Origin of the sequence: Streptomyces diastatochromogenes (assembly GCF_002242805.1) — a bacterium.
GTDB lineage: Bacteria > Actinomycetota > Actinomycetes > Streptomycetales > Streptomycetaceae > Streptomyces > Streptomyces diastatochromogenes.
This window is the reverse complement of sequence record NZ_MCGQ01000013.1, coordinates 444,941-501,325: the sequence shown is the minus strand read 5'-3', so window position 1 is coordinate 501,325 and position 56,385 is coordinate 444,941. Positions and strand designations below refer to the sequence as shown.

The 56,385-nt window shown below is 72.2% G+C and carries 51 protein-coding genes and 1 tRNA gene (2 of these 52 only partly in view); 14 read left to right on the top strand and 38 right to left on the bottom strand.

All coding sequences use genetic code 11. The features are described from left to right. The 5 genes from cbiQ to BEK98_RS17105 form a co-directional block, all read left to right on the top strand. Positions 1-120, top strand: partial view of a cobalt ECF transporter T component CbiQ gene (gene cbiQ / locus BEK98_RS17125; RefSeq protein WP_094217374.1) — the 3' end only. 672 nt of this gene lie to the left of the window's left edge; only the last 120 of its 792 coding nucleotides appear in the window; its start codon lies off the left edge, out of view; the stop codon is at positions 118-120. Beyond that, positions 108-866, top strand: a complete 759-nt coding sequence (locus BEK98_RS17120) for an energy-coupling factor ABC transporter ATP-binding protein (protein ID WP_094217373.1) — start codon at positions 108-110, stop codon at positions 864-866. Before cbiQ ends, BEK98_RS17120 begins: the two co-directional genes overlap by 13 nt. Further along, positions 863-1,339, top strand: coding sequence for a MarR family winged helix-turn-helix transcriptional regulator (locus BEK98_RS17115; RefSeq protein ID WP_094217372.1), 477 nt, complete (start codon positions 863-865; stop codon positions 1,337-1,339). The genes BEK98_RS17120 and BEK98_RS17115 overlap by 4 nt, the downstream gene beginning before the upstream one ends. Positions 1,340-1,497: 158 nt before the next feature. After that, a complete protein-coding gene (locus BEK98_RS17110) occupies positions 1,498-1,902 on the top strand; it encodes an organic hydroperoxide resistance protein (RefSeq protein WP_094217443.1) in 405 nt (134 codons plus the stop codon). 94 nt (positions 1,903-1,996) lie between these two features. After that, entirely contained in the window at positions 1,997-3,160 is a 1,164-nt protein-coding gene (locus BEK98_RS17105; protein WP_094217442.1) for a serine hydrolase domain-containing protein, read from the top strand. Positions 3,161-3,197: 37 nt separating this feature from the next. On the opposite strand, the gene BEK98_RS17100 is transcribed toward BEK98_RS17105, so the two are convergent. The 3 genes from BEK98_RS17100 to BEK98_RS17090 all read right to left on the bottom strand — a co-directional run bounded on the left by BEK98_RS17100 (position 3,198) and on the right by BEK98_RS17090 (position 5,026). Beyond that, positions 3,198-3,473: a DUF1876 domain-containing protein gene (locus BEK98_RS17100; RefSeq protein WP_094217441.1), complete on the bottom strand. Its 276-nt coding sequence runs from the start codon at positions 3,471-3,473 to the stop codon at positions 3,198-3,200. Positions 3,474-3,563: 90 nt separating this feature from the next. After that, the gene (locus BEK98_RS17095) at positions 3,564-4,454 is read right to left on the bottom strand and encodes an NAD(P)-dependent oxidoreductase (RefSeq protein ID WP_094217371.1); all 891 of its coding nucleotides are present in this window, start codon (positions 4,452-4,454) and stop codon (positions 3,564-3,566) included. Positions 4,455-4,498: 44 nt separating this feature from the next. Then, positions 4,499-5,026: an SRPBCC family protein gene (locus BEK98_RS17090; RefSeq protein WP_094217370.1), complete on the bottom strand. Its 528-nt coding sequence runs from the start codon at positions 5,024-5,026 to the stop codon at positions 4,499-4,501. Positions 5,027-5,123: 97 nt separating this feature from the next. Between BEK98_RS17090 and BEK98_RS17085 the strand changes: the two genes are divergently transcribed. Then, positions 5,124-6,044: a LysR family transcriptional regulator gene (locus tag BEK98_RS17085; RefSeq protein WP_094217369.1), complete on the top strand. Its 921-nt coding sequence runs from the start codon at positions 5,124-5,126 to the stop codon at positions 6,042-6,044. A gap of 20 nt (positions 6,045-6,064) precedes the next feature. Here BEK98_RS17085 and BEK98_RS50015 read toward each other — a convergent pair whose 3' ends face one another. The 13 genes from BEK98_RS50015 to BEK98_RS17025 form a co-directional block, all read right to left on the bottom strand. Continuing rightward, the gene (locus tag BEK98_RS50015) at positions 6,065-7,414 is read right to left on the bottom strand and encodes a zinc ribbon domain-containing protein (RefSeq protein WP_244201878.1); all 1,350 of its coding nucleotides are present in this window, start codon (positions 7,412-7,414) and stop codon (positions 6,065-6,067) included. A 4-nt stretch (positions 7,415-7,418) separates the two neighbouring features. Then, positions 7,419-7,982 (bottom strand): phage tail protein, encoded by a 564-nt coding sequence (locus BEK98_RS17075; protein WP_094217368.1) that lies wholly within the window; start codon positions 7,980-7,982, stop codon positions 7,419-7,421. Continuing rightward, positions 7,979-9,940 carry a putative baseplate assembly protein gene (locus BEK98_RS17070; RefSeq protein WP_094217367.1) on the bottom strand — a complete coding sequence of 654 codons (1,962 nt, stop codon included), beginning with the start codon at positions 9,938-9,940 and terminating at the stop codon, positions 7,979-7,981. Before BEK98_RS17070 ends, BEK98_RS17075 begins: the two co-directional genes overlap by 4 nt. Next, positions 9,940-10,362: a GPW/gp25 family protein gene (locus BEK98_RS17065; protein WP_094217366.1), complete on the bottom strand. Its 423-nt coding sequence runs from the start codon at positions 10,360-10,362 to the stop codon at positions 9,940-9,942. The genes BEK98_RS17070 and BEK98_RS17065 overlap by 1 nt, the downstream gene beginning before the upstream one ends. Beyond that, positions 10,362-10,679 (bottom strand): PAAR domain-containing protein, encoded by a 318-nt coding sequence (locus tag BEK98_RS17060; RefSeq protein ID WP_094217365.1) that lies wholly within the window; start codon positions 10,677-10,679, stop codon positions 10,362-10,364. Before BEK98_RS17060 ends, BEK98_RS17065 begins: the two co-directional genes overlap by 1 nt. Positions 10,680-10,713: 34 nt before the next feature. Beyond that, positions 10,714-12,543 carry a VgrG-related protein gene (locus tag BEK98_RS17055; protein WP_094217364.1) on the bottom strand — a complete coding sequence of 610 codons (1,830 nt, stop codon included), beginning with the start codon at positions 12,541-12,543 and terminating at the stop codon, positions 10,714-10,716. Then, the gene (locus BEK98_RS17050; protein ID WP_094217363.1) at positions 12,540-13,262 is read right to left on the bottom strand and encodes a CIS tube protein; all 723 of its coding nucleotides are present in this window, start codon (positions 13,260-13,262) and stop codon (positions 12,540-12,542) included. Before BEK98_RS17050 ends, BEK98_RS17055 begins: the two co-directional genes overlap by 4 nt. Positions 13,263-13,326: 64 nt before the next feature. Beyond that, positions 13,327-13,752 (bottom strand): phage tail protein, encoded by a 426-nt coding sequence (locus BEK98_RS17045; RefSeq protein WP_094217362.1) that lies wholly within the window; start codon positions 13,750-13,752, stop codon positions 13,327-13,329. Between the two features lie 33 nt (positions 13,753-13,785). Continuing rightward, on the bottom strand, positions 13,786-17,016 hold the full coding sequence (locus BEK98_RS50010; protein WP_094217361.1) for a hypothetical protein: 3,231 nt from the start codon (positions 17,014-17,016) through the stop codon (positions 13,786-13,788). Between the two features lie 4 nt (positions 17,017-17,020). Further along, entirely contained in the window at positions 17,021-17,179 is a 159-nt protein-coding gene (locus BEK98_RS49035; protein ID WP_167444188.1) for a DUF6760 family protein, read from the bottom strand. Next, entirely contained in the window at positions 17,176-17,664 is a 489-nt protein-coding gene (locus tag BEK98_RS17035) for a zinc-ribbon domain-containing protein (RefSeq protein ID WP_094217360.1), read from the bottom strand. Before BEK98_RS17035 ends, BEK98_RS49035 begins: the two co-directional genes overlap by 4 nt. Continuing rightward, positions 17,661-18,101 (bottom strand): phage tail protein, encoded by a 441-nt coding sequence (locus tag BEK98_RS17030; RefSeq protein WP_094217359.1) that lies wholly within the window; start codon positions 18,099-18,101, stop codon positions 17,661-17,663. The genes BEK98_RS17035 and BEK98_RS17030 overlap by 4 nt, the downstream gene beginning before the upstream one ends. Positions 18,102-18,136: 35 nt before the next feature. Beyond that, positions 18,137-19,696, bottom strand: coding sequence for a phage tail sheath family protein (locus BEK98_RS17025; RefSeq protein ID WP_094217358.1), 1,560 nt, complete (start codon positions 19,694-19,696; stop codon positions 18,137-18,139). Positions 19,697-19,978: 282 nt separating this feature from the next. Between BEK98_RS17025 and BEK98_RS17020 the strand changes: the two genes are divergently transcribed. After that, positions 19,979-21,403: an eCIS core domain-containing protein gene (locus tag BEK98_RS17020; protein ID WP_094217357.1), complete on the top strand. Its 1,425-nt coding sequence runs from the start codon at positions 19,979-19,981 to the stop codon at positions 21,401-21,403. Positions 21,404-21,415: 12 nt separating this feature from the next. On the opposite strand, the gene BEK98_RS17015 is transcribed toward BEK98_RS17020, so the two are convergent. The 4 genes from BEK98_RS17015 to BEK98_RS17000 all read right to left on the bottom strand — a co-directional run bounded on the left by BEK98_RS17015 (position 21,416) and on the right by BEK98_RS17000 (position 28,331). Then, entirely contained in the window at positions 21,416-23,482 is a 2,067-nt protein-coding gene (locus BEK98_RS17015; protein ID WP_244201880.1) for an AAA family ATPase, read from the bottom strand. An 83-nt stretch (positions 23,483-23,565) separates the two neighbouring features. After that, entirely contained in the window at positions 23,566-24,273 is a 708-nt protein-coding gene (locus tag BEK98_RS17010; RefSeq protein WP_094217356.1) for a Pvc16 family protein, read from the bottom strand. Next, a complete protein-coding gene (locus BEK98_RS17005) occupies positions 24,270-27,443 on the bottom strand; it encodes a DUF11 domain-containing protein (RefSeq protein ID WP_094217355.1) in 3,174 nt (1,057 codons plus the stop codon). Before BEK98_RS17005 ends, BEK98_RS17010 begins: the two co-directional genes overlap by 4 nt. A gap of 195 nt (positions 27,444-27,638) precedes the next feature. Then, on the bottom strand, positions 27,639-28,331 hold the full coding sequence (locus tag BEK98_RS17000) for a LuxR C-terminal-related transcriptional regulator (RefSeq protein WP_094217354.1): 693 nt from the start codon (positions 28,329-28,331) through the stop codon (positions 27,639-27,641). 298 nt (positions 28,332-28,629) lie between these two features. On the opposite strand from BEK98_RS17000, the gene BEK98_RS16995 reads away from it, so the two are divergent. After that, positions 28,630-29,919: a COG1470 family protein gene (locus tag BEK98_RS16995; RefSeq protein ID WP_094217438.1), complete on the top strand. Its 1,290-nt coding sequence runs from the start codon at positions 28,630-28,632 to the stop codon at positions 29,917-29,919. A gap of 151 nt (positions 29,920-30,070) precedes the next feature. On the opposite strand, the gene BEK98_RS16990 is transcribed toward BEK98_RS16995, so the two are convergent. The 5 genes from BEK98_RS16990 to BEK98_RS16970 all read right to left on the bottom strand — a co-directional run bounded on the left by BEK98_RS16990 (position 30,071) and on the right by BEK98_RS16970 (position 34,973). Continuing rightward, complete coding sequence (locus tag BEK98_RS16990) at positions 30,071-30,919, bottom strand: DMT family transporter (RefSeq protein ID WP_094217353.1); 849 nt, start codon at positions 30,917-30,919, stop codon at positions 30,071-30,073. Then, positions 30,916-31,431, bottom strand: a complete 516-nt coding sequence (locus BEK98_RS16985; protein ID WP_094217352.1) for a YbaK/EbsC family protein — start codon at positions 31,429-31,431, stop codon at positions 30,916-30,918. Before BEK98_RS16985 ends, BEK98_RS16990 begins: the two co-directional genes overlap by 4 nt. 66 nt (positions 31,432-31,497) lie before the next feature. Next, positions 31,498-31,872 carry a hypothetical protein gene (locus tag BEK98_RS16980; RefSeq protein ID WP_208643124.1) on the bottom strand — a complete coding sequence of 125 codons (375 nt, stop codon included), beginning with the start codon at positions 31,870-31,872 and terminating at the stop codon, positions 31,498-31,500. A 163-nt stretch (positions 31,873-32,035) separates the two neighbouring features. Next, a complete protein-coding gene (locus BEK98_RS16975; RefSeq protein WP_094217351.1) occupies positions 32,036-34,264 on the bottom strand; it encodes an MMPL family transporter in 2,229 nt (742 codons plus the stop codon). 103 nt (positions 34,265-34,367) lie between these two features. Continuing rightward, the gene (locus tag BEK98_RS16970; RefSeq protein WP_094217350.1) at positions 34,368-34,973 is read right to left on the bottom strand and encodes a TetR/AcrR family transcriptional regulator; all 606 of its coding nucleotides are present in this window, start codon (positions 34,971-34,973) and stop codon (positions 34,368-34,370) included. Positions 34,974-35,140: 167 nt separating this feature from the next. On the opposite strand from BEK98_RS16970, the gene BEK98_RS16965 reads away from it, so the two are divergent. Further along, entirely contained in the window at positions 35,141-38,446 is a 3,306-nt protein-coding gene (locus tag BEK98_RS16965; protein ID WP_094217349.1) for a S41 family peptidase, read from the top strand. 114 nt (positions 38,447-38,560) lie between these two features. Here BEK98_RS16965 and BEK98_RS16960 read toward each other — a convergent pair whose 3' ends face one another. The 4 genes from BEK98_RS16960 to BEK98_RS16945 form a co-directional block, all read right to left on the bottom strand. Further along, the gene (locus BEK98_RS16960) at positions 38,561-38,806 is read right to left on the bottom strand and encodes a hypothetical protein (RefSeq protein WP_094217348.1); all 246 of its coding nucleotides are present in this window, start codon (positions 38,804-38,806) and stop codon (positions 38,561-38,563) included. Positions 38,807-38,894: 88 nt separating this feature from the next. Further along, a complete protein-coding gene (locus tag BEK98_RS16955; protein WP_094217347.1) occupies positions 38,895-39,779 on the bottom strand; it encodes an SDR family oxidoreductase in 885 nt (294 codons plus the stop codon). Continuing rightward, entirely contained in the window at positions 39,776-40,714 is a 939-nt protein-coding gene (locus BEK98_RS16950) for an alpha/beta fold hydrolase (protein ID WP_094217346.1), read from the bottom strand. The genes BEK98_RS16955 and BEK98_RS16950 overlap by 4 nt, the downstream gene beginning before the upstream one ends. Next, positions 40,711-42,294, bottom strand: coding sequence for a flavin-containing monooxygenase (locus BEK98_RS16945; protein WP_094217345.1), 1,584 nt, complete (start codon positions 42,292-42,294; stop codon positions 40,711-40,713). The genes BEK98_RS16950 and BEK98_RS16945 overlap by 4 nt, the downstream gene beginning before the upstream one ends. Positions 42,295-42,496: 202 nt before the next feature. On the opposite strand from BEK98_RS16945, the gene BEK98_RS16940 reads away from it, so the two are divergent. Beyond that, positions 42,497-43,117, top strand: a complete 621-nt coding sequence (locus BEK98_RS16940; protein ID WP_094217436.1) for a MerR family transcriptional regulator — start codon at positions 42,497-42,499, stop codon at positions 43,115-43,117. Positions 43,118-43,148: 31 nt separating this feature from the next. Here BEK98_RS16940 and BEK98_RS16935 read toward each other — a convergent pair whose 3' ends face one another. Beyond that, positions 43,149-43,952 carry an exodeoxyribonuclease III gene (locus BEK98_RS16935; protein WP_167444187.1) on the bottom strand — a complete coding sequence of 268 codons (804 nt, stop codon included), beginning with the start codon at positions 43,950-43,952 and terminating at the stop codon, positions 43,149-43,151. 71 nt (positions 43,953-44,023) lie between these two features. Here BEK98_RS16935 and BEK98_RS16930 point away from each other — a divergent pair, with 71 nt between their 5' ends. Then, entirely contained in the window at positions 44,024-44,500 is a 477-nt protein-coding gene (locus tag BEK98_RS16930; protein ID WP_094217343.1) for a GNAT family N-acetyltransferase, read from the top strand. Positions 44,501-44,549: 49 nt separating this feature from the next. Here the strand turns inward: BEK98_RS16930 and BEK98_RS16925 are convergent. The 7 genes from BEK98_RS16925 to galU all read right to left on the bottom strand — a co-directional run bounded on the left by BEK98_RS16925 (position 44,550) and on the right by galU (position 50,079). Further along, a tRNA-Ala gene (locus tag BEK98_RS16925) sits at positions 44,550-44,623 on the bottom strand. Between the two features lie 93 nt (positions 44,624-44,716). Continuing rightward, complete coding sequence (sepX, locus tag BEK98_RS16920; protein WP_094217342.1) at positions 44,717-45,955, bottom strand: divisome protein SepX/GlpR; 1,239 nt, start codon at positions 45,953-45,955, stop codon at positions 44,717-44,719. A gap of 184 nt (positions 45,956-46,139) precedes the next feature. After that, positions 46,140-46,772, bottom strand: coding sequence for a GNAT family N-acetyltransferase (locus BEK98_RS16915; protein ID WP_208643123.1), 633 nt, complete (start codon positions 46,770-46,772; stop codon positions 46,140-46,142). Positions 46,773-46,792: 20 nt separating this feature from the next. Then, positions 46,793-47,293 carry a MogA/MoaB family molybdenum cofactor biosynthesis protein gene (locus BEK98_RS16910; protein WP_094217340.1) on the bottom strand — a complete coding sequence of 167 codons (501 nt, stop codon included), beginning with the start codon at positions 47,291-47,293 and terminating at the stop codon, positions 46,793-46,795. Then, positions 47,290-47,769, bottom strand: a complete 480-nt coding sequence (gene moaC / locus BEK98_RS16905) for a cyclic pyranopterin monophosphate synthase MoaC (RefSeq protein WP_094217339.1) — start codon at positions 47,767-47,769, stop codon at positions 47,290-47,292. The genes BEK98_RS16910 and moaC overlap by 4 nt, the downstream gene beginning before the upstream one ends. 79 nt (positions 47,770-47,848) lie before the next feature. Beyond that, positions 47,849-49,171, bottom strand: coding sequence for a molybdotransferase-like divisome protein Glp (gene glp, locus BEK98_RS16900; protein WP_094217338.1), 1,323 nt, complete (start codon positions 49,169-49,171; stop codon positions 47,849-47,851). 5 nt (positions 49,172-49,176) lie between these two features. Beyond that, positions 49,177-50,079, bottom strand: coding sequence for a UTP--glucose-1-phosphate uridylyltransferase GalU (gene galU, locus BEK98_RS16895; RefSeq protein ID WP_094217337.1), 903 nt, complete (start codon positions 50,077-50,079; stop codon positions 49,177-49,179). Between the two features lie 133 nt (positions 50,080-50,212). On the opposite strand from galU, the gene BEK98_RS16890 reads away from it, so the two are divergent. Next, positions 50,213-50,785 carry a 5-formyltetrahydrofolate cyclo-ligase gene (locus BEK98_RS16890; RefSeq protein ID WP_094217435.1) on the top strand — a complete coding sequence of 191 codons (573 nt, stop codon included), beginning with the start codon at positions 50,213-50,215 and terminating at the stop codon, positions 50,783-50,785. A 69-nt stretch (positions 50,786-50,854) separates the two neighbouring features. Here BEK98_RS16890 and BEK98_RS16885 read toward each other — a convergent pair whose 3' ends face one another. Next, entirely contained in the window at positions 50,855-53,632 is a 2,778-nt protein-coding gene (locus BEK98_RS16885) for a penicillin acylase family protein (RefSeq protein ID WP_094217336.1), read from the bottom strand. A gap of 217 nt (positions 53,633-53,849) precedes the next feature. On the opposite strand from BEK98_RS16885, the gene BEK98_RS16880 reads away from it, so the two are divergent. Then, positions 53,850-55,403 carry a potassium/proton antiporter gene (locus tag BEK98_RS16880; protein WP_094217335.1) on the top strand — a complete coding sequence of 518 codons (1,554 nt, stop codon included), beginning with the start codon at positions 53,850-53,852 and terminating at the stop codon, positions 55,401-55,403. A gap of 266 nt (positions 55,404-55,669) precedes the next feature. After that, on the top strand, positions 55,670-56,385 hold the 5' portion of the coding sequence (locus BEK98_RS16870; RefSeq protein ID WP_094217334.1) for an MFS transporter. 580 nt of this gene lie beyond the right edge of the window; the window shows 716 of its 1,296 coding nt (coding positions 1-716); the start codon lies at positions 55,670-55,672; its stop codon lies beyond the right edge, outside the window.

Here is a 56,385-nt window from a genome sequence, read left to right as displayed (position 1 = left end):
GGTGCCCCCAGCGCGATGCCGGTCATCGACGAGGTGACCGCGTCCCGCGCGCAGTGGTCGTACGCCCTCGCGCTCCCCTCGGCCGCCCTCGTCGTCTGTCTGCTGGGATGGATCCTGTGACACCTTCGCTGGAAGTGGCCGGACTGGCCTTCGCGTACCCCGACGGCCATCAGGCCCTGTTCGGTGTGGATTTCTCGATCGGGCGCGGCGAGCGGGTCGCGCTGCTCGGCCCGAACGGCGCCGGCAAGACCACCCTCGTCCTGCACCTGAACGGCATCCTGGGCGGCGGCACCGGGACGGTGACCGTGGCCGGGCTGCCGGTCGGCAAGCGGCACATGGCCGCGATCCGGCAGAAGGTCGGCATCGTCTTCCAGGACCCCGACGACCAGCTGTTCATGCCGACCGTGCGGGAGGACGTGGCGTTCGGGCCGGCCGCCGCCGGCATCAAGGGGGCCGCGCTGGAGGAGCGGGTGCGCACGGCCCTGGAGCGGGTCGGCATGCAGGACTTCGCCGACCGGCCGCCACACCACCTGTCCTTCGGCCAGCGCCGCCGGGTCGCCGTCGCGACCGTGCTCGCGATGGAGCCGGAGATCCTGGTCCTGGACGAGCCGTCCTCCAACCTCGACCCGGCCTCCCGGCGTGAACTCGCCGACATCCTGCGCTCGCTGGACGTGACGGTCCTCATGGTCACGCACGACCTGCCGTACGCCCTGGAGCTGTGCCCGCGCTCGCTGATCCTCAGCGACGGCGTGATCGCGGCGGACGGCCCGACCGGCGAGCTGCTCTCCGACGACGCCCTGATGCGGGCGCACCGTCTGGAGCTGCCGTTCGGCTTCGACCCGAAGTCCGTGACAATGGGCGCGTGACGCGTCAAGACGACCGAGACGACAACGGGGCCGCGGGGTCGCTGCGCCTGGACGACCAGCTGTGCTTCGCGCTGTACGCCGCCCAGCGCGCCGTGACCGCCGCGTACCGTCCGCTCCTCGACGACCTGGGGCTCACCTACCCGCAGTACCTCGTGCTGCTGGTCCTCTGGGAGCGCGGCGAGACCAGCGTGAAGGAGCTGGCGGGCGCCCTGCGCCTGGACTACGGCACCGTCTCGCCGCTGCTGAAGCGGCTGGAGGGGGCGGGGCTGGTGCGCAGGGAGCGCGCGGCGGACGACGAGCGCTCGGTGCTCGTCGCCTGCACCGGGCGCGGGGAGCAGCTCAGAGAGCGCGCGGAGCGGGTGCCCGGCGCACTGCTCACGACCGCAGGGCTCGGCACTCAGGAGATCGCGCGGTTGCGCGAGGAGCTGTGGAAGCTCACCGAGCGCGCCGACGCGGCGGCCGACCGGCGCTGATCTCGCGTTACCCGCGGTTGCCACCCCCTGCTGGCGCAGACTGACGTACCGGCCAGTACCTTGTGCACGATGTACTTGTGCGCCACTTGCCCTGGGGGAGGCCAACCTTGACCGACGTCACCGCAGACACCGCTGTCGACACCCGTCCGACGAAGATCATGTACGTCGCCGAGGCCACCGCCCACGGTGGCCGGGACGGCTACGTCACCAGCCAGGACGGCCAGATCCAGCTGAACGTCGCGATGCCGCCGGAGCTGGGCGGAGACGGCAACGGCACCAACCCGGAGCAGCTGTTCGCGGCCGGCTACAGCTCCTGCTTCCACAACGCGCTGATCCTCGTCGGCAACCGCTCGGGCTACGACCTGACCGGCTCCACGGTGGCTGCGAAGGTCGGCATCGGCCCCAACAAGCACCGCGGCTACGGCCTCGCGGTCGCCCTCAGCGTCTCCCTGCCGGTCCTGGACCCGGAGGTCGCGGCGAAGCTGGTGGACGCGGCGCACGAGGTGTGCCCGTACTCGAACGCGACGCGCGGGAACATCGACGTGACGATTCTGCTGGGCTGAGCCGTAGCGGATATCACCACCCGCCGAGGAATCCAAGGCCACACGCCCGTGTTTCACTCGTGGTCGCAAGCGAGTGGAGGGACCCGGCGTGGATGTGGATGTGAACGGCACGGTGGCCGAGGGCTTCGAGCCGGTCAGGGAGGCGTTCGCAGCGAACTTCGCGCTGCTCGGGGAGCGCGGCGCGGCCGTCGCCGTGTACCGCGACGGGCACCGGGTCGTCGACCTGTGGGCCGGCACCAAGGACGTGGACGGCGCGGCCCCCTGGGAGCCGAGCACCGCGCAGGTCGTGCGCTCCGCGACCAAGGGTGTCGCCGCGGCCGCGCTCCTGCTGCTGCACCAGCGCGGCGAACTGGACCTGGACGCCCCGGTCGGCACGTACTGGCCCGAGTACAAGGCGGCCGGCAAGGAGCGCACGCTCGTCCGGCACCTGCTCGCGCACCGCGCCGGCGTGCCCGTCCTGGACCGCCCGCTGACCCCCGAAGAGGCCGCCGATCCCGACCTCGGCGCGGCGGCCGTCGCCGCGCAGGCGCCGGTGTGGGAGGCGGGCACGGACCACGGCTACCACGCGCAGACCTACAGCTGGCTCACTGGCGAGCTGGTCCGGCGGATCACCGGGCAGCCGGTCGGCGCATGGGTGGCGGAGGAGATGGCGGCGCCGGTCGGCGCCGACCTGTGGCTCGGCCTGCCCGCGGCGGAGCAAGCGCGCGTGGGCCGTGTCGGCCCCGTCGAGGCACCCCGGACGGCCGGCGCGCTGAAGACCCGCCCGAAGCGGTCCGTGTCCGAGGCCTACGCCGACCCCGACTCCCTCACCCGGCGCGCCTTCGCCGCGATCAGCCCGCTCCCGGACGAGAACGCGCCCTCCTACCGCGCGGCCGCCCTGCCCGCCTCCAACGGCATCGCCACCGCCGACGGCCTGGCCCGCTTCTACGCCTCGCTCATCGGTGAAGTGGACGGCGGCACACGGCTGTTCACCCCCCGGACCATCGAACTGGCCCGCGCCGAGCAGTCCGCCGGACCGGACCGGATCCTCGTGGTGGGCACCCGGTTCGGCCTCGGCTACATGCTGCACGGCAGCGCGTCCCCGCTGCTCTCCCCCGGTTCCTTCGGCCACCCGGGCCGGGGCGGCGCCCTCGCGTTCGCCGACCCGGAGACGGGCATCGCGTTCGGCTATGTCACCAACGGCTTCAGGAAGAGCGTGACGGCGGACCCGCGGGCGCAGGCGCTGGTACGGGCGGTACGCACGGCGCTCGCACAGTAAGCAGGGGGCGTGTGCGGCGCCGTACGCCCCCTCGGCGTCACACGTTGATCGGATGCGAGGTCCGCCCTGACTCCGCGTCGATCTCCCCATGGGCCTTGGTCAGCAACTGCATGGCCAGTTCGTTGAGCGCGCGGGCGCCCGCTATCTCCTCGCCGACCCTGGGCTGGTTCGCGTCGACCCGGTGCCGGCTCGCGTGCCCGTGCGCCCGGACCTCGGTGCCGTCGGGCAAGCGCACCAGGGCGACGGCACGCGTGTGCGTGTCGTCCTCCTGGAATTCCATCTCCACATGCCAACCCACAGTGGTGTGCATCATCTCGACCACCTCCGGAGTACCACTGATTCCAGGGTGCTCCCGCGCGCGCGGAACGTCATGTGGAGGCCGGGTCACCGTCCTTGAGCCGTCTCAGCCGGCCGGCTTCTCGTCGAAGCTGGCGAAGTAGGCGGCGACCATGTCCTCGTCGGCGTGCCCCTGCGCGGCGGCCCTGGCGAGCCGCTCGGCCGTCGCGGCGGCGACGTCGAGCCGGACCCCGTTACGCTCGCCCGCCTCGACGATGAGCCGGGCGTCCTTCGCGGCGGTGGCCACGGCGAACGACGCCGGAGTCAGCTTCCCGTCGAGCACCAGAGCGGACTTGGCCCGCAGGTACCCCATGTCGAGCGGTCCGCCCTGGATCAGGTCGAAGAAGTCCTGCGGGTCGACACCGAGGGCCTGGGAGAGGGCCAGCACCTCACCGGCCGCCGCGGTGGCCGCGAGCACCCAGCTGTTGGCGACCAGCTTCAGCCGGCTGGCGCTGCCCGCCGCCCCGTCCGCACCGGTCCACACCGTCTTGGCACCGACCGCGTCGAACACGGGCGTGACCGTCTCCCGGCCCTCCTCGGGCCCGGCGGCCAGCACGGTCAGCTGACCGGCCTCGGCGGGCTGGCGGGTGCCGAGGACGGGGGCGTCGTAGAACACCAGCCCGTGCTCGCGCGCGAAGGCGGCCAGGTCGGCGACCAGCTCGATCCCGGCGGTGGTGCACTGCGCCCACACCGCGCCGGTACGCAGCGCCGGGGCGGACTCGCGCATGACCTCCAGGACGGCGTTGCCGTCGTACAGCATGGTCAGCACGACATCGGCGCCCTCCACGGCCTCGGTGGGCGTGTCCGTGACCCGGATCCCGTCCGCGGCCAGCGGCTCGGCCTTCTCCCGGGTACGGTTCCAGGCCCGGACCTCGTGTCCGGCGCGGGCGAGGTTGCGGGCCATGGCGGCGCCCATGATGCCGGTGCCGAGGACGCTCACGGTGAGCATGTCTGTCATCGCTTCACCTTCCTGATCCAGAAGTGCGGTCGGTCGCTGTGGGGTCAGCGTGCCCGGCCGGAGGCGGCACGGACCAGTCCGTCGAGCCAGGCCTGGTGGCCGTTGAGCATGGGGTTCGGGATCTGCCGGGCCAGCTGGGCGGCGGACTCGCCGATCTGGGTCTCCTGAGTCAGGATGCGCACCCGGCCGCCGGGAAGATCCTCCACCAGCCAGGCGTGCAGGACGTCGAGCCGCTCCGCGGGCGTGCCGTCCTGCTTCGCCGTCCAGGACACGCGGCCCGGAACCCCCTCGGCGGGCTCCTGGAACTCGACGACGTGCGCGTCCAGGGGCGGGAAGCCGAAGGTCCCGAAGCGGAAGACGAGGCCGTCCTTCAGCTCGGGTCCGTCACCGTGCGGGAAGGAGATGTCGGCGACGTTGTCGTAATACGACTCCCAGGTGGAGGTGTCGGTCAGGTGGTGCCAGACCTGGGCGACGGTGACGCCCTGGACGATGACCTCGTTCGAGACGAAGTTGTCGCCGGTGCCGGGGAGGTAGCGCTCGGGCCAGTTGATGGCGCTCTGCATGCTCTTCATGGCATCGACGCTACGACCCTGTGCCATCGGGAAACCAATAGGAAGGCCGATATCTGCGATCGGCACACCGATAGGAGACGGAGCTACTCTGGTCGACATGGAGACCCAGGCGAACGGCAAGCAGCTCCCCTCCCACGCGGACCTGAACCTGCTGCGCACCTTCCTGGCCGTCCATCGCTCCGGCTCCTTCACCGCGGCGGCACCTCTGCTGGGCCTCTCCCAGCCGACCGTGACCGCCCAGATCCGCACGCTGGAGCAGCAGACCGGCCGGGAGCTGTTCACGCGGCTGCCGCGCGGGGTCGAACCCACGCCGTTCGCGCACGAGCTGGCCGGCGAGGTCGCGGGCCCGCTCGACGCGCTCGCCGCACTGGAGGGCGGCGCGGGCCCGCTGACCGGCCACACCGCGCCCGTCCACCTGGCGGGCCCCTCCGAGTTGCTGTGCGTACGCGTACTGCCGGCACTCGCGCCACTGATCGCGCGAGGCGTGCAGGTGCGGGTCGTACAGGGGCTGACCGAGCCCCTGCTGGAGGAGATGCGGGCGGGCCGGCACGACCTGGTCGTCGCCACCCGCCGCCCCCGGGGCCGCGCACTCCCCTCCGCACCCCTGGCCGACGAGGAGTACGTACTCGTGGCCTCACCGGTCTGGGCCGGCCACCTCCCCGACGGCGACCCCTGCACGGCACTGCGCGAGGTCCCCCTGGTCACCTACGCCGAGGACCTGCCCATCGCCCGCCGCTACTGGCGCACGGTCTTCGGCAAACAGCTCACCGCGCGCGCGGCGCTCACCGTCCCCAACCTGTACGCCGTCCTGTCGGCGGTCACCGCGGGCGCCGGCTACAGCGTGCTGCCCCGCTCCCTGTGCCAGGACCACCTGGACACCGGCCGCCTGGCACTCCTCCACGAACCGGAGGAGCCGCCGCTCAACACCCTGTTCCTGGTACAGCGGCCGGGGGCGGAGGCCAACCCGGACGTGGTGCGGGTACGGGAGGCGCTGCAGCGGGCGGCGCGCGAGTGGTAGTTGTCGGGGTGGCACCGACGTCAGCTCCGCTGGAAGAACTCCACCTCCGCCACCGCCAGGTGACGGCCCGGGGTCAGGCCGACGGGCGAGCGGAGCACCAGGCGTACCGTCTTCGCGTCGCTGATCCCGGTGGAGATCGTCTGGGGACCCGGTTTGTCGCTGAGGGTCAGCTCCTTGTGGTGCTTCTCGCCGTCCTGGGTCGTCACCTCCATGTCCATCTGGAGTGCGCGTGCCTGGCGTGCGTACTCCTCCGGAGACGTGGACGCGCCGTTGGTGATGATCACGTCGACCAGCCGGAACGGCTTGCGGAAGGCGTAGGTCACCGAGGCGCCCGGCCCGGGCGCGCCCCAGTAGCGGTTGTTCAGCCCGTCCGTGGTGTCCTTCGCCGGATGCCCTCGTACCTCCGCGCTCGCCTTGACGTCGGCCGGGGTCACGGGCCTGGCCTTGCCCAGTTTGTCCCTGGTGTCCTCGAACAGGGCGCGTCCGGCCGGCAGCAGCAGGAAGCCGCCCGCGCACAGAGCCAGCACCACGGCCAGGATCACGAAGAACCGGAACGCCCGGCCCGAGCCAGCCCGCGTCCGGCGACTAAACGGCCATACCGTGCGCCACCACGGCAGCGGTGCGGGCTTCTCGGCGGGCGTCAGCTCGGCCGCGCAGCGTCGGCAGAACCGGCGTCCCGGCTGGTTGAGGGTCCCGCAGGCGGGGCAGGGCCGCCCCGCCCCTTCGTCCGGCGCCGCCACGGGGCGTACGACGGGGCGGGGGGCCACCGCCTTCGCGGGGCGTACGGGGCCGATGGGGTCCGCTGCGGCCTCGGCTTCGCCTTCGGCCGGGTTGTTCCCACCCGCACCACCCGTGCCGCTTTCGTCGTCGGGTGCGGGTGGCCCCTGTGGGGCGTCCTCGCCGTCGGCGGCCACCGGTTCGTCCAGCGCGGCAGCGGCGAGTCCTCGGGCTGCGGCTGGTTCGTCCGTCGCGGCAGCGGCGGGTCCGCGGGTTGCGGCGGGTCCGTCTGCCGCAACCCGGGGCGGAGGGGTGGGCTCGGTCCGGCCGGGGTCGGCGCCGGAGCGTGAGCCCTCGGCAGCCGGGGCGCTCGATCCCCGCGCCTCGCCGCGGCCGCGGCCGGTCAGCCGGCCGCGCAGCGACGAGGTGCGGCCGGGCGCGGGCTCGTCCGCCGGACGTGCGGCGGGCGCCGGGGTGGGGGCGGGTGCCGGTGCTGACGGGGGTTCCGAGGACGGGGCCGACGGCTCCGGCGCCGCGGGCGAGGGCGTGCTCGGGGCCGGTGTGGAGTCGGACCAGCCCAGGTACGCGCCGCAGTTGCCGCAGAAGTCGTCCGTGGGGTCGTTGGACGCCCCGCACGCGGGACACGCGCGCATGACGTCACCTCCCTTCGTCAGCGGGCGGGGCGGGCAGGAGCTCCACCCGGAAGGCCGTGTGCACCGGGCACATGGCCCGGACGATCTCGCGGACCCTGTCCACGTCCACCCGCGCCTCGCGGGCCGGCCACACCCGGACCAGGGGCTCGGCGGCCGGTTCCGGCGGTAGCTCGGCACCGGCGGTGCCCGACCACGCCACCCCACCGTCGCCGGTCACCTCGGCGTGCACCCCGAGCGCGAGGCGCAGGGCCTCGACCAGGCCACGCCTGGTGCCGCGCCACCGGTGCAGCTCCACCGCGCGGACGACCGCCTCGCGGCGCAGTTCCACGGGCCACTCGCGGTCGCCCGCTGCGCCCACCCACGACGCCAGCCAGGCCAGGAAGTCGGTCGGGGTCACCCTCGGGTCGAGGTAGGCGGGCAGGTTGTCGAGGGTCGCGAACACCGGGGCCAGGACGGTGTCGAGACCGGCGGTGAAGCGTTGCGCGAAGTCGTCGTCGGCGTACAGGGCGGGCAGCTGCTCGCCGATCGGGTACCTGCTCGGCAGGCCGGGCACGGCCGCGCGGCTCATCCCCGCGCCTCCGGCTCGACGGCCGTGACGACCACCTGGTGCTGGTAGGAGAAGACCAGCGCGCCCGGGGCCACGTCGATACGGTCCGACGGGGCGCCGCGCCGGCCGGTGATCGGGTCGGCGGGGAACAGCCGGATGTCCTCCACCAGCGCGTTGCCGGTGGCGCGCTGCAGGACGCCGAAGACGTCGCCGTACTGCACCGGCCGCCCGAACGGCCACCCGGTGCCGTCCGCACCGCCGTTCAGCGGGTTGAGGTGCCGGAACAGCGCGCCGAGCGCCGCGTCGCGCACCCGGTCGGTGTCGGCCGGCGCCGCCGCGAGCCGGGCGACCACGGTGACGCCCTGGTACACCGGCGGCTCCACCACGAGGCGGGTGCCGATCAGGCGCCGCTCGTCGAGGCTCGTGGTGATCGCTTCGAGCACCTGGTCCGAGGGGATCAACTGCTCGAACCGGAGCCGGTCGTCGCCCTCGTCGGCCACCGCGTCCGGAACCACGAGGACCCGTACCGCGCCCGGACCGTCCGCGGCGGGCAGACAGCGGACCCGGCGTACCGAGGGCGCCGCCTGGCGGCTGATGATCTCGTAGTCCTCGGCGGTCACCGCGCGCTCCTGCATCCGCAGCGCCTCCGGCGCCCGCAGCCTGGCGTTGGCGACGGTCTCCCCGGCGACGCCGCCCCGTGCCGCCTCCCGGTTGGTGACCCGGGCGACGTAGGGAACGGAGCTGCGCAGCACGGAGATCGCGCCGCGGGCGACGTTGCCCGCCGGGCCGCCGCCGGTGCGGTAGCGGGCCACCCGTATGTGGGCACCCTTGGGCGGTACGGCGCCGCACTGGCGCAGCGTGCCGTCCGGTTCGCGCAGCGCCGGGGGGAAGGCGAACTCTCCGGTGGTGGCGTCCACGCGGATGTGCCGGTCGGTGGGACCGGAGCGGCCGAAGTGCTCCACCACCTCCCAGCGCTGCCATCCCTCGGCCGAGGACACCTCCACCACGGGGGGCTCGCCGTCGAGGAGGACCGGCGGGCGGCCGAGCCGGAACGTCTGCCCCGGGACCCCTTCCGAGGTGCCGAGCGGCACATCGGTCACGGTCTCGGCGTGCTCGACGGACATGGTGCCGCCGACGGTGAACACGGCCGCCTCGCGCACCGTCGGGGACTCCGAGTAGAACGGCTGGCCCGGCTCCGCCTCGGTCACCCGGCAGCGCAGCCAGCCGGCCCGGGTAACGCCGATCACCGACGCCGTGTGCCCGGCCGGCACGTACACGATGATCTCGCCGGGCCGGTTCAGGCCGCCGGTGGTGTCGGTGCCGGTCTCGCACGGCTGCCAGCCGCCGCCGTCCCAGGCCTCCCACACGAGCGGAGGCTGCCGCGGGTCCACGCCGACGCCCTCCACGCGGCTGTCCAGGCGCACCGCGACGACACAGCGCGGCACCGCCGTCGGCAGGCCGAACAGCAGCGCGTCACCCGGCTGCGGAGCCGGCTGGAAGCAGGGCACGTCGCCGCCCTCGGCGATCTCCCTGGTCCGGTCGGTCTGCTCGCCGGTCCGCGGAGCGGTCACCAGACGTGTCAACTCGCTGGGCACGATGCGCAGTTCGTCCGTGGTCGCGAAAACCACGGACTCGTCGCTCTCGCCGCTCGCGGTGGTCACCTCGGTGCCCGCGGGCAGCACCACCGTGTCGGGCTGCGGTGCCGACAGCCAGAAGTCGACATCGGCCCCCGCCGCGGCCGGCGGGAACAGGCGGATGCCCAACAGGTCGAGGAACGCGGTGTAGTTCTTGTCCGGGACCCGGTTCAGCCGGTACAGCAGCTGGTCCACCATGTAGGCGAACGTCTCGATCAGCGTGACACCCGGGTCGGAGACGTTGTGGTCGGTCCACTCCGGGGTGCGCTGCTGCACGTACCGCTTCGCCTCGTCGACGAGTTGCTGGAACCGCCGGTCGTCCAGGTTGGGGGAGGGCAGGGCCATCAGTCCGCGCCCCCTTCCTCGGCCCCCTCCTCGGAGGGGATCGTGTAGAAGGGAAAGACCAGGTTGCGCCGGTCGTTGGTGGAGCGCACGGTGTAGTGCACGTCGATGTAGAGGGTGCCGTCCTCGACGGCGTCGAAGGCGACCACCACGTCGTCCACCGCGATCCGCGGCTCCCACCGTTCGAGCGCCTCGCGCACCTGTTGTGCGATACGTCCGGCGGTGGCGCCGTTGCCGGGGGCGAAGACGTAGTCGTGGATGCCGCAGCCGAACTCGGGGCGCATCGGGCGCTCGCCCGGCGCGGTGCCGAGCACCAGGCGGATCGCCTCCTCGATCTCCCGCTCCCGTTCGACCATGCCGATCCCGCCGGTCGGCGAGACCCGCAGCGGGAACGCCCAGCCGCGGCCGATGAACCGCTCACTCATCACACACCGCCGATCAGGACGTTCGGGGCGCCGGTCACGATCATGGCGCCGCACGTCGTCTGGTCCCGCGCCCGCGCGGCCGGCAGCCCGCCGATGAGGACGGCGCCCGAGGCGAGCCCGGCCGGGTTGGGCATGATCACGTTGCCGGGTCCCAGGGCCGCGTGCGGCGGTACCACGCAGGTGTGCACGCTGCCCACGACGGCGGCGGGGCGGCCGCCGATCAGCACGGTTGCCACCGCCCTGGCGGCGGCGGGCGGCGGGGTGGCGATCACCCCGCCGTGGTTGGTGGGGTCGCCGGTACGGGCTGCGGCAGGCATGCGGCGCTCCTTTCGGAATGTCCGGGGACAGAGGTCAGTTGATGCGGATGAGCTTGGCCTTGAGGACGCCGAGGAGGCCGCCGTCGACGGTGACGTCCGAGCTGCCGGTGACGCTCACCGAACGGCCGCCGATCTTCACGCCGACCCTGCCCTGGATGTCCACGTTGCGGCCCGACACGCTCACGTCGCCCCGCCCCGCGTCCAGGGTGATGCCCTTCCGGTCGAGCAGGACGGAGGTGAGGGGCTGTCGGCTGCCCTTCCCGGCGTACACCTTCAGTTCGATCCGGTCCTGCCGGTCGTCGAGGAACACTTCGAGGCGCTCGTCGCCGGTCATCAGCCGCACCCCGGAGCGCCCCGGTGCCCTCGCGTCGAGCAGCTCCACGCGGTGCCCCGAACGCGACACGATGGAGCGGCGGTTGACCTTCCCGCTGGTCCTGTCGATCAGCGGGACGTCGTGGGGCGACGGCTTGTCCACGCCGTTGTAGAGCCCTCCGATGACGTACGGGCTGTCCAGCAGGCCCTGTTCGAAGCCCACCAGGACCTCGTCGTTGACCTCGGGACTCACCACGCCTCCGCCGCCCTTGCCGCCCCACTGCACGGTGCGGACCCAGTCGGTGACGTAGGTGTCGTCCAGCCAGGGGAACTTCAGTTTCACCGCGCCGCGCTCGGAGCCGCCCGGTTCGCGTACGTCCGTCACCACGCCGATCGCCAGTCCCGGCATGCGCGCGCCGCGGGACGGCGCGTTGGCGCCGGTCACCAGGCCGGTGAGCGAGCGGTCCGGGCTGGCGCTGACCCACACCGTCGTCCGGTACCCGCCCTGCGGTTCGAGGACGTGCTGCACCGCCGTCGCCGTGTACCTGCCGGAGAACGCCTGCCCGACGTTGCCGAGCGCCACGGGCTTGCCCGCCCGCAGCCGGGGGTTGCCCTCGACCACCGCCTCCAGCTCGCCGAAGCCCGCGCCGACCTGGTCCGCCACCGCGTCCGCGACGGCGGTCGTCTCGGCCTGGGTGCGGTACGGGGTGTCGGTGACGGTCAGCTTCGACGACTTGCCGAAGCGGGCGGCGAGCGCCGGGCTCAGACCCGGCACCACCGTGTCACTGGTCACCGACGGCTGCCGGGACACCAGCGGCCGCTTGGTGGTGACGTCCCAGCCGCGCACCTCCACCTGCTGCGCGCCGTCCGCGGCCGACAGCGAGGCCCGCAGCGCCAGCAGGTTCCGGCCGTACTCCAGCACCATCGGGTTCCGGGTGGCCGGGGTCGACGGCGCGGGCGCGCCGGACGCCTTCTGCGGCTTGGTGAACTGGAGCAGCCCCTTGTCGTCGACGCGCACCTGCGCGCCGCTCTCGGCCGCCAGGAACTGCAGGAAGTCCCAGTCGGACACGTTCGCCTGCGAGAGCTGCTGGTACGTGACGGGCGCGGCCTGCACGGTTCCGCAGGCCAGCCCGGCGCCGGCGGCCACCTTGCGGACGATCGCCGCCGCCGTCATGTTCCGGTACGCCACCACCTTCCGGCCGCGCTGGAGGCGGTGCGCCTTGGAGTAGGCGCGCACCACCGTGAACGAGCCGGTGCGGTCCCGGTCCACCTCCAGAGCGGTCACCTCGCCGTTGAACAGCCGCTCGCGCGCCTGCCCGTTCACGGTCACCACCGACACCCGCAGCGGGGTGCCGATGGTGATGCCGGTCGCCCTCAGGAACTCGTGGTCGGGGTCGCGGAAGGTGAGCACCGCCGCGTCCGGCAGGCCCACGTTCTCGTCCACCACGCAGCTCACCAGCTGGGCGGCCCAGATCGGTGGAAGTTCGGCGGGGGTCTCCACGACGGGGTCCGCCGCGAACGACCGGCCGCCCCGCGCCTCGGGTGTGGTCACTGCTCCTCCTCAGCGCCCGCGTCGCGCAGCCCCGGCACCACCAGTTCGGTGCCGGGTACGAGCGCCATCGGGTCGTCGATCTCGTTCGCCTCCGCGATGACCCGCCAGGCCGTCGCGTCGCCGTACTCCCGCCAGGCCAGCAGGGCCAGGCTGTCGCCCGCCACGACGGTGTGCGTACTGCGCGCGGTGCGTGCGCCGGACGTCGGGTTCTGGCCCGGCGGGTCCACGCTCGCCTCCTCGATGGACAGCGCGCAGGTGGCCCGCAGCGGCTTTCCGTCCACGTCGAAGAGCGTGTACGACACCGACAGGCTGGAGAGCACCCCGTCGAACGAGGTCGTCCGCGCGGTGCCCCACTCGAACCGCACCCAGGGACTGGCCGGCTTCTTGCGGCCCAGGCTGGCCGGCGTCGGCACGCACGCCTTCATCAGCTTCTCCACCGCCAGCTCCACGGAGTTGTCGTGGGTGGCGGTGGCGTCCAGGAACACCTCCAGGCTCAGCTCGCGCGGGCCGCTGCCGACGAACTCGGGCAGCGCCGACTGCCCCGCCATCCGGGACGGGGAGCGCCGCCACTCGGTGGTCTTGCGCAGCTCCAGCGTGGACGGGTTGAACTGGAGGTTCAGCCGCGCGATCGTCCCGCCGGGCTTGGCGCCGACGGAGGCCGGGGGCTCCTTCAGCGTCAGCTGGGCCCTGGCCCGACTGGAGCGGGACGCTGGGGACATGCCGGGACTTCCTTTCCGGGGCGAACGGCGGGAACGGGGGCGCGGGACGGTCGATGACGGCAGGTCAGGACGGGCGCAGCCCCTCGTGGGCGATCTCCAGGGTCTCCACCGCGGCCTGCGAGTTGTTGGGGTCGAAGGACGGGCCCTGCCAGCGCACCGGGACGATCCCGAACACCTGCCAGCTGATGATCCGGGACAGGTCCGGCCGCAGTGCCACGATCTCGCCGTCCTTGGGCTCCACCCGCTTCAGCGTCTCGTCGAGCCAGCGGGCGATCTTCGCCGTGTCGGCGGTGACCGGCCGGGTGAGCGTGATGTTCGACCAGGTCACGCGGCCGGGGAGCTGCCAGGTGAAGTCGTTGTTGCCGCCCTCCGCGTAGCTCTCCATCTCGACCTCGGCGCCCATGCCGGAGCAGGTGTGGAAGGCACCCAGGTCGTTGCCGCCGATCGCGAGCCGGAAGAACACGCTCGTCGCGAAGATGTTGTCCGTCATTCGTCAGTCATCCGTCCGATCCGTCCCGTGCCCTCAGCGGCGTCCGTCGTAGGGGCGGCCTGTTCGTTCCCGGCCGCGCCGCAGCTCGGTGCGCAGCAGCCGGGCCATCGGGTCCAGCAGACGGCGCGCCAGGTCGTCCAGGTCGATGCCGGGGTCCTGCGGTGCCTCGGCGCGGTGGGCCGTGCGCTTGCCGGAGGCGGCGGACATCGAGGACGTGGTGGGCGTGCCGGACGGCTGCTGCTTGCCGCGCGCCGGCGCCGCCTTGGGCGGTACGCCCTTGGACCCGGTGTTCCCGGCGCCGGAGACCGCGCGCTGGACCGGGGGTGCCGTCGGGCTGTTCCCGCCGCCGCCCGCCGCCGGTCGGGGGCCTGGCTCGACGTTCCTCGGCCGGACCACGGGAACGGTCCCTTCCGGTGCCGGTGCCGGTGCCGGTGCCGACGTAGCCGGCGGTCGGTCCGCGAGCGGCGGCGCCTGCGGGGCAGTCACCGGCAGGGGACGCCCCGGTACGGCGTCGGCCCGGGCGAGCGCCCCGGAGGTCTCGGGCCCCGGCGGTGCAGGCCGTACGACCGGTACGCGCTGGACGTTCCCCGGGGAACCTGTGTTTCGCACCCCCGAGTTGTCCGGTCCGTACGCGGTCGCGGCCCGCTGTACCCGAGGCGTCGCCGGGGAACTGGTGCTTCGTACCCCCGAGCTCTCGGGCCCGTGCGCGGTCGCGGCCCGCTGTACCCGAGACCTCGCCGGGGTGCCTGCGGACGGGCTCGGGCTCCGGGACGGCCGCGCGGACGCTCCGGTGGGCGGCGCGGGCTCGCCCTGGCGGGCGGCCGACGCGCCGGGCCAGCGCGCGGCCACCACGGGACGGCCGCCGGTGCGGGAGGCAGCGGGCTGTGCCACCCCCTCCGGAGCGCGGGTGTTCACGGTGAGCGGGCGCGCGTGGAGCAACTGGAGGGAGCGGAGTGCCGCCGGGGCGGAGTGCGCTCCGGAGCGGGTCGCGGTGAGAACGCGCGGGTCGGCCGCGCCGGGGGGCCGGGCGTCTGCGGCGCCGAGGACGTGGGGTGCCGCCGGTGCGGACGGCGGGCCGGCGGCAGGGGTCCCGCTGCCTTGGGTGCCGTCAGCCATGGCCCGGGCCACGACGACCGGGCCCGGGGCGCCGGGGCCCTGGGGCCGTTGCCCGCCCGGGACCGGCCCGCCGGAGGTCACACCGGAACGTGGCGCATTCCCTGCCGAGCCTGCCGTACCCGCTGCGCCTTCCGGTACCCCGACCGGAGACGGCGTCACCAGCGGTGTGGCCGGCCCGTCCCCATGGCTCGTGGGGCGGGGTGACGTGGTGCCCGCGGTGGTGGGCTGGTCCGCGAGACTGCGCTGGACGTCGACGGCCCCCAGCAGCGGGGCGTCCGCTCCGCCCTCTTCCCGCCGGAGGGGTGCGGCCTCGCCGGGCGTCCGGTCGCGATCCGTCGCGGACGGTGCCGGAGCGGCTCCGGCTCCCCTGTCCTGGTGGGCCAGGCCGCGCGGGACGTCCGGGCTGGGCGCCGGGCGAGCGGCGCGGGCGCCGGGCGCGGCTGAACCGGTCACATCGGCACTCGGCGGCAACGCGGGCAGCGGCGCGCCCAGGCCACCGCGCACACGTGCGCCGCTCCGGCCCGGACCGGGGGTCCGGCGTGGCTCGGCGGGGCCGTCCGGGATGCCGTGGGCCGTCCCTTTCCCCTCGCTGTCGGCCGGGCGCGAGGTGCCGTGGGCCATTCCGCTCGCCCCACTGTCGGCCAGGCGCGAGGTGCCGGCCGCGCCTTCCGCTGTGCCTTCGGGGTGGCGCTGGACGACCGGAAGCGTCCGACCAGACATGGATCCGGCGCCGGGCGGGGGCTGCGGGGCGTGGGCGGCGTGCGGCGCCGGTGCGGCTGTGGCGGGCAGCTCGCTCAGCGGGGCACCGAGGGGCGCGCGGCTCGCCGTGCGGGTGGCGGCGCGCTGTACGGGGCCGGTCGAGGGCATCCCCGTACCGGCCGGTGCGGCCTCGGCGGAGGCGGGACCGGATGCGCCGGGGGCGGCGCTGCCCGCGGTCGCCGGGGTGGCGGCGGGCCGCAGGGCGGGGATGCGGCGCACGGGTCCGGCCGGGCGCCGGGCGACGGTCAGGCGAGGCCCCACCGGCCGGAGCCGGACGGCGGGGTCGGACGCCTCGGCGCCCGAGGCGCGGGATGCTTCCGGCTGTCCGCCTCCCCCGGCGGACTGTGCCCCTGCCGGTCGGGCGGCGGGGCCGGAGGGCGTACGGCCTGCTGAACCTGCCGACGGCCGGGAGGCGCTCCCGGAGTCCCGCCCGGACGCGCCGGCCCGTGTCGCCGAGGCGGACCCGTCGGACACGGAGCGGGCCACGCCCCCGTCGGCGGCTGTGCCCGGGAGCACCACCACACGTCGTACCAGCGGAATCTCCCGAGCGACCGGCGGGCGGCCGGTGTCGGCGGGGGTCACGACCGGGGCCGTGCCCGGCGCCGCGGCACGTTGCACAGGGGAAGGCGACGAGGAGAGCACGGCGGGGGAATCCCCGGACGTGAGGCCACGGGTCCGCGGAGCGCTGCCCGAACGCCCCTCCCCCGCCGCGCTGTTGTCGCTGTTGCCGCCGGGACGCGCCACCACGGGCTCCGCCCCCGAGCCCGCTTCCCCGGCTCCCGTACCGCCGGAGGGCCGTACGACGGGGGCGGAGGGCAGCGGGCCGGACGGGCTCGGACCGGACGGCACTTCTCGGCCGCTGGACGGCCGGACCTGCGGTGTCCGGCCGTGCGGCGTCCGGGCCGTGCCGGCCGGGGTCCCGGCATCCGGATTCCCGTCGCCCTGCGGCGCCTCCACTCCCGCCGGGCGCAGGGCCCGCAGCAGCAGCGGCCCCCCGCCGGTGTGGGTGGGCTGCGCGGCGGCCGGGCGCGTGACGCCCCGTACGAGGCCGGTCGGGGCCGTGGGCCGCAGGGCGTGCCCCAGGCCGGTGTCGAACGACGGGTTCTGCCAGGCGGCGAGGCCCGCGCGGAAGGTGAGGCCGTCGCTGACGCCGAGCGGAGCGCGGGAGAGGGTCAGTTCGGGCGCGGCGGTGCGGCGCCAGCCGCCGTCCCAGTCGTGCGGCACGGAGGGAACCGGCGCGGCGGAACCCGAGCCGCCGGGCGTGCCCGGGTCCGGGCCCGCACCGGACGGAGCTGTCACCGGGGCGCCGGTGCGCCCCGCGCGCCGCGGACGCTCCGCGGTGTCCGGTCGTCCGGCGGCCCGGCGGCGCAGCCTGTCCCGCCATGCCATGTGCTCAACCGCCTTCGTTCATGCGGGTGTTGATGCGGGCGATCTCGGCCACCCACTGCCGGCGCTCGCCGTGGGTCAGGTCGAGGATCTCCTCGCGCTGCCAGTGGAAGTGATAGGCGATGTACGCGATCTCCTCCCGGAGCCGGGGAAGGGCGTACGTCACGATTCCCCCAGGCGCCCACCCGAGAGATCGACCTCGAAGCCGCCCTCGCAGTGCGGGCACGTCACCGCCGCGCGGGTGTGGCCCTCGCTGTTGACGCGGCGGTAGAAGTCCTGGAGGAAGGCGACGTCGGTGGCGTACATCCGTTCCACGATCCCGGCGTGCACGTCGGTGATGCTACCGATCCGGGTGATCACCTGGCTCAGCAGCACGACGCTCAGGTACGCCGGGTTCTCCTTGACCCGCAGATCGATCTGGGGCCGCAGCTCGTCCCGGGCCGTGGCCAGGCGCATCGCGCCATGACGATGCACCGTGCCCGCCTCGTCGACGTACCCGCGCGGCAGCTCGAACTCGAACTCGGTGCGCAGACCGTGGTCCTCCCGGGGCGCGGCGGCGGGGGCGGCCGCCGCCTGCTCCGGCGCCGCGGCGGGTGCCGTGACCTGGAGTATCTCCTCCAGGTTGCCCGCCGTCACCGTACGACGCCTCATTCGACGACGATCTCCTCGAACACGATCGTGACGGTCTCGGTGGCCGGGGACGACTCGCCCGCCTTCAGGGACGGGCCTTCCCACTTGGAGGCCCAGCCCTGCATCAGCTGGATACGGCGGACCGTGTTGCCCTCGGTGTCCTTGATCTCGATGGTGAGGTTCTGCCGCGCGGAGTTCACGGCCCCGTTGTTCAGGGTCTCCTTGATCCACTTGGTGAACTCGCTGCTCTGGTCGAGTCCCCGGGTGATCGTGATCTCGCCCGCCTGCCGGGCGCCCGGCTGCTTGCGGATGATCTGCTTGCCCTCCGAGGTCACCTGCTTGACCTCGACGACATCCTCCTCGACGGTGAACCCGCTGATCTCCTGGATCGACTCGACCAGGTAGCCGCCGAGCTGCACGCCGAAGACATGGGTGGAAAGAGCATCGCCCGTTGCCATGACTGTCTGTCAACCTTTCCTTGCAGACCCGCGGGTCACTCGTCGATGAGGCTGGTGCTGTCGGAGAACTGGGCCAGCCGGAAGACCACGAACTCGGCGGGCTTGACCGGCGAGACGCCGATCTCGCAGACGACCCGGCCCTGGTCGATGGACTCCTGCGGGTTGTTGTCGCGGTCGCACTTCACGTAGAAGGCCTCTTCGGCGGTGCGGCCGAACAGGGCGCCGCGGCGCCACTCCTCGCTGAGGAACGCCGTGACGTTGCGCCGGATGCTCGACCACAGCCGGTCGTCGTTCGGCTCGAAGACGACCCACTGGGTGCCCAGGAGGATCGACTCCTCCAGGTAGTTGAAGAGACGGCGCACGTTCAGGTAGCGCCAGGCCGGGTCGGAGGAGAGGGTGCGGGCACCCCAGATCCGGATGCCCCGGCCGGGGAAGGCCCGGATGCAGTTCACCCCGATCGGGTTCAGCAGGTCCTGCTCGCCCTTGCTGAGCCGGAGCTCCAGGTCGACCGCGCCGCGGATCACCTCGTTGGCGGGCGCCTTGTGCACACCGCGCTCGGCGTCGCTGCGCGCCCACACACCGGCGACGTGACCGCTCGGCGGGACGAGGGTGTTGCGTCCGGCGCCCGGGTCGAAGACCCGCACCCACGGGTAGTAGAGGGTGGCGTACCGGGAGTCGTAGCCCGCCTCGTCGTTGCGCCAGGTGCGCACCTGCTGGGCGGAGAGCCCGGGCGGGGCGTCCAGGACGGCGACCCGGTCGCCCATCTGCTCGCAGTGCGAGATCACGGCGAGCTGCACGGTGCGTACGCCCTCGGCGTCGATGTCGCCGCGCTGGTAGGCGCTCATCAGGTCGGGCACCGCGACCATGGTGATCTCGTCGATGGTCTCCAGGCCGCCGAACCCGGTGCGGGCCGCGGCGTCACCGACGTACTCGGCCGCGTCGAGGCGGGACACCTGACCGGAGCCGGGTACGGCGGGCGCGGCCGGGGCGTCGGCCAGCGCCACGGTCTGGTTGGCGGGCCTGCTCTGGGCCGCGCCGCGCTGCTCGGTGACCTCGATCAGCCTGGAGGCGCGGGCCTGGGTGACCAGGTACCCCTTGACGTTCTTGCGGGCGGAGGCCTCGTACGTCTCCGCCACCTGGTCGCCCTGGCGGACCAGGACCTTGAAGCGGTCCTCCGGCGGGTTCTCGCCGTCCGCGTCGGCGACCTCCACCGACACCCCGGAGACGCCCGGCCTGGCCGCGACCAGGAAACCGCCCAGCTCCGCCGGCTCCACGGCCTTGGTCTCCTGCCGCTTGGCGCCCTGGGCCGCCGGCGCGGAGGCGCCCTCGGCGGATCCGCCGATCCGCACGATGTACGCGGCGCCGCCGCCGTTGGCGAAGTAGCCGTAGACCGCCTGCGGCAGGTAGGCGCCCTCGGTGAAGCCACCGAACAGCTGGGTGTACTGGTCCCAGCTGGTGACCAGCGTCGGCGCGTGGAACGGGCCGTTCGCGGCGAAGCCCACGAACGCGGCGACGGCGGTGCCGACCCCTTCGATCGGCCGGGCACCGGACTGCACCTCCTCCACGTACACGCCCGGGGTGAGGTACGTCGGCATGCTCGCTCCTTCGCGTCCTTACGGGTCAGTCCTGCGTCCAGGCCGAGTCTGCGCGGGAGCTCCGCGGGGGCGACAGGGACGCGGGGACCGGGCCGAGGGCAAGATCGCTGCCTTCACCTGCACGTGCCAACGGCCCGGCCGCCGCCCCGACTTGCCCTCGCCGTGCCCGTACGGACCTGGACGCGTCGTTCGCGGGGGCGGTCGACTGGGGGCCGCAGCAGCGGCCATCTTTCGTGCGAGCGTGAGGCGGTTGGTTCGCCTTTGATTGCGGGAGGAAGACATATGGGACTGGCCCGTGACGAGAACACCGCGGCGGGTAAAGAGCGGGCACCTCAGCGGACGCGGGCGACTCCCACATCCGCCGGAACGGCCGTGCAACGGATGCTTGCTCCGCAGAGCCAGGCCGGGAATCAGGCAGTGGTCGAGAGGCTGCGGCGGGCCGGGCACCCGGGAGCGCAGGACCAGCATCAGCACGGTCCCGGATGCGGGCACCAGTCGCAGGAACCTCCGGTCCAGCGTTCCTTGGGCGACGCCACCGTCGCGCGCGCCGAGGAGGAGGACGGGCACGTCCACGGCAGGGTGCAGGACACCGGCCCGGAAGGGCAGAGCGCCCTGCTGGCCGCCGCCATGAACTCGCCGAGCGAGTCGTTGCCCTCGTCGGTCGTGGCGAAGGCCGGTGCGTTCTATCAGAACGACAGGCTCTCCTCCACCCGCGTCCACCATGACGCGGTGGCCCAACGTGCCACGGCGGCGATGGGGGCCCAGGCCATGACCATCGGTAACCACATCTTCCTCGCTGCCGGGACCGCAGGCGACGAGAAGCTGATCGGCCACGAGCTCAGCCACGTCGACAAGAACCTCAAGGGCATACCCGAGACAGGCCACAGCAACAGCGCCGGAGTCAGCGTCACCGACCCGAAGCAGGACTCCGAACGGGCAGCGGAGAAGGACGGCAACGCCTACGCCGCGGCGGAGACGACCGCCCCCTCCCTCATCGCCCAGCGCAGAGCGGCGAACGGCTCCCACGAAACCGTCCAGCGGATGATGGAGGACGAACAGCCGGAGGGGCGACGGATCGCACTGCAGGATCAGCCTCAGGAACTCAGCGCCGAAGATCACATCGCAGGGCTGCCCGAAGACAGCGAACAGGAAGTCTTTCTGAAGCGCGGTGTGACGCCCACGCAGCGGCTGCATCTCCAGAGGGAGGTGATTCGCGGCTCTTTCGTCAGCCTCCAGAAGATACTCCAGACACCTGACGAGCACACCACGAAGCCCGATCCCGAGGACGTCACAGGATATGTGAATCAGACCCGCAACGAGCGCACCGCAGAGCTGATCGAATTTTCTACGAATGCCAAAACGGCTACCCATTTCGCGTCGGAAGCCCGGCTTGGACTCGTGCTCACTGTCCGGATCAAGAGAAAGTATCTGGCGAAGGGCTCATCCGGCGAGTTCGGGTGGATCGCGAAGCAGGGCGCACCCTACGAGATCGTCGCGATCGAGCGAAAAGACACGCTGGAGGAAGGGGTGTCCCCGATGACCGAGGAGGAGTTCCGCGAAGCGGTCAAGACAGAGGAAATGGCCGAATACCTCCTCAAGATCCAGGACCCGATCGCACTCGTGGCCCATATGAATCAATTCCAAGGGGCGCAGAAGGTGGAGGAAGCCAGGAAAATTGCTGCGTACAAGGCGGCGGTGTTCAAATAAGAGTTCGCCTGGCTAGGCGCCGGTGACCTCCGCCAGATACGGACCGAACTCGCCCTCCAGGACCAGCCGTCCCAGTTTGCGGTACTCCTGCGCGACCGCCGTCACCAGCTGCCGCATGGTGAGCGGGCTGCCGGACTCGGCCGCCAGGTAGGCCGCGGTCACCGCGCAGGCGCGGATGGAGCCGCCGGCGAGTTCGAAGCGGTCGGCGCAGAAGACGGGGTCCAGATCGGCGGCGCGGGGCAGCCGGTCGCCCAGGCAGCGCTCCCACAGGGCGAGGCGCTGGCCGGAGTCGGGCACCGGGAAGTCGGCCACCACGTCGAGGCGGCGGGTGAACGCCTCGTCCAGGTTGGCCCGCAGGTTGGTGGTCAGCACCGCGATCCCGTCGAAGGACTCCATGCGCTGCAGCAGGTACGCCGACTCGATGTTGGCGTGCCGGTCGTGCGCGTCCTTCACCTCCGAGCGCTTGCCGAAGATCGCGTCGGCCTCGTCGAAGAGCAGGACCGCGTTGACGGCCGACGCCTCGGTGAAGATCCGCTCCAGGTTCTTCTCGGTCTCCCCCACGTACTTGTCGACGACCGTGGACAGGTCCACCACGTACAGGTCCATGCCCAGGTCCGCCGCGACGACCTCGGCGGACATGGTCTTGCCGGTGCCCGACTCGCCGGCGAACAGCGCGATCACTCCGCGTCCCCGGCCGCCGCCGGGCCGCATCCCCCACTGCCCGAGCACCTGCTCGCGGTGGCGGGCGCGCAGCGCGAGTTCGCGCAGCCTGCGGTGGGTGGGCGCCGGCAGCACCAGGTCGTCCCAGCCGACCCCCGGCTCCACCCGGCGGGCGAGCCGGTCGAGCCCCGCGCCGTTCTGCGCCCGTACGGCGGTGCGCAGATCGTCGGGGTGGACCGGGCGCCCCGCGAGGGCAGCCGTACGCACCGCCACATCGGCGGCGCGACGCAACTGCCCGGAGTCAAGGCGGTGCGCGGCGACCGCTTCGGCAAGCGCGTCGACATCGCCGAGAGCGAGGCCGTCGCGGGAGCTGTTGTCGGCGTTGTTCTCGGCCGCCCGTTGGAGGGCGTGCCGCCAACGCTCGGCCTGCCGCTCCGGCGAGGGCGCCGGCACGGTCAGGGCGACGGGGGTGTCGGCCGCCCATTCCGGGGCCCAGCCGACGGTGCCGTGCGTGATCAGGGGGATCCCTCGCAGCGCCGAGCACAACGCCCCGAGCGTGCGGGCCCGTTCGGCGGGCTCTCCGGGGAGGGCCTCCAGGGGGCCGACGACGACTCCGGCGCCGATGAGGCGGGCTTCGAGGGCGGCGATCCGGGCGAGCTCCGGTACGTCGGAGGGGTGTCGGGCGAGCGCCACCGGGTCCAGGACCAGCGGGCGCAGCCCGGCCGCGTGCAGGGCGGCGGCGGCCAGCCCCGCCGCGTCGCCGCCCCGGCTGCGCAGATGGACGAGGCCTACGCCGGTGCCGGCCGCTGCCGCCGTGCGGTGGACGTCCGCGTCCTCGGCGGTCGGGTCCTCCTGGGCTTGGCCGAGCACCCCGGCGAGCCGGGCGTCGGGCCGGGCACTGCCCAGCAGGTGCCCGGTGACCCGGTCGGGGACCGCCAACACCCTGGACAGCGGCGGCCGTTCGGGCTCGGTGACCTCCACCAGACCCCCCACGATCAGCGGCGCCCCGGGAGCGAGCCGGAACCGGGCGGACGCCGCCCCGGCCAGCCCGCACAGCTCCAGGGCGAGCCCGACCGTGGGGCGACGGCGGGTCAGGTCGTCGTTGAGGTAGCCGTAGAGCCGCTCGAACCGCGCGTCGAGGTCGGGTGCCACCGCGACCAGGAGCAGGTCGAGGTCCAGCGGGGACAGCCCGAACCGCCGGGCGAGGCCGTCGAGGACGGACCCGGCGGGCGGCTGCCACGGCTCGTGCGCGGATACGCCGAGGCCGCCCGGCTCGTCCAGGATGCGGGCCGCCGCCTCGGGGGTGAGGTACTGGCCGCGGTACGGGTCGTCGGGGTCGGGATCGCCGGCCCGGCGGACCGCCACCGCGTGGCGCACCCGCTCCTCGACCACGCGAAGCCGCGTCCACAGGTGGTCCACGTCGCCGGAGACGGCTTCGGCAGCAGCATCGGCATGGGGGTGGACAGCGGCTCGGTCGTCCACGACATGTCCGGCGGTGTGTGTCACGGCTGGCGGTCCCCCCTGCGGCGGCGTCGGGCGGGGGCGGGCGGCCGCTCGCGCGGGCCGGTGAAGCCCTCCGGCCCCGGATCGCTGACCTCCGTGTACCGCAACCGGCGCCCGGACGTCACGTCCTCGCCCTCGCGCCCGGCCGCGGAACGTACGACGAGGCCTTCCGTGACCGGGGGTGCGGCGGCCGTGGTCACGCCGGCGAGCGGTGCCCGCACCTGAACCCCGAGGGAGGCCTTCATCTCCCCGCCGAGCGCGGACCACACATCGGAGGCGGCCGGTGCGTCGAGGCCGGCCCCGGCGGTGTCCAGTCCCACGGTCAGGCCGAGTTCGGCGAGCGAGCCGGTGAGCAGCCGTGCGGGCAGCGTGTCGTGGGCCACCAGACAGGCGAGCACCTGCGAGAGCAGCCGGTGTTCGTCCTGCGGGCGGCTCGCCCACGCCGTGACCAGGTACGTCAGCTCGAACCAGCGCGGCGGGCTGCGGCGCGCCACGAGATGCCCGTCCTCGTCGTACACCTCCCCGGCGCCGCTGCCGCGCCGGGTGGCGTCCTCGCGGATGTGGTACAGGAAGACGCAGACCGTCGGGGCGCTGCGGCGCGCCGCCCAGTCCCGGGTGGGGGCGTCGAAGACCACGTCGACGCCCGATGCCTGCAGGCCCGATGCTTCGAGCAGGCGGCGCAGCCCCTCGTCGACCTCGTGGATCACCGGCGGGTCACCTCGTCGGGCGGCTGCACGCTGCCGCTGACCACCAGGAAGTCGGTGGTCACCGGTGAGAAACCGGGGCCCTTGGCGGTGATGACGCGCGGTCCGGTCTGGTCCTTGGCGAGGATGAGCAGCTGGCCGATGAACGTGCCGTCCAGCTTCGGAACGGTCGGCGCCGCCGCCGCGGTGATCCCCGGCTTCCAGGTGAACCGCACCGGCACGCCCGGCGGGAAGTCCTTGCCGCGCACGGAGGTGACGAACCCGGGCTTTCCGATGTCCGGCACCGCGATGATGCGCGGCTGCAGGATGCGCAGCCGCTGCCGTGCGGTGTTGTCGCTCTTGTCGGCGTCCGTCCCGGTGGTGGTGAGGACGCCGGTGACACGGCCGGTCAGCGCCTTGTCGGGGCTGAGCACGACGCGTACGACGGTGCTCGCGCCCGGCGTGAGGTCCGGCAGCGCGCACACCCAGGAGCGGTCGCAGCCCTCCGGCGGCCCGCTGTTCGGGATGCCGTCGGGGAGGCCGATGCGCAGCCGCAGCCCGGTCGCCAGCGCGTTGCGGCCGTTGCGGACGGTGTACGTCACGACCACGCGCCCGCCGACGTAGCCGGGGTTCGGCTGGGCCGTGACGCGCACCCCGGGCCCGGCCTTGGGCTCCGGCGGCTGCGGGGGCACGGTGGGCGGGGTCCGGGTCGGAGTGGGAGTCGGGGTCGGCGGCGGGGTCGGCGGCGGCGTGGGCGGGGTGGCCTCGCGCACCGGCACCACGGTCCGGCCCGCGTTGTCGCTGGGCTGCGGATCCAGGACCGCGCCGGTGACCGACCAGTCGACCGGCGCGTCGCCGGGCGTGACTCCGGTGAGGGTGACGTCCACCGGAACGGTCGTGCCGGGCGCTACCACGCCGACCGTGCACTGCAGGGAGGCGGCGTCGCAGGTGCCGCCGGGCCAGGTCATCCGGGTGACCCGCACGCCGGTGGGCGGGGCGACGGTCAGCCGGGTGCCGGGGGAGGCCGCGGGGCCGTGGTTCACGACGTCGACACGGACCGTGGTGGAGTCGCCGACGGTGACCTCCGGGGCGGTGCCGGGCGCCCGGACGGCAAGGTCCACGGACTGCTGGACGCTGGGTTCCTTCTGACGGCCCGGGAGATCGGTCGTGAGCTTCGTCAGCTCGCCGGACGCGATGTCCAACAGCTTCAGTTTCTCAGGGGAGTTGACGGCTCGCTCGGGGCGAGCGCTGATCACCAGACCCTTGCCGTCGGCGGTCCAGGCGGCGTCCCGTGGCTGGAACGGGCCGGTGTTCTCCGGCAGTTCCCGGCCACAGGCGCCGGGCAGGTCGCGGGCGGCGGTGGGCAGCAGCACCTGGCAGTCGTCGCCCGACAGCGACGTCAGGAGGATGCCGTTCTGCTCGTCGATCCGGCCGGCGCCGTTCTTGCGGTTGAAGGCGATGCCGAGACCGTCCGGGGAGAACGCCGGGCTGTCGTCGATGACCTGGCAGTTGCCCGGGCAGTTCGTGGCGCTCAGGTCGCGCTGCTGGGACAGGTTGTTCACGGGCACGGTCCATATGTGCTTGTTGCCGCCGCCCCCGTTGATCTCCGTGTTGCGGGTGAAGGCCAGGGTGGTGCCGTCGGAGGACCAGGTGGGCTGGGCGTCCTGGCCCTGGAGCTGCCCGGCCGGCGGGGTGATCTCGCCGGTGATCGCGCCGGTGGCGACCTCCGCGATGAGGATGCGGCTGGGTCCGGCGGCCTCGCCGACGCCGCCCGGCGAAGTCCGGGTGAAGGCGAGGTACTTGCCGTCCGGGGAGAACGTCGGGTCGGTGTCCCAGTCCGTCGGGCCGCGTCCCGCGAGCGGCAGGGGCGCCGCGTTGGAGCCGTCGGCGTCCGTCATCCAGATCCGCTCGATCCGTTGGCCGTCGGCGTTGTCCTCGAAGCGGGTGACGACGATCCGGCGGCCGTCGGGCGTGTAGTTCTGCCGCTCGGTCCACGGGTCGTACCCGGCCGCGGGCCGGAACAGCGGGTCCTTGGCGGGATCGGTATTGGTGTCGGCCGCCGGGTCCTCGTCGAGGATCGGCAGGCCCAGGTCGCGGGGGTCGGTCCCGTCCGTCCGGACGTCCTGCAGGGTCACCCTGTGCGGGGTGGCCGCCGAGGTGCGCTCCACCACCGCACCGCCGCCGTCGAGCGGCCCGAGCCAGGTGGGCGAGAGGACCTCCCGGTCCTCGTTGAGCACCAGCGCGGGGACCTGGTCGGAGTGGGCGGTCGCCCGGAACACGTGGTCCCAGTCGCCCTCGCACTCACAGGTGATCTCGGGGCTCAGGAACAGCACACCGTCCCCGTCGGGCAGCCACGCTGCCCCGTGGGCACGCCACTGTGCCTGCGCGCCCCCGAGGAGCGGCTCGTCACCGGCTCCGTCCGCGTTCGTCACCCGCAGGTGGGGCACGGACTGCCCGTCGACGGTGGTCGTGGCGGTGTACGCGATCCAGTTCCGGTTCTCGGCGTCGTCGACCGGGTTCCACGCCGGTTCGGTGGCCGTGCCGTTCGCCGGGTCGGTGACCCGGGTGGCGGTGCCGCCGTTCAGAGGCCGGACGTAGATCTGCCGGCCGGCCACCGGGTCGCTGTCGCTGGAGTACGCCAGGCGCTGCCCGTCCGGGGACACGGTCGGGCCCTCCTCGTCGGCGGGCGTGTCGGTCAGCCGGGTCAGGCCGGTGCCGTCGGTGCGCACCAGCCACAGGTCGCGCTGGGTCCCGCCGTCCGGGCCTCCGGGTGCGGCCGAGTCGAACACCACGGCCCGGCCGTCCGGCGTCAGCCGGGGGTGTGCCGCGTCCAGGCCGCTGGTGAGACGGCGTACCGAACCGTCGGCGGACCGCAGGTAGATCTGCGGTCTCCTCTCGTCGCGGCGGCTCGCGAAGACCAACTGGTCGCCGAGGGCGGACGGCTGGACGTCGTAGTGGGCCGGGCCCGCGCCGAACAGCGGTGTGCTGGAGGTGGTGGTGTCGACCCGGCCGAGACTGCGGTGCCGGGTACCGGCGTACGCGACGCGGGTGGCCGCGGCGTCGGCCGCCTTCACCTGGGGTTCGGCGCTGCCCGGCCCGGCGGCCGCGGCCACCCCGAGCAGCGGGACGAGCAGCAGCAGCGACGACCCGAGTCTCCCCAGGCGGTACCGCCTGCCGGAGCCAGCGGTTTCCATCACGGTCCCCTTCACAGTCTGGTGCGGCATCCGGATGTGCCCCGGCCACCCTGTACCGGCCGCGCGCGGCACGGCAGGGCGGCGGGGCCGTACCCGGGGGAAGCGTGCGGTGCGCTTTCGGGCAGTGCCGGGTTCCCCGCCGCTGCCGGGGCGGCTGTCCGCCCGGCCCTCGGCCCGGGCCCACGGCCCCGTCCGTCAGATCAGTCCGTTGCGCAGCGCGTAGCCGACCGCATGGGCCCGGTTGCGCAGCTGCAGCCGGGTGATGATCTCGTGCAGGACGTTCTTGACGGTCCGTTCGGAGTACGCGGTCTTGCGGGCTATCTCCGCGGTGTCCAGGCCCTCCGACACCAGGCGCAGCATGTCCGCCTCGCGCGTCGTCAGGGTGGACAGCGACAGGCTCCCCGGGTCGAGCGCCGAGCGCTGGATGCTGCCGACGTGGGTGAGCAGCTTGCCGAGCAGGTCGCCGGGCAGCACTCCCTCGCCGTTGGCTATCGCCTGGACCAGGTGGAGGAGCTGGTCCTGATCGGCCTCGGCGCGGCGCAGCACCGCCGCCACGCCGCACTCGATGACGCGTTGCAGCCCGCCGGCCCCGAGGGTGCCGACCACGAGGCCCGTGTGAGTGGCGTTGTTGTGCCGCAGCCGGTTGAGCAGGGCGGCGACATCGTCGTCGACGCTGTCCACGACCACCAGCGACACCTGGGCCCGGTCCGCGTCGGCCTCGTCCACCAGGTCGACCTCGGGGCGCTGACGCAACTGTTGGACGACGCCGATACGCAGGACGGGATCGGCGGCGTAGACGGCCACGGTCACCCGGTTCGGGCGAGCGGAGCGGGGGGTCCGGTGGGTCGAGCCGATCTGAGCGGGCGCATGTGACAAGGCGTCGGACATAACGGAGCCGTTCTCCTCAACTCGTAACATGACGTACCTGTTTCGTGAGTTCGTGGGGGGTAAGAGGTGCACTCGAGGCGACCACGGGAGGGCGACGCCCGGGAGGCGGCGCGCCACATCAACGACCCGCTGTCACAAAGACGTTCGATTTGACTTACCGGGCACCGTGACTGCCCGGGTGTTGCCCTCGCGTTCCTCGCTACGCTCAGGGGCGCTCTCCTACCGTGCTGGCGTGACGCCTTCCGCAGCCCCTTCCGGACCCGGTGCGCCCGGCCTCGACATCCCGGCCGTGACGGTGATGCCGGGTGACATCGCCACCACCACCCTGACCGTGCGCAACGACAGCGACATCGTCGAGGCGTACAGCCTGGAGGTGGTCGGGGACTGTGCTCCCTGGACCACGGTGGAGCCCGCGCGCGTCTCGCTGTATCCCGGCACCTCCGAGACGGTGACGATCCGTCTGACGCCGCCGCGCTCCCCGGAGATCCGGGCCGGTGACAAGCCGCTCGGCGTACGGGTCCTGCCGGCCGAGCACCCCGAGTCGGTGCGGGTCCTCGAAACCACCGTGCACATCGAGGAGTTCCACGAGCTCCAGACCGAGCTGGCCCCGCGCCGTCGGCGCGGCTGGCTGCGCGGCCGCTACCGGCTGGCCGTACGCAACCAGGGCAACACCCCGGTGCAGGTGCGCTTCACTCCGGGCCAGGCCGGCGAGGAGCTGGGGTTCGCCTTCACCCCCGCGGAGCCGAAGCTCGAGCCCGGCGAGTCGACGGAGGTCGTACTGCGGGTCCGCACGGCCAAGCCGGTGTGGTTCGGCAATCCCGTGGTGTGGCCGTTCACCGTGGACACCGCCGAAACCGGGGACCAGGCGGAGGCGACGGACACCAGGCAGGACGAGCCCGCCGTACGGGCGCCGCTGGACGCGGAGTTCGTCCAGATTCCCGTCTTCCCGAAGTGGCTGCTCGCGCTGCTCGCCGCGCTGCTCGCGCTGTTGCTCGCCTGGTTCGCGCTGGTCCGTCCGGCGGTGCGCAGCGCCGCCAAGCAAGCGGCCAACGAAGCGGTCCAGCCGCGGCCCACGCCCCCCGGGGGCCAGGGCGACGGGAGTTCTCCGGGCACCGGTTCGGGCGGCAAGCCCGGTGGCCAGGCGTCGGGGGCACCGTCCGGATCCGGCGGTGCCGGCACCTCGGGGGACGACGGCACCTCGGGCGGCAACGGCACCTCCGGTGGCGACGGCCAGCAGAGCTCGGCGACCATCGACCTGAAGACGTCCGCCGGACAGACCAGGACCGGTACCTACAAGGTGCCCGAGAAAAGCGTCTTCGGGGTCACGGACATCGTCGTCGCCAACTTCCAGGGCGACGAAGGGGTGCTGACGATCACGTTCGGCGAGCGCAAGATCACCACGATCGCGCTGGAGACCTTCCGGAACCAGGACTATCACTGGGTGACCCCCATCAAGATCCCCGCGAACGACACCGTGACCATCGACGTGACGTGCGCGAAGCCGGGCACACCGGCCACGGGCCGTCAGGCGCAGGGGTGCCACGAGGTCCTGAACGTCAGCGGAGTGCTCAGCCGAACCAGGGAATGAACCGGGCCTTCCGATTCCGGGACATTGTCGATCGTTACTGACGGCTTATGTAAAGCGTTAGATTTTGTTCCGGCCGGAAATCGGCAATCCGGGACCAAAAACCACACCCTTACCGGAAGGAACAGGTCACTGCCGTATGCCGGGGCGCGCGCTACCCCGCGTGCAGCATCAACCCGATCCCGACGACCAGCAGGCCCGCCGCCGCGATCCGGGGCGCGCCGAAGCGCTCCTTGAAGAACAGGGCCCCGATGGCCGCGCCCACGATGATCGAGGACTCGCGCAGGGCGGCGATGGGGGCGAGGTCGGCGCGGGTCTGGGCCCACAGGACCAGGCCGTAGGCGGAGACGGAGAGCGCGGATCCCAGGAGGCCGAGGGCGGCGAAGGGGCGCAGCACGGCCACCGTTTCGCGCCGCCAGCGGCAGCAGACGGCGTACGCGGGGATGGCCACGCCCTGCGCGATCATCAGCCAGGCGGTGTACCCGAGCGGGGAGCCGGAGGCGCGCACGCCGAGCCCGTCGACGACCGTGTACGAGGCGATGGACAGCCCCGTCGCCAGCGCGGCCCCGATCGCCGCCCACGGGGGCCGGCGCCCACGCAGCCCCCACAGCGCCACGCCGGTCAGGCCGGCGCACGACAGGGCGATACCGGCGGCCGCCCAGCCGTTGGGCACCTCGTGCGCGAACACCGCCGCGAACACGGTGACCACCAGCGGCGCGCTGCCCCGCGCGATCGGGTAGGCCTGCCCGAAGTCACCCAGCCGGAACGACGTCATCAGCAGCACGACGTACACGAGGTGGATGACCGCCGAGACGAGCAGATACGGCCACGCCCCCGCCGCCGGGAACGCCGCGAACGGCGCCAGCAGCAGCCCGATGAGCACACCGCCCGCCAGGATCAGCGTGAACCCGACCAGCTTGTCGGTGATCCGGTGCGCGATGGCGTTCCAGCTGGCGTGCGTGACCGCGGCGAACAGCACCGCCGCGGTGACCAGCGGCGTCACGCGGTCTGCTCGCGGACGTCCACCAGGTCGGCACCGGCGTGGGCGACCAGTTCCTTCGGCTCGACGGGGAAGACCGTGTGCGGCGTCCCGGCCGCCGCCCACACCACGTCGTGCGCGAGCAGCGAGCGGTCGGCGAGAACACGGGTGCGGGTACGGTGCCCGAAGGGCGGCACACCACCGATGGCGTACCCGGTCGTCTCGCGCACGACGCCGGCGTCGGCCCGCGTGACCTTCCCGGCCCCCAGCACCCCCCGCACCCTCTCCACGTCCACCCGCGAGGCCCCGTCCATCAGCACCAGCACCGGCACCCCGTCGGCGGCGAAGACCAGCGACTTGCAGATCTCGCTCAGCTCACACCCGATCGCGGCGGCGGCCTCGGCGGCGGTACGGGTGGCTTCCGGGAAGCGCCGGGTACGGGCGAGCAACTCCTCCAGACCGAGCGCGCGAAGGGCTTCGGCGAAACGGGGGTGTGCTCCGGACTCTTCGGCGTCAGTGGCGGCTGTCGTCGTCATGCGGGGCACGGTAGCGGTGGGTGTACGGCGCACGCGACCGAGTTGTCCGAGCGACCGGAGCGAGCTTCAGCCGACCTGGACCCACGTCCACACCGCGAGGCCGGCCGGTACCGGGCAGGCGAGGGCGCCCGTCAGAAGGAGGCGGGTGAGCGGGGTGAGGCGGCGGACGCCGGGGGTGAAGGCCAGCGCGGTCAGGGCCGCGGCGGCGCCGGCGACGGTCAGGGCGTACGGCAGCACGAAGCCCCGGACCTCCGCCCAGGACATGCCGTCCGCCAGGCCCCACAGCGTCACCATGCCCACCAGGAACGTCAGCCAGCCCAGCGAGGCCAGGGTGAGGATCCAGAGCAGGGCGGCCAGCAGGCCCACCGCGGTCTCGCCTCGGCTCTTTCGCGGAGTCGGCCGCGCGGGGCCGTACAGGGTCGTATACGTCTCGGGGTTCACGGGACGATCCTGCGCGGAGGGCCGCCGGTGCGGCATGGGCGCGGATACTCAGCCCCTGCCCCCAGGTACTCAACCCGTCCTGCCCGGCCTCGGCCACGAAAGAAGCCGGTGAGGGCGCCCCGTCCCCACGGACCCTCACCGGCGGTCTTTCAGCGGCGGTACGTCAGACGCGTACCAGCTCCCGTTCCCCGTCGGGGTCGGCGTCCCTGCGCTCCTCGGCCGTGCGCAGGCCCTCGCCCTCGACGTCGACGTTGGGCAGGGCGCGGTCCAGCCACCTGGGCAGCCACCAGGCCTTCTTGCCGAGCAGCGCGAGCACCGCCGGGACGATGGTCATGCGGACGATGAACGCGTCGAAGAAGACGGCGATGGCGAGGCCGAAGCCGATCATCTTGATCATCGACTCGCTGGAGCCGATGAAGCCGGAGAAGACAGCGATCATGATGATCGCGGCGGCCGTGACGACGCGTGCGCTGTACTTGAAGCCGGTCACGACGGCCTGGGTGGGCTTCTCCCCGTGGACGTACGCCTCCCGCATGCGGGTCACGAGGAACACCTCGTAGTCCATGGCGAGACCGAAGACCACGCCGACCATGAAGATCGGCATCATCGACATGATCGGGCCGGTCTGCTCGACGTTGAACAGGCTGGACAGCCAGCCCCACTGGAAGACCGCGACCACGGCGCCGAGGGCCGCCAGCACACTGAGCAGGAAGCCGAGGGCCGCCTTCAACGGGACGAGGATCGAGCGGAAGACCACGATCAGGAGGAGGAAGGCCAGGCCGACGACCAGGGCGAGGTACGGCAGGAGGGCGTCGTTCAGCTTCTGCGAGAAGTCGATGTTCATCGCCGTCGAGCCGGTGACCAGCACCTTCGCGTCGGTCGCGGAGGTGATGCCCGCGCCCTTGTCGCGGATGGCGTGGACCAGGTCCTCGGTGGTGGTCGAGGACGGCTTGGAGTTCGGGATGACGGTGATCGTCGCGGTGTCGCCGGCCTTGTTGGGCATGGCCGGAGTGACCGTGACGACGTCCTTCAGCCCCTTGATCTCGTCGCCGACCTTGGTGAAGGCCGCCTTGGGGTGCGCGCTGTCCTTGGCGTCGACCACGACCATCAGCGGGCCGTTGAAGCCCGGTCCGAAGCCCTCGGACAGGAGGTCGTAGGCGCGGCGCTGGGTGGTGGAGACCGGCTGGGAGCCGTCGTCCGGCAGGCCCAGTTCGAGGGAGGCGGCCGGGACGGCTGCCGCGCCGAGGCCGATCACACCGAGGAGGAGGACGGCGACCGGGCGCCGTACGACGAAGCTCGCCCAGCGGGTGCCCATGTTGGGACGGCCGGCCTTCTTGGGGTTCTTCGGCTTGCGGCCGCCGCCGAGCAGCTTGCTCTTCTCGCCGGCCGGCTTGATCCTGCGGCCCGCGTAGCCGAGCAGCGCCGGGATCAGGGTGAGGGCGATGAGGACCGCGATGGCGACCGTACCCGCGGCCGCGACGCCCATCTTGGTCAGCATCGGGATGTCGACCACGGACAGGCCGACCAGGGCGATGACGACGGTCAGGCCCGCGAAGACCACCGCCGAGCCGGCCGTGCCGACGGCCCGTCCGGCCGCTTCCTCGCGCTCGCGGCCCTCGGCCAGTTCGGCACGGTAGCGGGAGACGATGAAGAGGGCGTAGTCGATGCCGACGGCGAGGCCGATCATCGAGGCCAGGGTGGAGGTGGTGGTGCCCAGGTCGAGGGCCTTCGCGAGCGCGGTGATCGTGGAGACACCGATGCCGACACCGATGATCGCGGTCAGCAGCGGGAATCCGGCCGCGAGCAGCGAGCCGAAGGTGATGACGAGGACCACCGCGGCGACCGCGATGCCGATGACCTCACTGTTGCCGGTCTCGGGCGTCGCCTGCAGCGCGTCACCACCGACCTCGACCGTGAGCCCGGCGTCCCGCGCGTCCTGCGCGGCCTCCTTCAGCGCGTCGCGGGAGGAGTCCTCCAGCTCCATGCCGGAGACCTTGTACTTCACCGAGGCGTAGGCGATCGTGCCGTTCTTGCTGACGGCGTGCCCGGTGTAGGGATCGGCGACGGAGACGACCTCGGAGCCGCTCCGCAGCTCCTTGACCGTCTTCTTGACGGTCGCCTTGTTGTCCGCGTCCGTCATCTTCTCGCCGTCCGGCGCCTTGAAGACGACCCGTGCGGTCGCGCCGTCGGCGCTCATGCCGGGGAAGCGCTGTTCCAGCAGGTCGAAGGCCTTCTGGGCCTCGGTGCCCGGGATGGAGAAGGAGGAGTTGCCGGCGGCCGGCGCGGAGGCCGCGCCCACCCCGGCGAGGGTGAGCAGCGCGACCCATATGAGCGCGACGAAGTGCCGTCGCCGGAAGGCGAGCCGGCCGAGTTTGTAGAGGAACGTGGCCACGAGGGCGTACTCCCGGTCAGGTCGTGGGGTTCATCTGGGCAGGGGTGATCAGCCCGACGACGTGAGCGGTGACGTCAGTTGGTGGGCTTGCTGGGGAGAGGGTTCAGCTGGTGGTGACGCCGAGGGCGGGGAGGACCACGGCGTCGATGTACGAAATGAGGAAGGTCTGCGTCGGCGGCTGCTCGTCGATCAGGGTGCGAGCGGCGAACGCGCCGATCATCATGTGCATCACGTAGTCGATCGCCGGGTTGTCCGCGCGGACCTCGCCCCGGTCGATCGCCCGCTGCAGCACACGACGGAACTCCGCCATCTCCGGCTCGATGAGATGGTCACGGAACGCCTTCAGGAGATCCGCGTTGCCGTGCATCGCCATGGCCAGACCCCGCATCAGGGCGGAGTTCTGCTCCATCTCGCAGTCGTCCGAACGCAGGGTGAGGGCGTGCAGGTCGCCCTTGAGCGACCCGGTGTCGATCTCGCCGAGGCCCATGGCGCCCGGCTTGCTGTGCCGCACCGCCTTCGCGACCAGTTCGGCCTTGCCGCCCCACTGGCGGTAGAGCGTGGCCTTGCTGGAGCGGGTGCGGGCGGCCACGGCGTCCATGGTGAGGGCGTCGTAGCCGACTTCGCGGAGCAGTTCGAGCACGGCCTCGTACAACTCGGCCTCACGTTCGGGCGTGATCCGACTGCGACGCGCGGTGGCGACCTCAGTCATGTCTCTCACCTTCCCGACGCGGTTGCCCGCTCCGAACGACACTGTTTCGTACGTGACGAATGTACCGCAGCCACAAGCGAAACGAAACCGTTTCGTACGTGTGTTGCCTCACGCCTGTCGGTTTTCCATAAGTTGCTGGGCCTCCTCGACCGGAAAAGCATGGTGAGGTGAGCTATCTGCGCTTCCCCCACCTCAACGGCGACCTGCTGTGCTTCGTGGCCGAGGACGACCTGTGGCTGGCCCCCCTCGACTCCCCGGACCGCGCCTGGCGGCTCACCGTGGACCGCACCAAGGCCGGCCCTCCCCGCTTCTCGCCCGACGGCCGCCAGATCGCGTACACGACCTGGCGCAGCCTCATGCCCGAGATCCACCTCGTCGGCACCGAGGGCGGACCCGCGCGGCAGCTGACGTACTGGGGCAGCATCGACACCCAGGTCTGCGGCTGGACACCGCCCGACGAGCAGGGCCGGAGCGAGATCCTCGCCGTCGCCTCCCACGGCGAGCCCTTCTCCTACTACACCTGGGCCTACAAGGTGTCCCCGGACGGCGACCCCGGCCGCAAGCTGCCCTGGGGCCCGGTCTCCGACATCCAGGTCGCCGACATCGACGACGTGCACATGACCCTGCTGCTCACCGGCACCCCGCCGCACGAACCGGCCTCCTGGAAGCGGTACCGGGGCGGCGCGATGGGGCGGCTGTGGCTGCACGGGAAGCGGCTGCTGGAGGGGATCGGCGGGCATCTGGCCTCGCCCATGTTCGTCGGCGGCCGGATCGCCTTCCTCTCCGACCACGAGGGCGTCGGCAACCTCTACTCCTGCGCCCACGACGGCTCCGACCTGCGCCGCCACACCGACCACGACGCCTTCTACGCCCGCAACGCCGCCGGCGACGGCACCCGGGTGGTCTACCAGTGCGCGGGCGACCTGTGGCTGGTGGACGACCTCGCCGCGAACTCCGTACCGCGCAGGCTCGACATCCGGCTGAGCGGCCCGCGCGCGGGGCGTCGCAGGTACCAGGTGCCGGCCGCCCAGCACGTGGACGGCATCTCCGTGGACGAGACCGGGCGGGCCGGCGCCGTCGTCGTGCGTGGCAGCCTGTACTGGCTCACGCACCGGGACGGCCCCGCGCGCACGATCACGGACACGCCCGGCGTACGGGTCCGGCTGCCGGAGATGCTCGGCTCGACCGGGCAGGTGGCGTACGTGACGGACGCCGAGGGCGAGGACGCCATCGAGCTGGCCCAGCTCCCCCGCGCCACCGGCGACCGCGCCCCACGCCGACTGGCCTCGGGCCGGCTGGGCCGGGTGCTGGAGATGGTGTCCGACCCGCTGGGCGAGCGGCTGGCGATCGCGTCGCACGACGGGCGGCTGCTGTTGATCGACGTGGCGGACGTGGTGGAGGGGGCGGAGGGAGCCGGCGAGGAGGCCGGCGAAGGCACCGCAGACCCGAACGGTCAGGTCACCGAGCTGATCCGCTCCATCAACGGGCCCGTCCGCGACCTCGCCTTCTCGCCCGACGGCTCCTGGCTCGCCTGGTCCCAGCCGGGCATCGGCCGCTCGCTGCGGCAGATCAAGCTGGCCCGTATCAAGGACCGGCTCATCGTGGACGTCACCAACGGCCGTTTCGAGGACGAGAACCCCGTCTTCACCCGCGACGGCCGCTACCTCGCCTTCCTGTCCTGGCGCGGCTTCGACCCGGTGTACGACGTCCACACCGGCGACCTGTCCTTCCCGCTGGGCTGCCGCCCGTACCTGGTCCCGCTGTCCTCCGCGACCCCGTCCCCGTTCGCCCTGAACCCCGAGGGCCGGCCGGCGGCGGGCGGGCTCGACCCCGTCGAGGACGAGGAGAGCGGTGAGGGCGGCACCGTGACCGTGGAGGTGGAGGGCCTGGAGAACCGGGTGACGCCGTTCCCGGTCATCGCCTCCAAGTACTCCGCGCTGTATCCGGTCGCGGGCGGTGGCCTGGTCTGGCTGCGCTGGCCGATCTCCGGCGCCCTCGGCGAGACCTTCGTCAACCCGGCCGACATCAGCGGACGGCCGACGCTGGAGTACTTCAACATCACCAAGGCGAAGAAGTCCGAACTGGTCGACCATCTGGACTGGTTCGCGGTGAGCGGGGACGGGACCCGGCTGGTGGTGGTCGACGAGGGCGATCTGCGGGCGGTACCGTCGACCGAGTCCGGCGACAGCGACACGACCGTCTGGATCGACCTGCGCCGCATCCTGCACCAGGTCGACCCGGCCGCCGAGTGGCGCCAGTCGTACGAGGAGGCAGGCCGTCTCATCCGTGCCTACTTCTGGGACCCCGGCATGTGCGGCATCGACTGGAACGCCGTGCTCGACCAGTACCGGCCGCTCGTCGAACGGGTCGCCTCCCCCGACGAGTTCGCCGACCTGCTGCGCGAGGTCCTGGGCGAGCTGGGCACCTCGCACGCCTACGTCACCGCCGCCCGCCGCAACGAGGGCCCGGCCCACTACCAGCGCCGGCAGGGCCTGCTCGGCGCCAACTTCGTACGCCGGAACGGGGGCTGGACGGTCAAGCGCATCCTGCCCGGCGACTCCTCCGACTCCAAGGCCCGCTCGCCGCTGGCCGGGACGGGCATCCACGAGGGCGCCGTACTGACCCACGTGGACGGCCGTCCGGTCGATCCGGTGGCCGGACCGTACCCGCTGCTCGCGGGCTCGGGCGGGACGACCGTGGAGCTGACCTTCGCCCCGGCCGAGGGCGAGAGCGGCGCGGCCCGGCGGGTCGCCGTCGTCCCGCTCGTCGACGAACGGCCGCTGCGCTACCAGGACTGGGTCACCAAACGCCGTGAGGTCGTACGGGAGTTGAGCGGCGGCAAGTGCGGTTACCTGCACATCCCCGACATGGGCGGCTCGGGCTGGGCCCAGTTCAACCGGGACCTGCGCATGGAGGTGTCCCGGCCCGCGCTGATCGTGGACGTGCGCGGCAACGCCGGCGGGCACATCAGCGAACTCGTCATCGAGAAGCTCACCCGGACGATCCTGGGCTGGGACCTGACCCGCGACGCGCAACCGGTGTCGTACACCTCGAACGCGCCCCGGGGCCCGGTGGTGGCCCTCGCGGACGAGGCGACCTCCTCCGACGGCGACATGATCACCGCCGCCTTCAAGCTCCTGAAACTCGGACCGGTCGTGGGACAGCGCACCTGGGGCGGAGTCGTCGGCATGACCGGCCGGCACCGCCTCGGCGACGGCACGGTGATCACGGTGCCGATGAACGCCGCCTGGTTCGACGCCTACGGCTGGTCCGTGGAGAACCACGGCGTCGCCCCCGACCTGGAGATCCAGCGCACCCCCCTGGACTGGGCCGAGGGCCGGCACGCCCAGCTCGACGACGCCGTACAGCTGGCCGTCGAGCTGCTGGACACCAATCCCGCGGCGATCCCCCCGGACTACAGCGACGTACCGGACCGTTCGAGGCCGAAGCTGCCGCCGCGCCAGAAGCCTTGAACGACGAAGCGGGGAGCCCGGGCACGACGAAGCGGGGAGCCCGGGCACGACGAAGCGGGGTGCCCGGCGATATCACCGGGCACCCCGCCTCAGGGGTGAAGTCGAGCGCGGCGACTAGGCGTCGTAGTCCCGGTCGAGGCGGTCCTTCATCTCCTGCTCCGTGTCCTCGATGTCACGGAAGTTCTGACGACCGCGCTCGGGCTGCTGGCCGCGCTGCTCCTGGCCACGCTGCTGCTGGCCGCGCTGCGGCTCCTGACCGCGCTGCTGCTGGCCACGCTGCGGCTGACCGGCCTTCTCACGGGCCTGGCCGAGCTTCTCCTGGGCCTGCTGCTTCTGACTGGGCTTGTCCTTCATACCCATGTGGGTTCACTCCCGTAGTGAGTGGGGGGTTGACCCCTCGGTGGGGCCTCGACCAGATTCACATGGGGGAACACGCGGCGCACGTCGATCAGTTACGGTGCGTAGCACTCGCCGCTTCGTCCGCCGCCCCACCTGCGCCGACGAGTCCGGAGCGCATCCCTTCCAGACGGGGCGCGAACCGCTGCATCTCGCGCTGTCCGACCCTGCCGATGAGCGCCGGCAGATATCCGCGCACCCCCTGCATGCCGCGCAGCCACCACTGTCCGTACACGTGCGCCGAGCGCCGCTCGATGCCGGCGACGATCCGGTCCACCGTCGGGCCCAGCGGGTACGTCTTGTTCGCCGGCCACAGCAGCCGCTGCCTCAGCTCCCGCATGACATCGTCCTGGTCGGCCCCGCGCACCATGTCGGTGTCGGTCCAGGACAGGTACCCGACGCCGACGCGCACGCCCTGGTAGCCGACCTCGGCGCGCAGGCTGTGCGCGTACGCCTCCACGCCCGACTTGGAGGCGCAGTACGCCGTCATCATCGGGGCCGGGGTCATCGCGGCGAGCGAGGCTATCTGCAGCAGGTAGCCGCGGCTCTCGGTGAGCACCGGCAGGAAGGCCCGGGCCGTCACCGCCGAACCGATCAGGTTCACCTCGATCACCCGCCGCCAGGCCTGCGGATCGGAGTCGACGAAGGGCCCGCCGGTCGCCACACCGGCGTTGGCGACGACGATGTCGACCTTGCCGAACCGTTCCTTGACCTCCTGCGCCACCCGGCTCATCGCCTCGTGGTCGGTGACGTCGGCGTACCAGTGCGCGCTGTCGCTGTGCAGCCGCTCGGAGACCTCCTTGAGCGCCTCCTCCTCCAGTCCGACGAGCGCCACCTTGGCACCGCGCGCGGACAGCTTGCGCGCGAGCAACTCGCCGACGCCGCGCGCCGCTCCGGTGACGACGGCGACCTGCCCTTCGAGGCTGACCCTGCTCATGCGCCCTCCTTGATCTGCTGCACGGGGGTGTTCTCTGTGACGTACGTGGTGACGAGTTCCCGGATCCTGCCGGTCACCGACTCCGGGGCCTCGATGGGAGTCATGTGGCCGACGCCGGGGAGTTCGGTGAGGCCGATGCACTGGGGCAGCGCGGCGGCCAGCGCGCGGGCGTGCACGGGGGGCGTGAGCCGGTCGGACGCGCCGTGCACCACCTCGGTGGGCGCGTGCAACTCCCGTACGCCGTGGTCGAGGTCGAGCGCCGCGAGCACGGCGCCCCAGGTGTGGCGCACGACGCGCGGGCAGGCGTGCACGATCCGCGCGCACGCCTCCACCATGTGCGGGGCGGAACCGGCGCCCATGGTCGCGTACTTGAGGATGCGCTTCGCGACGGGCGTGACCGGGCCGAGAGGGGCGCGCGAACCGAGGACGCGCCCGGTGATCCAGGTGCGCACACGCCCGGCGCGCAACGGCACCACGCGCGACTCCGCGACCAGCCGCGAGCTGCCCGTGCTGCACAGCAGGACGGCGGCGGCGTGTTCGCGGAAGCGGGCGCGCGCGGAGGCGGCCATGACCGTCATCCCGCCCATGGAGTGGCCGACGACCAGGGCCTTCTCCCCGCGCGCGAGCGTCTGCGCGAGCACCGCTTCGAGATCGTCCGCCAGCGCCTCGGTGGTGCAGGCGTGGCTCGCGGGGCTACGGCCATGCCCCCTCTGGTCGTAGGCGATCACCCGGTGATCGGCCGCCAGCTCCCGTATCTGCGCCGCCCAGAACGCGGTCGAGCAGGTCCAGCCGTGGGAGAGGACGACGGGCGGCGCGTTCTCGGGCCCGTGCACCTCGACGTGCAGCCGCGCGCCGTCGGCGGAGACGGCCGTGAGCGTACGGGTGGGGGCGGGCGGAGCGTAGGGGCCGGCGGCCACGGAGGTGATACGGCTCATGCGGCGGCCTCGCTCTTCTTCTCGGCGCGCGACGCCTTCTTCTTCTCGGCGGGCGACACCTTCTGCTCCTCCTCGGCCTTCTGCTTCTCCTCGGCCTTCGGGATCACCTCCGCCTTCCGGATCACCTCGTACTCCGCCAGGTCCACCCGCCGGGTCGCGCGCCGGAACTCGGTCGTCGTACCGGGCCAGATGGTGGTGTTGCGGCCGCTCGCGTCGAGGTACCAGCTGGTGCAGCCGCCGGTGTTCCAGACGGTCCGCTTCATGCGCTCCTGGACCTTGCGGTTCCAGTCGTCGACGGCCGTGGGCCGGGCGTCGAGGGCGGTGCGGCCCCCGAGGACGTCGAGCTGGCGCAGGAAGTCGGCCATGTAGTTCAGCTGGGACTCGATCATGAGGATCATGGAGGAGTTCCCGAGGCCGGTGTTGGGCCCGATGATCGTCATCCAGTTCGGGAACCCGGCGGCCGAGGCGCCGCGCAGCGCCTGCATGCCGTTCTTCCAGGACTCCGTGAGCGTGCGGCCGTCCGCGCCGACCACCCGCTCGGCGATGGGCATGTCCGTCACGTGGAAGCCCGTACCGAAGATGATCGCGTCGACCTCGGCCTCGCTGCCGTCGGCGGCGATCACGGTCGAACCGCGGACCTCGCTGAGCCCGCTCGCGACGACGTCCACGTTCGGCTGGGCGAGCGCCGGGTAGTACGCGCTGGACAGCAGGATCCGCTTGCAGCCGATGCGGTAGTCGGGGGTGAGCTTGGCGCGCAGGGCCGGGTCCTTGATGGCGCGGCCCATGTTGCGCTTGGCGAGCTGTTCGATCAGGCCGAGTTCGTCGGGGTGCTTGGTGAACGCCTGCACCTGCAGTTCCCGCAGGCCCCACAGCAGCCCGCGCCGCAGCTGGGTGGTGAACGGCAGCGCCCGGTGCAGCCGGCGCTCGGCGCCGCTGATGGCGCGGTCCACGCGGGGCATCACCCACGGCGGGGTGCGCTGGAAGAGGGTGAGCCGGCCGACCTGGCGCTGGATGGCGGGCACGATCTGGATGGCGGAGGCGCCGGTGCCGACCATCGCGACGCGCTTGCCGCGCAGGTCGTAGTCGTGGTCCCAGCGGGCCGAGTGGAACACCTTGCCGGGGAAGGAGTCGAGCCCCGGGATCGCGGGGATCTTCGGGTCGGACAGCGGACCGGTGGCGGAGACGACGACGTCGGCGGTCAGGGTCCCGCGGGTCGTCTCGATCTCCCAGCGCAGCCGCTCGCCGTCCCAGGTCATCAGCTTGACCTCGGAGTCGAAGCGGAGGTGCGGGCGCAGCCCGAAGACGTCGGTGACATGCTCCAGATAGGCGCGGATGTGCTGCTGCCCGGAGAAGGTGCGCGGCCAGTCGGGGTTGGGCGCGAAGGAGAAGGAGTACAGGTGGGAGGGGACGTCACAGGCGCACCCGGGGTAGTCGTTGTCCCGCCAGGTGCCGCCGACGCTGTCGGCCCGCTCCAGGACGACGAAGTCGGTGATCCCCTCACGGCGCAGCCGCACCGCGGCACCCAGCCCGCCGAACCCGGACCCGATCACCGCCACTCGTACATGCTCGTGCTCGGCCATCCCGGAGCCTCCACGCATCGCCTTGGACTCTGCCAGTGAACACTGGCGCAGTGGGACTGTAGAGCAGCTCCGTACCGAGCGGTAGGGGTTGAGGGGAAGGAAAGTTACCGGCGGTACAACATAGGCTTCGGACGTGGCAGACGACGGCGAACACCAGGACGAGCAGGGCGGCAGGCAGGTCGGTGGAGTGCGCGAATACCGCATGGAGGAGCTGGCCCGCCTGGCCGGCATCACCGTGCGCACGCTGCGCTTCTACCGCGAGCGCAAGCTGATCCCGCCACCCCGCCGCGAGGGCCGTATCGCCTGGTACGACGAGCACCACCTGGCCCGTCTGCGCACGATCTCGGCCCTGCTGGAACGCGGCCACACCCTCAACGGCATCGCGGAACTCGCGGAGGCCCTGGACCAGGGCCGGGACGTCGCCGACCTGCTCGGCGTCGGCACCCCCACCGAGGAGGAACCGGTCCACCTCACCCCCGAGGAACTCGCCGCCCGCTTCGAGGGCCAGGTCACCCCCGAGAACCTGGCCGCCGCCATGGAGCTGGGCTACCTCGGCACCGACGGCGACGAGATCGTCCACATCAGCCGCCGCCTGCTGGACGTCTCCTCCACCCTGGTCCGCGAGGGCATCCCCCTCGCCGAGGTCCTGGGGGCCGCCAAGCGCGTGCGCGAACACGCCGACGCCCTCGCCGAACTCTTCCGCGACCTGATCCTGCGCCACGCCCCCGAGGAGGACCTGCACCGTCTGCGCCCGCTCGCCCGGAGCGTCGTGGAAGCGGAACTGTCCCTGGCGCTGGACCGGCGGCTCAGCAAACGGGGCTGAACGGCCCCCCGCGGTTCGTACGGGGCAGCCCCTACAGGTCGTACACGACGGTCACCGGCGCATGGTCGGACCACCGCTCGGCGTGCGTGGCCGCGCGCTCGACGGACCCCTTGACCGCCTTGGCCGCGAGCCCCGGGGTGGCCATGTGGTAGTCGATGCGCCAACCCGAGTCGTTGTCGAAGGCCCGCCCGCGGTACGACCACCAGGTGTACGGCCCCTCGGCGTCCGGGTGCAGGGCGCGTACCACGTCGACGTAGCCGCCGTCCTCGGCGGTGAGCACCTGGGTGAGCCACTCCCGCTCCTCGGGCAGGAAGCCCGAGTTCTTGGTGTTGCCGCGCCAGTTCTTGAGGTCGGCCTGCTGGTGGGCGATGTTCCAGTCGCCGCAGACGACCACCTGGCGCCCGTCGGCGGCGGCCCGCTCGCGCAGCGCCTTGAGGTGGACGAGGAACTCGCCCATGAAGCGGATCTTCTCGTCCTGGCGCTCGGTGCCGACCTCGCCGGAGGGCAGATAGAGCGAGGCGACGGTGACGCCGGGCAGGTCGGCCTCGACGTAGCGTCCGCTGCCGTCGAACTCGGCCGACCCGAAGCCGACCCGTACGCGGTCGGGCTCGCGCCGCGTGTACAGCGAGACGCCCGCGCGCCCCTTGGCGGCCGCCGGGGCGTGCACGACATGCCAGCCGTCGGGCTGCCGGACCTCCTCCGGCAGCTGGTGCGGCTCGGCGCGCACCTCCTGCAGGCAGACGACGTCCGCGGAGGTCTGGGCGAGCCACTCCACGAAGCCCTTCTTGGCGGCGGCCCGCAGTCCGTTCACGTTCACCGAGGTCACAGTCAGCACCAGGGCACGATACCGGCACACTGGTCGTGGCCCGCGTTTCCCACCCTCTGCATAGAAGTACGATGCCCAGCATGAATATACGTCGTGTTCGTTTCGATCACCCCGACGCCGTCAAGCTCAACGACGAGGTCCAGGCCGAGTACCACGTGCGCTACGGCGACGGCGGCGACGCCACGTCCCTCGACGCCGCCGACTTCGACCCGCCCCGGGGCGTGTACCTGATCGCGTACGACGAGCACGACCGCCCGGTGGCCACCGGCGGCTGGCGCAGCCAGGACAGCAACGAGGAGGGCAACGAGGACGGCGACGCCGAACTCAAGCGCATGTTCGTCGTCGCACAGGCGCGCGGCCGGGGCCTCGCCCGCCGCATGCTCGCCGCCCTGGAGGAGGACGCCCGCGCGGCCGGCCGCGTCCGCATGGTCCTGGAGACCGGCACCAAGCAGCCGGAGGCCATCGCCCTGTACGCCTCCAGCGGTTACGAGCCCTGCGCCAAGTTCGGCTACTACCGCCACTACGAGGACAGCCGCTGCTACGCGAAGCAGCTGTGAACGCGATGAAGCCCCAGTCGGCTACTGCCGACTGGGGCTTCATGATGCGTGGACCTGAGGGGATTTGAACCCCTGGCCCCCTCGATGCGAACGAGGTGCGCTACCGGACTGCGCCACAGGCCCTTGCAACGAGTGAAACTCTAGCATCCTCATCGGGGTGCTTGGAAATCCGTTCCCTGACTGGTCAGAGGCGGGGTTCCGGCGGCGTGACGGCGGTCACTCGTTGGCCGCGCGGGGGCGCTCGCCCTCCTCGTACTGGTCGAAGAGGGGCGTGCGTCCACGCTCGCGTGCCCGGCGTGCGGACGCCGCGCGGCGGGCGTCGCTCCGGCCGTCGGCCGACTTCTCCTCGGATTCGAGCGCCGCCTCACCCTGCTCGGCCTCCGGCGCGTGGCTCGCCTCCTGCTCGGGCGCGACCGAGCTGGACCGCGCCGAACTCCAGGTGTCCGGCGCCCCGAGGTCCACGTCGGAGGTGGCCCGCGGCGCGACCGGCGCGGTCACGTACGTCGGGAGCGGCACCGGCACCGGGTCCCAGCTGTCCCCGTGCCCGGGGCGCCGCTGCCGCTCACGCTGCTGGTCGACCCACTCGGCGTGGTCGGTCTGCTCCACGAGGGCGCGGCGGTCCGCGGCGAGCGCGGAGAGGCCGGTGTCGGTCCCGGTCTCTGGTCCCTCGTCCGGTTCGTCGGCGCCGGGGCCCGCGTCCTGGGTCGCGCGCCGGCGCGGCTGGCGCTCGCGTTCCCGCAGACGCTGGGCCGCGACCTCGGCGCGCCGGCGGTCCATCTGGTAGGCGAACCGGCGGCGCTCCTGGGAGCGCAGATAGGCGATGTACGCGCTGAGCATGACGGCGGGTACGCCGGGCGCCCACAGGAAGGCGAGGCCACCGACGGCGGCGACGATCGCGCCGAGCGTGAAGGCGAGGAAGAGCATCACGGTGGTCCGCCGACGGCGTGCGAGCGCCTTCGAACGCTGGGCGCGCGCCGCGGACGCCTGCGCCGAAGGCGCACGCCGCGCCGCCGGCACGCGCTTCTGCGCGGGGGCGGAGGCGGAGGGGCGCGCAGGGGCGCCGGCCGCGTGATGTGCGGACGCGGAAGGGGACTTGGGCGCCGGGATGACGGGCTTCTCGCGCGCCGGTTCCGGCCGCCCGGGCGCCTCCGCCTCGACCTCCGCGCGCACCTGACGGCGGGTCGGAGGCATGGCGAAGGCCCGGACGTCCACCGAGTCGGTGACGGCGTCCGGATCACTGGCGTCCGGCTCCCCCTCCTGGGCGGAGCGCGCCCGCAGGTCCCTGGCGTACCGGCGCTCCATCCCCGCCCGTCCGGACAGCAGCCGGATGGCGGTGCTGAAGCGTTCCGTCGGACGGGCCTCGTTCAGCTCGTCCTGCCTACGGAGCCACATCGGCACCAAGTAGGCGGCCCAGGCCCCGACAATGACTGCGTAGATGAGGCCGCTGCTGCTCACGCCTCACACGGTAGAGGGGTTTGCGTGAGGCCATCCGCCAATTGGGCCGGTGTGTCGCACGATCTGGCTGATATTTCCAGCTTTTTTTGCGACCGATGCGATCAGCGGACCGTCCGAGGCGCCAATTCAATGCACCGAGACGGTCATCAGCCGATCAATTTCGAACACGTATTCAATTTCGGGCCTAGACGGGATTCCCCGGAGTGTTCTCCTGCGTGTGCCGCGTCCGCTGAGAGCGTGCCCGCTTCCAGCGCCCCAGCAACCCCTCCGGCACCTCTTCCGCCGTGAGCGCGAAGACGAGGTGGTCGCGCCAGGCGCCGTCGATGTGCAGATAACGCGGCCGCAGCCCCTCCTCGCGGAATCCGAGTTTCTCCACGACCCGGCGGCTGGGCCGGTTCTCCGGGCGAATGCAGACCTCGATGCGGTGCAGCCCGACCGTGCGGAAACAGTGGTCCACCACGAGCGCGACGGCCGTCGGCATCACCCCGCGCCCGGCCACCGACTCGTCGACCCAGTAGCCGACATGGCCCGAGCACATCGACCCCCAGGTGATCCCGGCGACCGTCAACTGCCCGACGAGCCGCCCCTGGTACTCGATGACGAACGGCAGCATGCGGCCCGCGTTGGCCTCGGACCGCAGATGCCGGACCATCTGGCGATAGGTCGGCCGGTGCGCGATCGGCCCGCTCGGCGTGGGCGGCGGAATGGTCGCCTCCCAGGGGCGCAGCCAGTCCCTGTTCCGCCGGTTCACCTCACGCCAGGCCCGCTGGTCGCGCAGCTTTATCGGCCGGAGGACGACATCTCCGTCCGCCAGCACGACGGGCCAGGAAGGGCTGTTCAGCTCGCACCCCCACTACTGGGTCTCGGATGGTCGCCGCCGCGGATCTGGTCGACGGCGTGGACCAGCAGCGGCTCCAGGACGGCGAGGCCGTCCCGCACCCCGCCGGTGGAGCCCGGAAGATTGACGATCAGCGTCCGCCCCGCCACCCCGGCAAGGCCCCGGGACAGCGCCGCGGTCGGCACCTTGTCCCGGCCGAACGCACGGATCGCCTCCGCGATGCCCGGCACCTCGTAGTCGATCACCGCGCGGGTCGCCTCGGGCGTGCGGTCGGTGGGCGAGATGCCGGTGCCGCCGGTGGTGACGATGGCGTCGTAGCCGGCGTCGGCACCGGCGCGCAGCGCCGCCTCCACCGGATCCCCGTCCGGCACGACCCGGGGGCCGTCGACCTCGAAGCCGAAGCTCCTGAGGCCGTCGGCGATCAGGGGGCCGCCCTTGTCCTCGTAGACCCCTGCGGCAGCCCGGTTGGAGGCGGTGACCACCAGAGCGCGGTAGCTCATGCCCGGCTCCAGTCGCCCGACTTGCCGCCTGTCTTCTCCTCCACCCGCACGTCCGTGATGACCGCTCCCTTGTCGACCGCCTTGACCATGTCGATCACGGTGAGCGCGGCGACCGTCACCGCGGTGAGGGCCTCTATCTCGACGCCCGTGCGGTCCGTCGTCTTCACGGTGGCCTGGATCTCCACGGCGTCGTCCGCGACCGACAGATCCAGTTTCACACCGGACACCGACAACGGGTGACACAGCGGGATCAGGTCCGGGGTGCGCTTGGCGCCCATGATCCCCGCGATCCGCGCGGTCGCCAGGGCGTCCCCCTTCGGCACCCCCTCACCCCGCAGCAGCTCGACCACACGGGGTGACACCAGGACCCGGCCGCTCGCGCGGGCGGTGCGCGCGGTCACGTCCTTCCCGGATACGTCGACCATGCGGGCCGCGCCCGCGTCGTCGATGTGCGTCAGTCGGTCCTCGGTACTCATGCTGTGCGGCGCTCCCGGTCCGGGCCCGTCACGGTGCGGTGCACGGGCCTGTTGTGCGCGACACGGTACCGCCCGCTCGTCAGCCGAGCAGCACGACCTCCACGTCCGTACCGGGCTCGACGGACTCCATGTCCTCGGGGACGACGATCAGCGCGTCGGCGTGCGCCAGCGCCGCGATCAGATGGGAACCGGAGCCGCCCACGGGGGTCACCTCACCGTCGGCGTACGTTCCGCGCAGGAACTGCCGGCGCCCCTTGGGCGAGCGGAGCGCCTTGTCCGACCTCAGGGTGGCCCGGGTGCGGGGCCGGTGGACGTCCTCGAGGCCCATCAGGGTGCGGATCGCCGGGCGGACGAACAGCTCGAAGGAGACGTACGACGACACGGGGTTGCCGGGCAGGGCCAGCAGGGGCGTGTGGTCGCGGCCGATGGAGCCGAAGCCCTGGGGTTTGCCGGGCTGCATGGCGATCTTGCGGAAGTCGATGCCGCCGCCCGCCTCGTCCTCGTCGCCGACGTGCGACAGCGCCTCCTTGACGACGTCGTACGCCCCGACGCTCACCCCGCCCGTGGTCACCAGCAGGTCGGCACGGATGAGCTGGTCCTCGATGGCGGAGCGCAGGATGTCGGCGTCGTCGGCGACGGCGCCCACCCGGTAGGCGATGGCGCCCGCGTCGCGTGCGGCCGCGGTGAGGGCGAAGCTGTTGGAGTCGTAGATCTGGCCCTTGCCCAGCTCCTCGCCGGGCTGGACGAGTTCGCTGCCCGTGGACAGGACCACCACGCGCGGGCGTGGGCGCACCCGTACCGTGCCCCGGCCGATCGCGGCGAGCAGCGCGATCTGCGGCGGACCGAGGATCGTCCCGGCCTCCAGGGCGAGATCCCCGGCCTTCACGTCGCTGCCCCTGGCGCGCACGTGCGCGCGTGCCTCGGCGGGGCGGTGCACGCGTACCTGCCCCTCCGCGCCCTCGGGGGCCAGGGCGCGGGCCCGCATCCCGCTGGCCGGCCCCTCGCCGAGCCCGCCGTCGGTCCACTCGACGGGGACGACGGCCTCGGCACCGGGCGGCAGCGGGGCACCGGTCATGATGCGGGCCGTCTGGCCGGGGCCGACCCGGACCAGGTGGGCGGCGCCGGCCGCGACGTCCCCGACGACCTCCAGGACGGCCGGGAACTCCTCGGTGGCGCCGGCGACGTCCGCGACCCGCACCGCGTACCCGTCCATCGAGCTGTTGTCGAACGGCGGCAGGGAGACCGGCACCGTGACGTCGTCGACCAGGACGCAGCCCTGGGCGTCGAGCAGCTGCAGCTCGATGGGTTCGAGGGGGCGGACGGTGGTGAGGATGTCCTCCAGGTGCTCGTCCACCGACCAGAGGTGGTCCGGGCCGGCGGGGCTGGTCGCGGCGCTGCTCAACGTTGCTACATCTCCTCGGCTACGTAACTGCGAAGCCAGGTCCGGAAGTCCGGGCCCAGGTCTTCACGTTCGCACGCCAGTCTGACAATGGCACGCAGGTAGTCGCCACGGTCGCCGGTGTCATAGCGGCGGCCCTTGAAGACGACGCCGTGCACCGGGCCGCCGACCTTCTCGTCCTGGGCGAGCTGCTGGAGGGCGTCGGTCAGCTGGATCTCGCCGCCGCGGCCGGGCTCGGTCTTGCGGAGTATGTCGAAGATGTGCGGGTCGAGGACGTAGCGTCCGATGATCGCGTAGTTCGAGGGGGCGTCCGCCGGGTCCGGCTTCTCGACCAGGCCGGTCACCTTGACCACGTCGCCGTCGGCGGTGGTCTCGACGGCCGCGCAGCCGTAGAGGTGGATCTGCTCGGGCGCGACCTCCATGAGCGCGATCACGCTGCCGCCGTGCTGCTCCTGAACCTCGATCATGCGCTGGAGCAGCGGGTCGCGCGGGTCGATCAGGTCGTCACCGAGGAGGACGGCGAAGGGCTCGTGGCCGACGTGCGGGGCCGCGCACAGGACGGCGTGGCCGAGGCCCTTGGGGTCGCCCTGGCGCACATAGTGCATGGTGGCCAGGTCGCTGGACTCCTGGACCTTGGCGAGCCGACCGGCGTCGCCCTTCTTCTGGAGGGCCGACTCGAGCTCGTAGTTGCGGTCGAAGTGATCCTCGAGGGGACGCTTGTTGCGTCCGGTGATCATGAGGACGTCGTCGAGCCCCGCCGACACGGCCTCCTCGACCACGTACTGGATCGCCGGCTTGTCCACGACCGGCAGCATCTCCTTGGGAGTGGCTTTGGTGGCCGGCAGGAACCGGGTACCGAGGCCTGCTGCGGGAATGACAGCCTTGCTGATCCTGGGGTGCGACTGAGTCATGCCCGCAACCTTATCCGGTGCCTTTGTAGGGAATCTGTGGCTCCGGTCAGTTGGCCCTCATATGAGCACATGAAGGAAGGCGCGGGAACGACCTGTGGAACACGACGGACGCACGGCCGAGCCTGACAAGCGAATGTTGCGACGGGAGTTCCTCGCGGTGAGGAACAGGTTGACGGAGGATGTCGTGCGGGAGGCGGGCGACACGCTGGCCGCGCGCGCCCTTGAGCTGCCCGAACTGGCGCGTGCGCGCTCGGTGGCGGCGTACGTCTCCGTCGGGAGCGAGCCCGGCACGCTCGCACTGCTGGACGCGCTGCGCGCGCGGGGCGTGCGTGTCCTGCTCCCCGCGCTCCTGCCCGACAACGACCTGGACTGGGGCGAGTACGCCGGTCCGGACTCGCTCGCGCGGATCCAACACGGCGGAAAGATGGCCCTGTTCGAGCCTTCCGGCGAGCGCCTCGGCCCGGACGCGGTGACCGCGACGGACGTCGTTCTGCTGCCCGGGCTCGCGGTGGACGCGCGCGGGATGCGCCTCGGGCGCGGCGGAGGATCGTACGACCGGGTCCTCGCGCGGCTGGAGCGTGCGGGCGCACACCCCGCGCTCGTGGTGCTCCTGTACGACACGGAGGTCGTCGCGCGGGTCCCGGCGGAGGCGCACGATCAGCCGGTGCACGCGGTGGTGACGCCGTCGGGAGTGCGCCGCTTCTGAACGGTCCCCACACACCGGAAAGGCCCTCCACGCGCGCGTGGAGGGCCTTTCCGGTGTGCTGTCAGCGGCTCACGGCCTGAGGACGAGGGTGTCGCTCGTGCTGTCGTCGACCGCCTTGTCCGAGAACGACCAGGGCAGCAACTCGCCCTTGGCCCACTTGCTCGTCTGGTCGGTGTAGTGGGCGCTGAAGGCGTGTCCGGAGGCTCCGGTCAGGTTGATCCACTTGGACTTGTCGAAGTCCTTGAGGTTGACCACCATGCGCATCGACGGCACCCAGACGACGCCGTAGCCGCCGGCCGCGTTCCAGCCGGTCGCGTTGACGGTGGCCTCGCCGCCGCTGAGCTTCCACGGGCCGCGGTTGAGGATGTACTGCAGGAAGTCGGGACCCTCGGTGCCGAGCGTCTGGTTCTTCAGGAACAGGCGGTGCAGCCGGCCCCAGCTCCAGGTGTCGATGTCCTTGCCGAGCTTGGCGGTCAGCTCCCAGCGGGCGTCGATCATGGCGCGGGCGAACAGCTGGTCGCGGTTGTTCGCCTCGGGGCGGGTGCCCGACTTGGGCGTCTTCCACCAGTCGCTGTCCGGCTTGTCCATCAGCTTGCGCACGACCTCGAACCAGCGGTCGCCGCCGTCCGGCTGCGCCTGGTCGGCGTCGCGCTGGCCGCACTCGCGCACCTTCGTGTCGTCGTCCACCGGACCGGTGCTGTCGATCTTGTCGACCCACAGGCACTGCCCCTTGACGCGCAGCTCCTTGGGGAGCTTGTTGCCGAAGGCGAGCTTGAGGATGTTGCGCCACACGGCGTTGAAGTAGGCGGCCGCCGCGGAGTCGGCGTCCTGGGTGTAGTCCCAGCCCTCCAGCAGCTTCTGCGCCTCCCGGACGTTCTTGTCGTCGAGGTTGATCTTCAGCAGCTTGGGCACCAGCAGCTTGGCGATCTCGCTGCTGTTGTCCAGCTGCATCTGGCGCATGTCCTCGGGGGAGATCCTGCCGCCGTCCTTGATCTTGGACTCGATCAGGTCGGTGATGCGCTGGCTGCGGGCTCCGTAGCCCCAGTCGGTGGTGAGCGTGTACGGGTACTTGTCCGGGTCGACCACGGCCTGGTTGGCGGTGACGATGTAGCCGCGCTTGGGGTTGTACTCGTAGGGCAGCTCGTCCTGCTTGATGAAGCCGGTCCAGCGGTACTTCGAGTCCCAGCCCGGCGCCGGGATGGAGCCGTCGTCCACCGAGGAGCGGGTGGGGATCTTCCCGGGCAGGGTGTAGCCGATGTTGTTCTCGGTGTCGGCGTAGATCAGGTTCTGCGAGGGCACGTCGAACAGGGCGGCGGCGGCGCGGAAGTCCTTCCAGCCGGCCGCCCTGTCGATGGCGAACACGGCGTCCATGGAGGTGCCCGGGTCGAGCGCCGTCCACCTCAGGGCGATGCCGTAGCCGTCGCCGCGGTCGGGCGCGGCGGTGTTGACGGCGGCCTTCCTGCCGACCTGGACGAGTTCGTCGTCACGGTCGGACAGCAGCGGCATCCCGTCGGCGGTCTGGCGTACGACGATCGTCTTGGACTTGCCGCCGGCGACCTTGATGGTCTCCTCGCGGGTCTTGAAGGGCCGGACCTTGCCGTCGTACAGGTAGCCGTTGCCGCTGACCTTCTCCAGGTACAGGTCCGTGACGTCGACGCCGGAGTTGGTCATGCCCCAGGCGATGTCCGCGTTGTGGCCGATTATCACCCCGGGCATGCCGGCGAAGGTGTAGCCCGTGACGTCGTACTGGCACGTGCTGGAGACGGTGCGGCAGTGCAGGCCCATCTGGTACCAGACGGACGGCAGCGACGGCGACAGGTGCGGGTCGTTGGCGAGCAGCGGCTCGTTGGTGATGGTGTACTTCCCGGAGACGACCCAGGAATTGGAGCCGATGCCCTGGCCGTTCACGCCGACGGCGGTGGGCAGGTCGTCCAGGACCTTGTAGAGGCCCCCCAGCTGGCCCGAGAGCGCCGAACCGGCCGTGGACGAGGTGGAGGAGCCGGTGGTGCCCGTGGTGCCCTGGGAGGTGCCTGTGGCGCCACCCTGCTGGAAGGTCTTGGTCAGCTCGCTGTACTGGCCTTCCTGGACGATCGGCTTGTTACGGCTGTAGGGGTACTCGGGGTAGAGGTCCTCGATCTGCTGCGGGCCGAGACGGCTGGTCATCAGGGCGCGGTCGATCTCGTCCTGCATGTTGCCGCGCAGGTCCCAGGCCATCGCCTTCAGCCAGGAGACGGAGTCGACCGGGGTCCACTTCGCCGGCTTGTAGTCGTTGGTGAAGCCCAGAGCCGCGTACTCCAGGGAGATGTCCTTGCCGTCCTTGCCCTGGAGGTAGGCGTTGACTCCCTTGGCGTACGCGTCGAGGTACTTCTTCGTGGAGTCCGACAGCTTGGTGTCGGACTCCTCCTTGGCGATCCGGTCCCAGCCGAGGGTCCGCAGGAACTCGTCGTTCTTGACCTGACCCTTGCCGAACATCTCCGACAGGCGCCCGGAGGTCATGTGCCGGCGCACGTCCATCTCATAGAACCGGTCCTGCGCCTGGACGAAGCCCTGCGCCATGAACAGGTCCTCGTCGGAGGAGGCGTAGATCTGCGGGATGCCGTTGCCGTCCCGCTTGACGTCGACGGGCCCCGACAGGCCCTGGAGCGTGATCGAACCCGTGGTCTGCGGGAAGGAGGCGCGGACGGTGCTGATCGACCAGTACGCCCCGTAGGCGATGCCTCCGATGATGGCCAGGACGAGCACCAGCACGACAAGTCGGGCTTTGCGCCCCTTCTTCCTGCCGGACTTGACGGACGTGGCACCCGTTGTGGCGGTGTCACCCGTTGTGGCGGTGGTGTTGGGGGGCATCGCTGTCCTTGCTGTCCTAACGCGAGCGGCAGGTCGGGCTGTGACTTTGAATGAGCGCTGGAGCAACCATAGGCGCAGGGCCCCGAGCCGCTTGACGCGGAGTCGGAAACCGGCGCGCACGGACGTTCGATCTTGCCTCGGCGAGTGTCAAGAAAACGTCAAGAGTTAGGTAAGGTAACGAAGTACTTGGGTGCGGTGCGCCGCAGCCTCGGGTCTTGTGTACGTGTGCTCGCGCGTCCCGCGCGCGAGCCAAGGAAGGGAACCGCCGCTGACTGTTCACCACCTCGACCAGCTCCTGCTCGTCTGCTCCCTGGTCCTCCTGGTCGCCGTCGCGGCCGTCCGGATCTCCTCCCGCAGCGGGCTCCCCAGCCTGCTCGTCTACCTGGGGATCGGCGTCCTCATGGGCCAGGACGGCATCGGGAACATCCACTTCAACAACGCCGAGATGACCCAGGTCATCGGGTACGCGGCCCTGGTCGTGATCCTCGCCGAGGGCGGTCTGGGCACGAAGTGGAAGGAGATCGAGCCGGCCCTGCCGGCCGCCTCGGCCCTGGCACTGTTCGGGGTCGCGGCGAGCGTCGGGGTGACGGCCGCGGGCGCGCACTACCTGATCGGGCTGGAGTGGCGGCAGGCGCTCATCATCGGCGCGGTGGTGTCCTCGACGGACGCGGCGGCGGTCTTCTCGGTGCTGCGCAGAATCCCTCTCCCCGCGCGCGTGACGGGCACCCTGGAGGCGGAGTCCGGCTTCAACGACGCCCCGGTGGTCATCCTGGTCCTCGCCTTTTCCGAGGCGGGCCCGATCGAGCACTGGTACGTGCTGGTGGGCGAGATACTCCTGGAGCTGGCCATCGGCGCCGCCATAGGCCTCGCGGTGGGCTGGCTCGGCGCCTGGGGCCTCAGGCGCGTGGCACTGCCCGCCTCCGGCCTCTACCCCATCGCCGTCATGGCCATCGCGGTCATGGCGTACGCGGCAGGCGCGCTGGCGCACGGCAGCGGCTTCCTGGCGGTCTACCTCGCGTCGATGGTGCTCGGCAACGCCAAGCTGCCGCACTGGCCCGCCACCCGAGGCTTCGCCGAAGGGGTCGGCTGGATCGCCCAGATCGGCATGTTCGTCCTGCTCGGCCTGCTGGTCACCCCGCACGACCTGGGCGACGACATCTGGCCGGCCCTGGTCATCGGGCTCGTGCTGACCATGGTGGCCCGGCCCCTGAGCGTGGTGCTCAGCCTGGTGCCGTTCCGGGTGCCCTGGCGCGAGCAGGCGCTGATGTCCTGGGCCGGGCTGCGCGGCGCCGTACCCATCATCCTGGCGACGATCCCCATGGTGAACGGGGTCGACGCCAGCCGCCGCATCTTCAACATCGTCTTCGTCCTGGTCGTCGTCTACACCCTCGTCCAGGGGCCGACCCTGCCCTGGCTGGCCCGCATGCTGCGGCTCGGCGAGAAGGGCGAGGCCTCCGACCTCGGCATCGAGTCGGCGCCCCTGGAGCGGCTGCGCGGGCATCTGCTGTCCGTCTCCATCCCCGAGGGCTCCCGGATGCACGGCGTGGAGGTCAACGAGCTGCGGCTGCCGCCCGGGGCCGCCGTCACCCTCGTCGTCCGGGAAGGAAAATCGTTTGTTCCGCTGCCCACGACGGTGCTGCGGCGCGGCGACGAACTCCTCGTGGTCGCCACCGACCCCGTGCGCGACGCGGCGGAACGACGCCTGCGCGCCGTCGCCCACGGCGGCAAGCTGGCCGGCTGGCTGGGCACGAACGGCGCGGGCGCGCGTTAAGGGTGCGTTCACACTGTTCACACCCTCACCAATGCCAGGTGAACACACCCTGTGGTGCTCATTTTCACAGGCGCACAAGGACTGGATCCCTGTAACATAAAGGCACCCTGATCGAACCAACTCTGCCTGACGCAGAGCTGGCGCGACCGTATGGCGGCCGGAACGCCCTCCACAGAGGCGCCGGTATCTACCGCAGTTCCGCGCAAGAGGACAGCTCTCGGCGCCCCCGCACGGGCGCGCTACCAGGCGGCAGAAAGGCACGGGCCGTGGAATCCACGGTCACCACCGAGCCGTCGAAGAACTCGGCGGCGCCGTCCCGCCCGGGATACGGCCAGCTGCTGCGCACCCGCGGCGCCTGGACCTTCCTGCTCCCCGGCTTCGCCGCGCGCCAGCCGTTCGCGATGCTCACCATCTCCATCGTGCTGCTCGTGCAGCACACCACCGGCTCGTACGGTGCCGCGGGCGCCGCCGCGGCCGCCACCGGTGTCTCCATGGCGCTGTTCGCGCCGTACAGCGGCCGCCTCGCCGACCGCTACGGGCAGCGTGCCGTCCTGATCCCCGGTGTCCTGGTGCACGTGCTGTCGGGCCTGACCCTGACGGCGCTCGCGCTGGCACACGCCCCCCTGTGGGCGCTGTTCGCCGCGGCCGTGCCGACTGGTGCCTCGGTCCCGCAGGTCGGCCCCATGGTCCGCGCGCGCTGGGGCGTGAAGCTGCAGGGCTCGCCCCTGATGACCACCGCGGCGGCCTTCGAGTCCGTCACGGACGAGCTGACCTTCGTCTTCGGGCCGCTGCTGGCGACCGCGCTGTGCACCGCCGTGACCCCGTCCGCGGGCCTGGTGACCGAGGCCGCGCTGACCCTCGTCGGCGGTCTGCTGTTCGCCGCGCAGAAGAGCACACAGCCGCCGGTGACCGGCGAGAGCGGGCACGCGCGCGTGCAGCACGTCTCCGCCCTGCGCGTCCCCGGTGTGCGGGTGCTGGTCGT

What these genes read in the sequence shown, in the direction of transcription:
- BEK98_RS17120 (WP_094217373.1), top strand. Translation starts at nt 108, where the DNA reads ATGGATCCTGTGACACCTTCGCTGGAAGTGGCCGGACTGGCCTTCGCG.
- BEK98_RS17110 (WP_094217443.1), top strand. Translation starts at nt 1,498, where the DNA reads ATGTACGTCGCCGAGGCCACCGCCCACGGTGGCCGGGACGGCTACGTC.
- BEK98_RS17100 (WP_094217441.1), bottom strand. Translation starts at nt 3,473, where the DNA reads ATGATGCACACCACTGTGGGTTGGCATGTGGAGATGGAATTCCAGGAG.
- BEK98_RS17095 (WP_094217371.1), bottom strand. Translation starts at nt 4,454, where the DNA reads ATGACAGACATGCTCACCGTGAGCGTCCTCGGCACCGGCATCATGGGC.
- BEK98_RS17090 (WP_094217370.1), bottom strand. Translation starts at nt 5,026, where the DNA reads ATGAAGAGCATGCAGAGCGCCATCAACTGGCCCGAGCGCTACCTCCCC.
- BEK98_RS17085 (WP_094217369.1), top strand. Translation starts at nt 5,124, where the DNA reads ATGGAGACCCAGGCGAACGGCAAGCAGCTCCCCTCCCACGCGGACCTG.
- BEK98_RS50015 (WP_244201878.1), bottom strand. Translation starts at nt 7,414, where the DNA reads ATGCGCGCGTGTCCCGCGTGCGGGGCGTCCAACGACCCCACGGACGAC.
- BEK98_RS17075 (WP_094217368.1), bottom strand. Translation starts at nt 7,982, where the DNA reads ATGAGCCGCGCGGCCGTGCCCGGCCTGCCGAGCAGGTACCCGATCGGC.
- BEK98_RS17070 (WP_094217367.1), bottom strand. Translation starts at nt 9,940, where the DNA reads ATGGCCCTGCCCTCCCCCAACCTGGACGACCGGCGGTTCCAGCAACTC.
- BEK98_RS17065 (WP_094217366.1), bottom strand. Translation starts at nt 10,362, where the DNA reads ATGAGTGAGCGGTTCATCGGCCGCGGCTGGGCGTTCCCGCTGCGGGTC.
- BEK98_RS17060 (WP_094217365.1), bottom strand. Translation starts at nt 10,679, where the DNA reads ATGCCTGCCGCAGCCCGTACCGGCGACCCCACCAACCACGGCGGGGTG.
- BEK98_RS17050 (WP_094217363.1), bottom strand. Translation starts at nt 13,262, where the DNA reads ATGTCCCCAGCGTCCCGCTCCAGTCGGGCCAGGGCCCAGCTGACGCTG.
- BEK98_RS17045 (WP_094217362.1), bottom strand. Translation starts at nt 13,752, where the DNA reads ATGACGGACAACATCTTCGCGACGAGCGTGTTCTTCCGGCTCGCGATC.
- BEK98_RS50010 (WP_094217361.1), bottom strand. Translation starts at nt 17,016, where the DNA reads ATGGCATGGCGGGACAGGCTGCGCCGCCGGGCCGCCGGACGACCGGAC.
- BEK98_RS17035 (WP_094217360.1), bottom strand. Translation starts at nt 17,664, where the DNA reads ATGAGGCGTCGTACGGTGACGGCGGGCAACCTGGAGGAGATACTCCAG.
- BEK98_RS17030 (WP_094217359.1), bottom strand. Translation starts at nt 18,101, where the DNA reads ATGGCAACGGGCGATGCTCTTTCCACCCATGTCTTCGGCGTGCAGCTC.
- BEK98_RS17025 (WP_094217358.1), bottom strand. Translation starts at nt 19,696, where the DNA reads ATGCCGACGTACCTCACCCCGGGCGTGTACGTGGAGGAGGTGCAGTCC.
- BEK98_RS17020 (WP_094217357.1), top strand. Translation starts at nt 19,979, where the DNA reads ATGGGACTGGCCCGTGACGAGAACACCGCGGCGGGTAAAGAGCGGGCA.
- BEK98_RS17005 (WP_094217355.1), bottom strand. Translation starts at nt 27,443, where the DNA reads ATGGAAACCGCTGGCTCCGGCAGGCGGTACCGCCTGGGGAGACTCGGG.
- BEK98_RS17000 (WP_094217354.1), bottom strand. Translation starts at nt 28,331, where the DNA reads ATGTCCGACGCCTTGTCACATGCGCCCGCTCAGATCGGCTCGACCCAC.
- BEK98_RS16995 (WP_094217438.1), top strand. Translation starts at nt 28,630, where the DNA reads ATGCCGGGTGACATCGCCACCACCACCCTGACCGTGCGCAACGACAGC.
- BEK98_RS16985 (WP_094217352.1), bottom strand. Translation starts at nt 31,431, where the DNA reads ATGACGACGACAGCCGCCACTGACGCCGAAGAGTCCGGAGCACACCCC.
- BEK98_RS16970 (WP_094217350.1), bottom strand. Translation starts at nt 34,973, where the DNA reads ATGACTGAGGTCGCCACCGCGCGTCGCAGTCGGATCACGCCCGAACGT.
- BEK98_RS16960 (WP_094217348.1), bottom strand. Translation starts at nt 38,806, where the DNA reads ATGGGTATGAAGGACAAGCCCAGTCAGAAGCAGCAGGCCCAGGAGAAG.
- BEK98_RS16955 (WP_094217347.1), bottom strand. Translation starts at nt 39,779, where the DNA reads ATGAGCAGGGTCAGCCTCGAAGGGCAGGTCGCCGTCGTCACCGGAGCG.
- BEK98_RS16950 (WP_094217346.1), bottom strand. Translation starts at nt 40,714, where the DNA reads ATGAGCCGTATCACCTCCGTGGCCGCCGGCCCCTACGCTCCGCCCGCC.
- BEK98_RS16945 (WP_094217345.1), bottom strand. Translation starts at nt 42,294, where the DNA reads ATGGCCGAGCACGAGCATGTACGAGTGGCGGTGATCGGGTCCGGGTTC.
- BEK98_RS16940 (WP_094217436.1), top strand. Translation starts at nt 42,497, where the DNA reads ATGGAGGAGCTGGCCCGCCTGGCCGGCATCACCGTGCGCACGCTGCGC.
- BEK98_RS16930 (WP_094217343.1), top strand. Translation starts at nt 44,024, where the DNA reads ATGAATATACGTCGTGTTCGTTTCGATCACCCCGACGCCGTCAAGCTC.
- BEK98_RS16910 (WP_094217340.1), bottom strand. Translation starts at nt 47,293, where the DNA reads ATGAGCTACCGCGCTCTGGTGGTCACCGCCTCCAACCGGGCTGCCGCA.
- moaC (WP_094217339.1), bottom strand. Translation starts at nt 47,769, where the DNA reads ATGAGTACCGAGGACCGACTGACGCACATCGACGACGCGGGCGCGGCC.
- galU (WP_094217337.1), bottom strand. Translation starts at nt 50,079, where the DNA reads ATGACTCAGTCGCACCCCAGGATCAGCAAGGCTGTCATTCCCGCAGCA.
- BEK98_RS16890 (WP_094217435.1), top strand. Translation starts at nt 50,213, where the DNA reads ATGTTGCGACGGGAGTTCCTCGCGGTGAGGAACAGGTTGACGGAGGAT.
- BEK98_RS16885 (WP_094217336.1), bottom strand. Translation starts at nt 53,632, where the DNA reads ATGCCCCCCAACACCACCGCCACAACGGGTGACACCGCCACAACGGGT.